Source organism: Vibrio sp. 10N.247.311.51 (genome assembly GCF_041467855.1).
GTDB lineage: Bacteria > Pseudomonadota > Gammaproteobacteria > Enterobacterales > Vibrionaceae > Vibrio > Vibrio coralliirubri.
In genome coordinates this window covers 276,634-334,304 of the sequence record NZ_JBFSVK010000002.1, presented here as the reverse complement: position 1 = coordinate 334,304, position 57,671 = coordinate 276,634, and the positions used below count along the sequence as shown (strand labels likewise).

General features: G+C 45.9%; 54 protein-coding genes (2 of these 54 only partly in view). 48 read left to right on the top strand and 6 right to left on the bottom strand.

From position 1 onward, the window contains the following. From fliH to AB6E85_RS03465, 34 genes are all read left to right on the top strand, one after another. Window positions 1–501: the 3' portion of a flagellar assembly protein FliH gene (gene fliH, locus AB6E85_RS03630; RefSeq protein ID WP_333011941.1), read on the top strand. It extends 300 nt beyond the left edge of the window; 501 of the gene's 801 nt are visible here — the last part of the coding sequence; the start codon falls outside the window, past its left edge; it ends in the stop codon at window positions 499–501. Further along, window positions 501–1,820, top strand: a complete 1,320-nt coding sequence (gene fliI / locus AB6E85_RS03625) for a flagellar protein export ATPase FliI (RefSeq protein WP_372141488.1) — start codon at window positions 501–503, stop codon at window positions 1,818–1,820. The genes fliH and fliI overlap by 1 nt, the downstream gene beginning before the upstream one ends. 19 nt (window positions 1,821–1,839) lie before the next feature. Further along, window positions 1,840–2,277, top strand: a complete 438-nt coding sequence (fliJ, locus tag AB6E85_RS03620; protein ID WP_372141486.1) for a flagellar export protein FliJ — start codon at window positions 1,840–1,842, stop codon at window positions 2,275–2,277. A 182-nt stretch (window positions 2,278–2,459) separates the two neighbouring features. After that, entirely contained in the window at window positions 2,460–4,589 is a 2,130-nt protein-coding gene (locus AB6E85_RS03615) for a flagellar hook-length control protein FliK (RefSeq protein WP_372141484.1), read from the top strand. Window positions 4,590–4,642: 53 nt separating this feature from the next. Then, complete coding sequence (gene fliL, locus AB6E85_RS03610; RefSeq protein WP_372141482.1) at window positions 4,643–5,131, top strand: flagellar basal body-associated protein FliL; 489 nt, start codon at window positions 4,643–4,645, stop codon at window positions 5,129–5,131. A gap of 7 nt (window positions 5,132–5,138) precedes the next feature. Next, window positions 5,139–6,191, top strand: coding sequence for a flagellar motor switch protein FliM (gene fliM / locus AB6E85_RS03605; protein WP_372141480.1), 1,053 nt, complete (start codon window positions 5,139–5,141; stop codon window positions 6,189–6,191). A 29-nt stretch (window positions 6,192–6,220) separates the two neighbouring features. Beyond that, window positions 6,221–6,631: a flagellar motor switch protein FliN gene (gene fliN, locus AB6E85_RS03600; protein WP_004739851.1), complete on the top strand. Its 411-nt coding sequence runs from the start codon at window positions 6,221–6,223 to the stop codon at window positions 6,629–6,631. Further along, window positions 6,631–7,071: a flagellar biosynthetic protein FliO gene (gene fliO, locus AB6E85_RS03595; RefSeq protein WP_048616097.1), complete on the top strand. Its 441-nt coding sequence runs from the start codon at window positions 6,631–6,633 to the stop codon at window positions 7,069–7,071. The genes fliN and fliO overlap by 1 nt, the downstream gene beginning before the upstream one ends. After that, entirely contained in the window at window positions 7,058–7,987 is a 930-nt protein-coding gene (fliP, locus tag AB6E85_RS03590; RefSeq protein WP_372141478.1) for a flagellar type III secretion system pore protein FliP, read from the top strand. Before fliO ends, fliP begins: the two co-directional genes overlap by 14 nt. A gap of 11 nt (window positions 7,988–7,998) precedes the next feature. After that, complete coding sequence (gene fliQ / locus AB6E85_RS03585) at window positions 7,999–8,268, top strand: flagellar biosynthesis protein FliQ (RefSeq protein WP_029235191.1); 270 nt, start codon at window positions 7,999–8,001, stop codon at window positions 8,266–8,268. A gap of 6 nt (window positions 8,269–8,274) precedes the next feature. Continuing rightward, window positions 8,275–9,057 carry a flagellar biosynthetic protein FliR gene (gene fliR, locus AB6E85_RS03580; RefSeq protein ID WP_017060672.1) on the top strand — a complete coding sequence of 261 codons (783 nt, stop codon included), beginning with the start codon at window positions 8,275–8,277 and terminating at the stop codon, window positions 9,055–9,057. 9 nt (window positions 9,058–9,066) lie between these two features. Beyond that, window positions 9,067–10,197 carry a flagellar biosynthesis protein FlhB gene (gene flhB / locus AB6E85_RS03575; protein ID WP_017064116.1) on the top strand — a complete coding sequence of 377 codons (1,131 nt, stop codon included), beginning with the start codon at window positions 9,067–9,069 and terminating at the stop codon, window positions 10,195–10,197. A 212-nt stretch (window positions 10,198–10,409) separates the two neighbouring features. Then, entirely contained in the window at window positions 10,410–12,509 is a 2,100-nt protein-coding gene (gene flhA / locus AB6E85_RS03570; RefSeq protein WP_048664306.1) for a flagellar biosynthesis protein FlhA, read from the top strand. 27 nt (window positions 12,510–12,536) lie between these two features. After that, on the top strand, window positions 12,537–14,090 hold the full coding sequence (flhF, locus tag AB6E85_RS03565) for a flagellar biosynthesis protein FlhF (RefSeq protein WP_372141476.1): 1,554 nt from the start codon (window positions 12,537–12,539) through the stop codon (window positions 14,088–14,090). A gap of 13 nt (window positions 14,091–14,103) precedes the next feature. Continuing rightward, window positions 14,104–14,991, top strand: coding sequence for a MinD/ParA family protein (locus AB6E85_RS03560; RefSeq protein ID WP_017060668.1), 888 nt, complete (start codon window positions 14,104–14,106; stop codon window positions 14,989–14,991). Then, window positions 14,984–15,718 (top strand): RNA polymerase sigma factor FliA, encoded by a 735-nt coding sequence (locus tag AB6E85_RS03555; protein ID WP_017060667.1) that lies wholly within the window; start codon window positions 14,984–14,986, stop codon window positions 15,716–15,718. Before AB6E85_RS03560 ends, AB6E85_RS03555 begins: the two co-directional genes overlap by 8 nt. Window positions 15,719–15,760: 42 nt before the next feature. Further along, window positions 15,761–16,129, top strand: a complete 369-nt coding sequence (cheY, locus tag AB6E85_RS03550; protein ID WP_016767062.1) for a chemotaxis response regulator CheY — start codon at window positions 15,761–15,763, stop codon at window positions 16,127–16,129. A gap of 105 nt (window positions 16,130–16,234) precedes the next feature. Then, window positions 16,235–16,966: a protein phosphatase CheZ gene (locus AB6E85_RS03545; RefSeq protein WP_017064113.1), complete on the top strand. Its 732-nt coding sequence runs from the start codon at window positions 16,235–16,237 to the stop codon at window positions 16,964–16,966. A 9-nt stretch (window positions 16,967–16,975) separates the two neighbouring features. Continuing rightward, the gene (locus AB6E85_RS03540; RefSeq protein WP_372141474.1) at window positions 16,976–19,177 is read left to right on the top strand and encodes a chemotaxis protein CheA; all 2,202 of its coding nucleotides are present in this window, start codon (window positions 16,976–16,978) and stop codon (window positions 19,175–19,177) included. Window positions 19,178–19,190: 13 nt separating this feature from the next. Continuing rightward, complete coding sequence (locus AB6E85_RS03535) at window positions 19,191–20,315, top strand: chemotaxis response regulator protein-glutamate methylesterase (RefSeq protein WP_050652157.1); 1,125 nt, start codon at window positions 19,191–19,193, stop codon at window positions 20,313–20,315. 10 nt (window positions 20,316–20,325) lie between these two features. Further along, complete coding sequence (locus tag AB6E85_RS03530; protein ID WP_081231283.1) at window positions 20,326–21,108, top strand: ParA family protein; 783 nt, start codon at window positions 20,326–20,328, stop codon at window positions 21,106–21,108. Continuing rightward, a complete protein-coding gene (locus AB6E85_RS03525) occupies window positions 21,095–22,192 on the top strand; it encodes a chemotaxis protein CheW (RefSeq protein WP_372141471.1) in 1,098 nt (365 codons plus the stop codon). Before AB6E85_RS03530 ends, AB6E85_RS03525 begins: the two co-directional genes overlap by 14 nt. A 53-nt stretch (window positions 22,193–22,245) precedes the next feature. Beyond that, a complete protein-coding gene (locus AB6E85_RS03520; protein ID WP_017064109.1) occupies window positions 22,246–22,740 on the top strand; it encodes a chemotaxis protein CheW in 495 nt (164 codons plus the stop codon). Further along, window positions 22,740–23,252 (top strand): DUF2802 domain-containing protein, encoded by a 513-nt coding sequence (locus AB6E85_RS03515; RefSeq protein WP_372141469.1) that lies wholly within the window; start codon window positions 22,740–22,742, stop codon window positions 23,250–23,252. The genes AB6E85_RS03520 and AB6E85_RS03515 overlap by 1 nt, the downstream gene beginning before the upstream one ends. A 278-nt stretch (window positions 23,253–23,530) precedes the next feature. Continuing rightward, window positions 23,531–24,148 (top strand): cytochrome c biogenesis heme-transporting ATPase CcmA, encoded by a 618-nt coding sequence (ccmA, locus tag AB6E85_RS03510; protein ID WP_048607846.1) that lies wholly within the window; start codon window positions 23,531–23,533, stop codon window positions 24,146–24,148. A gap of 1 nt (window position 24,149) precedes the next feature. Further along, complete coding sequence (gene ccmB / locus AB6E85_RS03505) at window positions 24,150–24,818, top strand: heme exporter protein CcmB (RefSeq protein WP_017060658.1); 669 nt, start codon at window positions 24,150–24,152, stop codon at window positions 24,816–24,818. Between the two features lie 148 nt (window positions 24,819–24,966). After that, complete coding sequence (locus AB6E85_RS03500; RefSeq protein WP_017064107.1) at window positions 24,967–25,707, top strand: heme ABC transporter permease; 741 nt, start codon at window positions 24,967–24,969, stop codon at window positions 25,705–25,707. Window positions 25,708–25,721: 14 nt separating this feature from the next. Further along, window positions 25,722–25,928 (top strand): heme exporter protein CcmD, encoded by a 207-nt coding sequence (gene ccmD, locus AB6E85_RS03495; RefSeq protein WP_009848525.1) that lies wholly within the window; start codon window positions 25,722–25,724, stop codon window positions 25,926–25,928. Continuing rightward, window positions 25,925–26,407: a cytochrome c maturation protein CcmE gene (ccmE, locus tag AB6E85_RS03490; protein WP_017064106.1), complete on the top strand. Its 483-nt coding sequence runs from the start codon at window positions 25,925–25,927 to the stop codon at window positions 26,405–26,407. Before ccmD ends, ccmE begins: the two co-directional genes overlap by 4 nt. Next, window positions 26,404–28,374 (top strand): heme lyase CcmF/NrfE family subunit, encoded by a 1,971-nt coding sequence (locus tag AB6E85_RS03485; RefSeq protein WP_048661502.1) that lies wholly within the window; start codon window positions 26,404–26,406, stop codon window positions 28,372–28,374. Before ccmE ends, AB6E85_RS03485 begins: the two co-directional genes overlap by 4 nt. A gap of 5 nt (window positions 28,375–28,379) precedes the next feature. Then, the gene (locus tag AB6E85_RS03480) at window positions 28,380–28,931 is read left to right on the top strand and encodes a DsbE family thiol:disulfide interchange protein (RefSeq protein ID WP_017060653.1); all 552 of its coding nucleotides are present in this window, start codon (window positions 28,380–28,382) and stop codon (window positions 28,929–28,931) included. Beyond that, window positions 28,928–29,419, top strand: coding sequence for a cytochrome c-type biogenesis protein (locus AB6E85_RS03475; RefSeq protein WP_372141466.1), 492 nt, complete (start codon window positions 28,928–28,930; stop codon window positions 29,417–29,419). Before AB6E85_RS03480 ends, AB6E85_RS03475 begins: the two co-directional genes overlap by 4 nt. Then, entirely contained in the window at window positions 29,419–30,639 is a 1,221-nt protein-coding gene (gene ccmI / locus AB6E85_RS03470; protein ID WP_050621064.1) for a c-type cytochrome biogenesis protein CcmI, read from the top strand. Before AB6E85_RS03475 ends, ccmI begins: the two co-directional genes overlap by 1 nt. Before the next feature lie 124 nt (window positions 30,640–30,763). Further along, window positions 30,764–31,549, top strand: coding sequence for a VacJ family lipoprotein (locus AB6E85_RS03465; protein WP_372141464.1), 786 nt, complete (start codon window positions 30,764–30,766; stop codon window positions 31,547–31,549). Window positions 31,550–31,643: 94 nt separating this feature from the next. Here the strand turns inward: AB6E85_RS03465 and AB6E85_RS03460 are convergent, their stop codons facing one another. From AB6E85_RS03460 to AB6E85_RS03445, 4 genes are all read right to left on the bottom strand, one after another. Next, the gene (locus AB6E85_RS03460; RefSeq protein WP_372141462.1) at window positions 31,644–32,906 is read right to left on the bottom strand and encodes an outer membrane protein transport protein; all 1,263 of its coding nucleotides are present in this window, start codon (window positions 32,904–32,906) and stop codon (window positions 31,644–31,646) included. 297 nt (window positions 32,907–33,203) lie between these two features. Next, a complete protein-coding gene (locus tag AB6E85_RS03455; RefSeq protein WP_372141460.1) occupies window positions 33,204–34,430 on the bottom strand; it encodes an outer membrane protein transport protein in 1,227 nt (408 codons plus the stop codon). Between the two features lie 297 nt (window positions 34,431–34,727). Next, entirely contained in the window at window positions 34,728–35,456 is a 729-nt protein-coding gene (locus tag AB6E85_RS03450) for a DUF3379 domain-containing protein (RefSeq protein WP_048616070.1), read from the bottom strand. Then, window positions 35,449–35,997, bottom strand: coding sequence for a sigma-70 family RNA polymerase sigma factor (locus tag AB6E85_RS03445; protein WP_372141547.1), 549 nt, complete (start codon window positions 35,995–35,997; stop codon window positions 35,449–35,451). Before AB6E85_RS03445 ends, AB6E85_RS03450 begins: the two co-directional genes overlap by 8 nt. Before the next feature lie 552 nt (window positions 35,998–36,549). Between AB6E85_RS03445 and fadI the strand changes: the two genes are divergently transcribed. Continuing rightward, window positions 36,550–37,857: an acetyl-CoA C-acyltransferase FadI gene (fadI, locus tag AB6E85_RS03440; RefSeq protein WP_048607862.1), complete on the top strand. Its 1,308-nt coding sequence runs from the start codon at window positions 36,550–36,552 to the stop codon at window positions 37,855–37,857. After that, complete coding sequence (fadJ, locus tag AB6E85_RS03435) at window positions 37,857–40,073, top strand: fatty acid oxidation complex subunit alpha FadJ (protein ID WP_372141458.1); 2,217 nt, start codon at window positions 37,857–37,859, stop codon at window positions 40,071–40,073. Before fadI ends, fadJ begins: the two co-directional genes overlap by 1 nt. A 468-nt stretch (window positions 40,074–40,541) precedes the next feature. On the opposite strand, the gene AB6E85_RS03430 is transcribed toward fadJ, so the two are convergent. Continuing rightward, entirely contained in the window at window positions 40,542–43,319 is a 2,778-nt protein-coding gene (locus AB6E85_RS03430) for an insulinase family protein (protein ID WP_372141456.1), read from the bottom strand. Window positions 43,320–43,624: 305 nt separating this feature from the next. On the opposite strand from AB6E85_RS03430, the gene sixA reads away from it, so the two are divergent. Continuing rightward, window positions 43,625–44,089, top strand: a complete 465-nt coding sequence (sixA, locus tag AB6E85_RS03425) for a phosphohistidine phosphatase SixA (protein ID WP_372141454.1) — start codon at window positions 43,625–43,627, stop codon at window positions 44,087–44,089. A gap of 111 nt (window positions 44,090–44,200) precedes the next feature. Here the strand turns inward: sixA and smrB are convergent, their stop codons facing one another. Then, window positions 44,201–44,731 (bottom strand): endonuclease SmrB, encoded by a 531-nt coding sequence (gene smrB / locus AB6E85_RS03420; protein ID WP_372141452.1) that lies wholly within the window; start codon window positions 44,729–44,731, stop codon window positions 44,201–44,203. Between the two features lie 62 nt (window positions 44,732–44,793). Between smrB and prmB the strand changes: the two genes are divergently transcribed. The 11 genes from prmB to hflX all read left to right on the top strand — a co-directional run. Then, window positions 44,794–45,726 carry a 50S ribosomal protein L3 N(5)-glutamine methyltransferase gene (gene prmB, locus AB6E85_RS03415; RefSeq protein ID WP_017060640.1) on the top strand — a complete coding sequence of 311 codons (933 nt, stop codon included), beginning with the start codon at window positions 44,794–44,796 and terminating at the stop codon, window positions 45,724–45,726. Window positions 45,727–45,979: 253 nt separating this feature from the next. Next, on the top strand, window positions 45,980–46,621 hold the full coding sequence (locus AB6E85_RS03410) for a LysE family translocator (RefSeq protein WP_050052731.1): 642 nt from the start codon (window positions 45,980–45,982) through the stop codon (window positions 46,619–46,621). 535 nt (window positions 46,622–47,156) lie between these two features. Further along, a complete protein-coding gene (locus tag AB6E85_RS03405; RefSeq protein WP_372141450.1) occupies window positions 47,157–48,614 on the top strand; it encodes a protein adenylyltransferase SelO in 1,458 nt (485 codons plus the stop codon). A 159-nt stretch (window positions 48,615–48,773) separates the two neighbouring features. Next, window positions 48,774–49,502 (top strand): response regulator, encoded by a 729-nt coding sequence (locus AB6E85_RS03400; protein WP_048607871.1) that lies wholly within the window; start codon window positions 48,774–48,776, stop codon window positions 49,500–49,502. 42 nt (window positions 49,503–49,544) lie between these two features. Next, entirely contained in the window at window positions 49,545–50,990 is a 1,446-nt protein-coding gene (locus AB6E85_RS03395) for an ATP-binding protein (protein ID WP_372141448.1), read from the top strand. A 111-nt stretch (window positions 50,991–51,101) separates the two neighbouring features. Next, window positions 51,102–52,349: an ABC transporter substrate-binding protein gene (locus AB6E85_RS03390; RefSeq protein ID WP_019824814.1), complete on the top strand. Its 1,248-nt coding sequence runs from the start codon at window positions 51,102–51,104 to the stop codon at window positions 52,347–52,349. Window positions 52,350–52,530: 181 nt separating this feature from the next. Then, on the top strand, window positions 52,531–53,469 hold the full coding sequence (locus AB6E85_RS03385) for a carbohydrate ABC transporter permease (RefSeq protein WP_102480879.1): 939 nt from the start codon (window positions 52,531–52,533) through the stop codon (window positions 53,467–53,469). Beyond that, window positions 53,466–54,323: a carbohydrate ABC transporter permease gene (locus AB6E85_RS03380; protein ID WP_048613124.1), complete on the top strand. Its 858-nt coding sequence runs from the start codon at window positions 53,466–53,468 to the stop codon at window positions 54,321–54,323. Before AB6E85_RS03385 ends, AB6E85_RS03380 begins: the two co-directional genes overlap by 4 nt. A gap of 6 nt (window positions 54,324–54,329) precedes the next feature. Then, window positions 54,330–55,442, top strand: coding sequence for an ABC transporter ATP-binding protein (locus AB6E85_RS03375; protein WP_017056923.1), 1,113 nt, complete (start codon window positions 54,330–54,332; stop codon window positions 55,440–55,442). Between the two features lie 140 nt (window positions 55,443–55,582). Further along, entirely contained in the window at window positions 55,583–56,728 is a 1,146-nt protein-coding gene (locus tag AB6E85_RS03370; protein ID WP_048616112.1) for a S8 family serine peptidase, read from the top strand. A gap of 225 nt (window positions 56,729–56,953) precedes the next feature. Next, window positions 56,954–57,671, top strand: the 5' portion of a protein-coding gene (gene hflX / locus AB6E85_RS03365) for a GTPase HflX (RefSeq protein ID WP_059021166.1). It continues 650 nt past the right edge of the window; only the first 718 of its 1,368 coding nucleotides appear in the window; it begins with the start codon at window positions 56,954–56,956; its stop codon lies off the right edge, out of view.

Here is a 57,671-nt window from a genome sequence, read left to right as displayed (position 1 = left end):
GCCGCGGGGCACGAAGAAGGCAACGAAGCCGGCAAGCTTGAAGGTGTAACCGCGGGTCAAGAGTACATTCAACAGCAAGTGGCCGTCTTCATGGGGCTGGCAAACCAGTTCGCTCAACCATTAGAACTAATGAACGCTCAGGTGGAGAAACAATTGGTCGACATGGTGCTTACCATGGTCAAAGAAGTGGTTCATGTTGAAGTGCAAACCAACCCACAAATCATATTAGATACCGTTAAAGAATCGGTAGAGTCGTTGCCGATTTCTGGTCACGCCATCACATTGAAGCTTAACCCAGAAGATGTGGCGATCATTCGCTCTGCGTATGGTGAAACTGAGTTGGATTGCCGTAATTGGACGCTGGTAGCAGAGCCAGCACTCAACCGTGGCGACGTGCAAATTGAAGCGGGTGAGTCGAGTGTTAACTACCGTATGGAAGATCGCGTAAAGAACGTCATTCAAAACTTCTGCGGCGCAAATCGTCACCAAGGTCATGAGTAATGCTTGAGTTAGCGAACCGTCTCAGTCAATACAAAGTCGAAGGGTTAAAATCGCGACCGATTGCTTCAGGCAAGTTAGTACGCGTTGTTGGCTTAACCCTTGAAGCGACCGGCTGTAAAGCGCCAATCGGTAGTTTGTGTTTAGTGGAAACCATGTCTGGTCAGATGGAAGCCGAAGTCGTCGGTTTCTCCGGCGATAACCTATTTCTGATGCCGAGTGAGCAAATCACCGGGATCTTACCTGGCGCTCGCGTCACGCCAATGACTACCGAAAGTGGTATCCCTGTTGGGATGGAATTGCTCGGTCGAGTGATCGACGGCGTTGGTAATCCACTCGACGGTTTAGGTCCTATCTATACCGAGCAACGCGCTTCATTTAATGCTGAACCAATCAACCCGTTAGCTCGTAAACCGATTTCTGAGCCTCTTGATGTCGGCTTGAAAGCCATTAATGGTTTGCTAACCGTGGGTAAAGGGCAACGTATCGGCCTGTTCGCAGGTTCTGGTGTCGGTAAATCCGTAACTCTGGGCATGATGACTCGAGGCACTACTGCGCAAGTGGTGGTGGTCGGTCTAATCGGTGAGCGTGGACGAGAAGTTAAAGAGTTTATTGAAGAAATTCTTGGTGAAGATGGCCGTAAGCGTTCGGTTGTTGTTGCCGCTCCTGCCGACTCATCACCATTGATGCGCTTAAAAGGCTGTCAAACCGCGTTGGCTGTCGCCGAGTATTTCCGCGACCAAGGTTTAGATGTTCTGCTACTCATGGATTCATTGACCCGCTTTGCTCAGGCTCAGCGTGAAATTGCTCTGTCTGTGGGTGAGCCGCCAGCAACCAAAGGTTATCCGCCATCAGTTTTCGCCAAGCTTCCTGCGCTGGTGGAACGAGCAGGCAACGGCAATGATGGACAAGGTTCTATCACGGCTTTCTTTACCGTGTTAACCGAAGGCGATGACTTACAAGATCCGATTGCGGATGCGTCGCGAGCGATTCTCGATGGTCACGTTGTGTTGTCGCGTGAAATGGCCGATGCCGGTCATTATCCTGCGATTGATGTTGAGAAATCCGTCAGTCGTGTTATGCCGCAAATTACCACTGAAGAACATGTCTTGATGTCGAAAGCGGTAAGGCAAGTGCTGTCTATCTGCCGTAAAAACCAAGATTTGGTGTCGATTGGTGCTTACAAGCCAGGAACCGATCCTGCAATCGATAGTGCCTTCACGTTGAAGCCAAAACTGGATGAGTACTTGCAGCAGAAGATGAAAGAGACCGTCCCATACGATATGTGCGTCAACATGTTGAAGCATGTATTGGGTGGCTAACGAGTGAATAAGATTAGTCATGGATAACGCATTAGAATTTTTGCTCGATCAAGCTAAAGATCAAGAGAACCAAGCGGTACTCGCGCTCAACAAAGCGAACTCGGAGCTGCAAGGTTACTACGAGCAGGTTACGCAGATTGAAAAGTATCGACTGGATTACTGTCAGCAGCTCGTTGACCGCGGCAAGGAAGGCTTAACGGCGAGCCAATATGGCCACTTGAACCGCTTCTTAACTCAGTTGGATGAAACATTATCCAAGCAGAGAGAAGCCGAGCACCACTTTAAAATTCAAGTCGACAACTGCCAAAACTACTGGATGGAGTTACGCAAAAAACGTAAATCCTACGAGTGGTTGATGGAGAAAAAGCAGAAAGAGAAAGCAAAGCTGCAAGATCAAAGAGAACAAAAGCAAATGGATGAGTTCTCGACTCTGTTATACAGCCGAAAGAAGATGTGATCCTAAGCCACGAATGACGTAAGCGCTGTTCTCGATATTGTGAGAACCGAACTTATAGGCATGTTTCTTGCTCCGTTTGATATAAAATTGCGCGTTATGCCCACCAAAGGCATGAAAAGCATCCGACTTTCTTTTTGTTGTCTGATTCATGGCAGCAAAGCTAGTAGATAGAGCTTGTATATATGAATGTTAGTCTTTCCTCAAATTCAGCGACCAACAAAACGTCATCGTTGTTGGACACCGGTTCTGCCTCTTCCAAGGTAGAAGAAACCGGCGACTCTAAAGGTTTCTTTGGGTCCTTTAAAGAAGCGCTTGGCTTTGAAGAAAGTGGCAGTAAAGCCGCTGCAAAAGACACAGAAAGCACCGCGAAACCTGATACTAAACAGGCATCTACCGAAGGTGAAGCGTCAGCCGGAACGAACAAAGGTGATTCCGCTGAATCAAAGGCTACTGACGAAGTGAGCGAAGCGAAAAGCAAGCAAGCAGCTTCAGAAGTAGAAGGCGAGAAAGCTGCTGATAAAACATCTGCAGAGGCTGCGTCTGGATCTGAGGCTCAGCTCAAAGCCAATTCGGGCACTGATAGCACTGTTGCAGATAAGACTGTCGCAGATAAGGCAGATGGTAAAGATGCGCAGGCTACAACTAACGAATCTAAAGAACATATTGTTCAATCCCAAACTCAGGGTTCATCAACGGTAGATGGTGCTACGCAGGCATCGAAAGCCAATGCAGCGATGAGTGAAGGCAATAAATTGCTTGGTCAATTGGATGAGGCAAACAAAACTCTCAATCAAGCGCCAAACGGCAAAGGCTTGCCTCAGCAAGGTCAGGTAGAACAAGCCCAAGGTCATATCACCGGTGCTTCTGTTACAGGAGCTTCCGTTACGGATAAGGCGACACAACAAGCTAAGGCTGAAAATCAAGAGAAGAGCCTTGAAGTCGATTCTGAAATCGCTGTACTTACCGGAGGTAAGGGTGTTTCTCAGCTGACTGATGCTGAAATTCGACAGTTGATGGATAAAGGCGTCACTCCAGAACAAATTGAAGCCAGTATGAGCCGAGAGCTGAGCCAAAAGAATGCAGCTAGTGCGGTTGCTGCCGAGCAGAGCCAAGCATTGTCAGCCGCGGATATTGAACTGGCAAAGCAAGTAGATGCCCATACCAAAGCGCTAAACCAATTGAATGGAAAAATCGAATCAGAGCAGTCTGTTGTCGATAGCTTGCATGAGAAGCAACAAAGTGGCGCTAAGTTGACGGTTGATGAGCAAGCCGCTTTGGCTAAAGCGACCTCTAACCTAGACCTGTTGAATCAACAGCTCGCAAACGTTCAACAACAAGCAACGGCTTTGCTAAGTCAAGCTCCGGCTGCGAACAGTGCGTCTGGTGAACCCACTGCTATCGATTGGGATAATACGGATTCAAGCGAAACTAAAGCCTTGGCTGCGGCAGCATCAACAGCAGCTGTAGCGACGGCGGCACAACAAGTGTCAGCGCAGGCTGCTTCTCAATCAGCAAACAATGCTCTTACGGAAAAGGCGGCAATGCTGCACGCCAATAATGCAAATGCAGCCCAACAGGCAGCTGCTCAACAAGCTAATGTGGCTTCACCTCAGCAGCAAGCAACGTTGGATCCAGCTTTAACCGCGCAAGGTATGGCGATGAATGCAACGCCAGCTGCCACAAAAGCAGGCTCGGCTGATACGCTCCTTAAAGCGGGCGCCGGTGCAGCAGCACTGTCTGGTTTGGGTAAAGCGGGTGCTAAAGAAGATTCTAAAGATTCGACCTTTGCTCAGCAGATCGCTTCTGCGGCTGGTGCACAAGGTACGGCAACGGTGGGTTCAGCACCTACGCGAGCTGAAATTCAAGCTGCTCAACAAGCGCCCTTACAGCTCACCAAAGAGCTAGCCAATGAGCAAGTGGCTGAAAAAGTACAAATGATGATGTCTAAGAACCTTAAGAACTTGGACATTCGTCTAGACCCACCAGAATTGGGCCAAATGAAAATTCGCATGACCATGAATAATGACGTGGCAAACGTGCACTTTACCGTGAGCAATCAGCAAGCGAGAGATGTGATTGAACAAACCTTACCTCGCTTGAGAGAGATGCTTGCTCAGCAAGGTCTGCAGCTTGCCGATTCGTCTGTTCAACAACAGAACTCCGGTCAGGGACAAGATAGATACAACAATGGTGAGCAACAATCCGGCGCTAACCGCACAAATGATACGCAAGGTGATGAAAACCTTGATAGTGGCAGCAATCTTGAATTGAATGTCGCATCAAAGCGTGATGGAATTAGTTATTATGCCTAATATCAGGCTAAGAACGCTTAGTTAACCGAAAGAACAGGAAGTTAGAGTAAAGTATGGCAGAAGAACAAGATGCACCTAAAGGGAAGAGCAAGCTCCTTATAATTATTATTGCCGTAGTCGTGTTACTGCTTGGTATAGGTGGTGCGCTGCTCTTTTTCTTAAGCTCTGATGATAGCGCCTCTGAATCTCCGTCTCAGCCAGTAACTGCTGTGGTCGCTGCAGAACCAGTTATGTATGTTAATATTCCTCAGCCTTTTTTGTTCAATGTGACAGGTGATAAAAAAGATCGCCTAGTTCAGATAAAAGCACAGATGATGGTTCGGGGGAGTAAGAATGAAGGCCTGGCTCGTTATCACTCTCCACTCGTGGAAAGTACGTTATTGGCGACGTTCGCTTCGGCAACGGTTGATCAATTGCGCTCACCAACTGGACGAGTTGAACTGCGTAACAAGGCAACGGAAGATATCAAAGCAAGTCTGACTCAAGCTGTTGGCCAGCCTGTGATTGAAAAAGTGCTATTCACTGATTTTGTGATTCAGTAGGTAATTTGTGACCGATTTATTAAGCCAAGACGAAATTGATGCGCTATTACATGGCGTTGATGATGTTGAAGAAGTTGAAGAAGTTGAAGATATTGTAGAAGCTGATAACGATAATGCTGTCAATTTCGACTTCTCATCTCAAGATCGAATTGTTCGTGGTCGAATGCCGACCCTTGAACTTATTAACGAGCGATTCGCTCGTCATTTGCGTATCAGCTTGTTCAATATGCTGCGTAAAACGGCTGAAGTGTCGATAAACGGCGTACAGATGATGAAATTTGGTGAATACCAAAACACACTGTATGTACCCACCAGTTTAAACATGGTTCGTTTCCGTCCATTGAAAGGTACGGCACTCATCACCATGGAAGCTCGTCTGGTTTTCATTCTCGTAGAGAACTTTTTTGGCGGTGATGGTCGTTTCCATGCCAAGATTGAAGGCCGTGAATTCACACCAACCGAAAGACGTATTATTCAGTTACTGCTGAAAATTGTCTTTGAAGATTACAAAGAAGCTTGGTCTCCAGTGATGGGGGTTGAGTTTGAATACTTGGATTCTGAAGTGAACCCAAGTATGGCGAACATTGTGAGTCCAACCGAAGTGATTGTCGTGAGTTCATTCCACATTGAAGTCGATGGTGGTGGTGGTGACTTCCATGTGGTTATGCCTTACTCGATGGTAGAGCCGATTCGCGAACTGCTTGATGCGGGTTTTCAATCAGACAAAATGGAAACCGATGTTCGTTGGAGCACCGCACTGCGTGATGAGATCATGGATGTGCCAGTCAATTTCCGTGTGAACTTGTTAGAGCAAGACATCTCCCTGCGAGATCTGATGGAGCTGCGTCCTGGTGACGTTATCCCCATGAACATGCCTGAGCACGCGACGATGTTTGTCGAAGAACTGCCAACGTATCGTGTGAAAATGGGACGTTCAGGTGAAAAACTTGCGGTACAGATTTCGGAAAAAATTCGAAGACCGAGTGTGGTCAAAACTGATCTCGCTTTTCTAGGTAAAGACTTAATGTCTGAACTCGAAAACAGCGATGATGACGAATAGAAAAATAGATAAAAGTATAGGAATTGGTAATGGAACCTAGTGAAGATCAAAAGTTAGCAGACGAATGGGCTGCAGCACTTGGTGAAGATCCTTCAGCGCCGTCAATTGATGTTGATGATGTGCTTGCGGCACCACTTGATGAGCTAACCGATTCATCATCTCCGATTTCTGAAGATGAGCGTCGTAAGCTGGATACCATTATGGATATTCCAGTGACTATTTCGATGGAAGTTGGTCGCTCTCAGATCAGTATCCGCAACTTACTCCAATTGAACCAAGGTTCGGTTGTAGAGCTTGATCGAATCGCTGGTGAGTCACTAGACGTGATGGTCAACGGAACTCTGATTGCTCACGGTGAAGTGGTTGTAGTAAACGACAAATTTGGTATTCGTTTGACTGACGTTATTAGCCAAACAGAACGAATTAAGAAGCTACGTTAATGAGCTTTTTGTCTCAAAGACTGGCGGGCTCTTCTCTCGGAATGACAGGGCTGCTACGAGGAACCTTGGGAGTAGGGCTATTAACGGTTCCTTCCATTGCCTTTGCAGCAACACCGCCTTCTCTCGATTTAGCGACCACCTTTGGGTCGCTAATTTTCGTTATAGCCTTCATTTTATTTATTGCTTGGCTACTCAAGCGAATGCAAGTGCCTGCGATGTCGAATCAACAAGGTTTGGCGATTGTTAGGCAAATCCCTGTTGGTACTAAAGAGCGTATCGCTATTGTGCAAGCGGGTGATGAACAGTTCTTGGTAGGGATTACCACACAATCGATTCAGCTGATCTCTAAGCTCGATAAACCTCTTACTCAGGAGATGCTGGAAAAAAGTACATTTTCAAGTCAGCTTTCCCAGCTAATAAAAAAAGATGCAAACAAGTAACGGACTTTTGAACTCCTCTTACTTTCACCAAGCCGGAGCTTTCCGAGCGGTGAAAGTGCTGTTGGTTCAGCTTATTCTCCTATGCTCAATCGTATTCAGTGTATCGGTATTTGCACAAGCTGAAGACGGCACCGTCATTCCTGCGAGTACCGCTGGGTCGGAATCTGTGACCATCAGCACGATGGAACAAGACCAAGCCAAATCGACAACCATGACCACGGGCAGCTTGACCGGCAATGGTGGCGGCATACCTGCCTTTACCATGACAACCAATGCCAATGGCGGTGAAGACTACTCGATTAACCTGCAAATTCTTGCGTTAATGACCATGCTTGGCTTCTTGCCGGCGATGGTGATTTTGATGACGTCGTTCACTCGTATTGTGGTTGTGATGTCTATCTTGCGTCAGGCGATGGGTCTACAACAAACACCGTCTAACCAAGTCATTATTGGTATCGCGATATTCTTGACCTTCTTCATCATGTCGCCAGTGATCAATCAAGTTAACGAACAAGCAGTTCAGCCGTATCTTAATGAACAGATATCGGCACGACAGGCATTTGATGTTGCCCAAGAACCGATTAAGTCCTTCATGCTCAAGCAGACTCGAATTAAAGATCTTGAAACCTTTGTTGAGATTTCTGGTGCGGAAGTGACTAACCCTGAAGATGTTTCGATGGCGGTTCTGATTCCAGCATTTATCACATCGGAATTAAAAACGGCTTTCCAAATCGGATTTATGCTGTTCTTGCCTTTCCTAATCATCGACTTGGTGGTGGCATCGGTATTGATGGCTATGGGTATGATGATGTTGTCACCGATGATTGTATCGCTGCCGTTTAAGTTGATGCTGTTTGTTCTTGTTGATGGCTGGAACTTGATACTCTCCACACTCGCCGGCAGTTTTGCCTTGTAGCTGGGGGAATAATGAATCCTGAAATATTCGTAGAGTTGTTCCGAGATGCCCTTTGGATGGTATTAATCATGGTTTGCGCCATCATTATTCCTAGCCTGCTGATCGGTTTGGTTGTGGCTGTTTTCCAAGCCGCGACCTCAATCAACGAACAAACACTGAGTTTCCTGCCGCGTTTGATCGTAACTTTGTTGGCGTTGATGCTATTCGCACACTGGATGACCCAGATGATGATGGAGTTCTTTTTTGAGCTCATCGAACGCTTGCCGCAAGTTCTGTATTAAACCGATATGGAATACCCAACGAGCCTTGTACTAGAGTGGTTAGCCAATTATTTTTGGCCATACACTCGCATCTCAGCGATGCTGATGGTGATGACGGTAACAGGGGCACGCTTCGTGTCGCCGCGTATTCGTCTGTATTTAGGTTTGGCGATTACTTTTGCGGTGATGCCTGCGATTCCGGCCGTTCCCAAAGAGATTGAACTTCTGTCCTTTCAAGGCTTCCTGACTGTCTTTGAACAGATCGTGATTGGCGTGGCCATGGGCTTTGTTACCCAGTTCATGATTCAAACCTTCGTCATGCTCGGCCAGATCTTGGGTATGCAATCGAGCTTGGGCTTCGCCTCAATGGTCGACCCGGCTAACGGGCAAAACACGCCGGTACTTGGTCAACTGTTCATGCTGCTTGCGACCATGTTTTTCTTGGCGACCGATGGTCACTTGAAAATGCTGCAGCTGGTGGTGTTTAGCTTTAAGACCTTGCCGATTGGCAGTGGATCGTTGACCTCTGTTGATTTTCGAGAGCTCGCGTTGTGGCTCGGTATCATGTTCAAAACGGCATTGGCGATGTCCTTGTCGGGCATTATCGCGCTGTTAACAATTAACTTGTCGTTTGGTGTAATGACGCGTGCGGCACCTCAGTTAAACATCTTTTCTTTGGGTTTTGCATTTGCGCTACTCGTGGGTCTGTTACTTTGTTGGTACATCCTTGGCGGCTTGTATAGTCACTATGAGCTATTCTGGATGCAGGGCGAGCAACAGATATGTCGTCTAATCCGGTTAGATTGCTAGGAGACTGAAATGGCAGAGTCAGACGGTCAAGAACGCACAGAAGACGCCACGCCCAAACGCTTGCAACAGGCCAAAGAGAAAGGGCAGGTTGCAAGGTCAAAAGAGCTGGCGTCAGCATCGGTATTAATTGTCGGTGCGATTGCATTAATGTGGTTTGGCGAATCGATGGCGAAGGCTTTGTTCGAGGCGATGCAACGCCTGTTCTCTTTGAGCCGTGACGAGATCTTTGACACTAACAAACTCCTAGAAATTGCCGGTGGTGCACTGGTGAACCTGCTGTTCCCGCTGTTTTTGATACTGATAACCCTGTTTGTTGCTGCCGTTATCGGCGCTGCGGGTGTCGGTGGGATTAACTTCTCAATGCAAGCGGCGATGCCAAAGGCGTCTAAGCTCAACCCACTCAGTGGCATCAAGCGTATGTTTGGCCTGCAAAGCTGGGTTGAACTGCTCAAGTCTATTCTTAAAGTAGCGCTCGTATCGGGGATGGCGATTTATCTGATTCAAGCCTCTCAGCATGATTTAATGCAGCTGAGTATGGATGTGTACCCGCAGAACATCTTTCATGCCTTGGATATCTTGCTCAATTTCATCCTGTTGATCAGCTGCTCGCTGCTGATTGTGGTGGCGATTGATATCCCGTTCCAGATCTGGCAACACGCCGATCAATTGAAGATGACCAAACAAGAAGTCAAAGACGAATTCAAAGACACTGAAGGTAAGCCGGAAGTGAAAGGCCGAATTCGTATGCTTCAAAGGGAAGCGGCTCAGCGTCGTATGATGGCAGACGTCCCTCAAGCAGATGTGATTGTGACCAACCCGGAACACTTTTCAGTGGCGCTGCGCTACAAGCAGAATCAAGACAAAGCACCAATTGTGGTTGCTAAAGGTGTCGACCACATGGCGATGAAGATCCGAGAGATTGCGCGTGAAAATGACATCTATATCGTTCCAGCGCCGCCATTAGCGAGGGCGCTTTATCATACCACTGAGCTAGAACAACAAATTCCTGACGGTCTGTTTACAGCAGTTGCACAAGTGCTTGCATATGTTTTCCAGCTTAAACAGTACCGAAAACGAGGTGGTGAGCGACCAAAACTGCAAGATTCTAATATGCCGATCCCACCTGATTTACGTCATTAGATCAATTGCTTGAGCTCTGCGTGATGAACCTTGATAATAGCGAGCTAGCTAATCTTCCTTTTATAGAGGTGATGGCGATAATTTGACGTGAGATGTTGGTACAGTGTTTGCTGTAGTAAGCCTGAACATTATAAGCCCATAGCAAAACAGCCCTGACTAAGATCTAATCCACTTCTTCAGAGAGCTACAACATAGCGAAACTGTCTAGATTTATGAAATTCTCCCTGCCTTTTGCGGACAAGCTACCTAAAATCCCTAACCGTGCCATGCCTGCGATTGGTGCGCCTGTTATGGTACTTGCCACGCTTGCTATGGTGGTGTTGCCCATTCCAGCTTTCTTGTTGGATATGTTCTTCACCTTTAATATTGCACTGTCTATGGTTGTGCTATTGGTTTCGGTTTATACCCGTAGGCCTTTAGACTTCGCTGCATTCCCGACCGTGCTGCTTATTGCGACTCTGCTTCGATTGGCCTTGAACGTTGCTTCAACACGTGTGGTATTGCTCCATGGCCATGAAGGTGGTGACGCTGCTGGTAACGTGATCGAAGCCTTCGGTAACGTGGTTATCGGTGGTAACTACGCTGTCGGTCTAGTGGTGTTCTTGATTCTGATGATCATCAACTTCATGGTTGTAACCAAAGGTGCGGGCCGTATCTCGGAAGTAAGCGCGCGTTTCACCTTGGATGCGTTACCGGGTAAACAGATGGCAATCGATGCCGACTTGAACGCAGGTTTGATCGACCAGGACCAGGCGCGTCTGCGACGTTTTGAAGTAACCAAAGAAGCCGACTTCTACGGTTCGATGGACGGTGCATCTAAGTTTGTTAAAGGCGATGCGATCGCTGGTATCTTAATCTTGTTCATCAACATCATTGGCGGTTTGAGCATTGGTATGGCTCAGTTTGACCTTGGTTTTGGTGAAGCAATCGAGATCTACACGCTACTGACTATCGGTGATGGTCTGGTTGCACAAATCCCGTCACTGCTCCTTTCTATAGCAGCTGCAATGATGGTAACGCGTCAAAATACTGATGAAGACATGGGGCAACAGCTCGTCTTCCAGATGTTCGACAATCCAAAAGCCTTGATGATCACCGCCGCTATCCTTGGCATCATGGGTATTGTTCCGGGTATGCCACATTTCTCATTCTTGAGTCTTGCTGTTATTGCGGGCGCGGGTGCGTATTACATCGATAAGAAAAACAAAAAGAAGGCGGAAGAACCTAATCTTCCGGCAACCGTTGAAGCGAATGGAGAAGTAGGCTCTCAGAAGGAGCTTTCTTGGGATGATGTTCAACCTGTCGATATTATTGGTTTAGAAGTGGGTTACCGTTTAATTCCTTTGGTTGACAGAGACCAAGGGGGCGAACTGCTTGAACGCGTTAAAGGTGTGCGTAAGAAGTTGTCTCAAGACTTTGGTTTCTTGATCCCAGCGGTACACATTCGCGATAACCTAGAGCTGACACCAAACAGCTACCGAATTACCCTGATGGGTGTCGCAGTAGGTGAAGCTGAGATCAAGCCTGACATGGAGCTCGCGATCAACCCGGGCCAAGTGTACGGTATGATCGATGGTGAGCCGACAATCGACCCTGCATTTGGATTAGAAGCGGTATGGATTCGTGAAGAGCAGCGTGAACACGCACAAGCTCTAGGTTATACCGTTGTCGATTCTTCTACAGTATTGGCGACACATCTTAGCCAACTGCTTACCAACAACGCATCACAGCTTATTGGTCACGAGGAAGTTCAGAACTTACTTGAGATGCTTAGCCGCTCAACACCTAAGCTGGTGGAAGGTTTTGTACCGGATCAATTGCAGTTGGGTGTGGTTGTGAAAGTGCTACAGAACCTATTGAATGAAGCTATTCCAATTCGTGACATTCGAACTATAGTCCAAACTTTGTCGGAGTATTCAGGTAAGAGTCAAGAACCTGACATACTTACTGCGGCGGTTCGTATCTCATTGAAACGATTAATTGTTCAAGAAATCAATGGTATAGAGCCAGAGTTGCCAGTGATAACCCTAATTCCTGAGCTGGAACAAATCTTGCATCAAACCATGCAGGCATCCGGCGGAGAATCTGCTGGTATTGAACCTGGTTTAGCCGAACGTTTACAGACCTCTCTCAGCCACGCTACGCAAGAGCAAGAGCTGAAAGGTGAACCAGCGGTACTATTGACCTCTGGCGTGTTGCGTTCGACTCTGGCTAAGTTCGTGAAGAACACGATCCCAAGCTTGCGAGTCTTGTCTTACCAAGAAATACCGGACGAAAAGCAGATACGTATAGTACAAGCTGTTGGTAATTAAGCCGCCTAATTAGAACGGACGATCGAATTGAAAATTAAACGATTTTTTGCAAAAGATATGCGAACGGCTCTGCTCCAAGTTAAAGAAGAACTTGGTTCAGAAGCGGTGATCATGTCTAACAAAAAGGTCGCAGGTGGCGTGGAAATTGTTGCCGCTATTGATGGTGAATCCAGCCCGTCGACAGCGAGTCAGAGACTAAATAAACCTCAGCAGCCTGCCCAAAGCCAATATACGCAAATGGCCGCGCCCGCAGCTCCTGCAGGGCGACGTCAACTAGACGATGATAAGGTTAGCCTACAGTCGAATGCTGAAGGTGGACGCTCAATGACCAAGCGCTTTGCGAACATGCTAAAGCAATACAGTCATGGCGTCGATGATGAGCCACAACATCGTGCTGAAAATGAAGATTCATTGTCAGCATTGCTCAATCGCCAATCAAGCACGGGTCATAAGCCTCAGAGTCAAAGCAATTTGCAGTCTCATGGCCATCAGCAATCTCACGGTAACCAACAGTCTCTCGGCAATCTTGATTCAGCATTTGCTCGTGAAACGGGTTTGTCTAAGTTGATTGCTGAAGACCGCAGAGTAGAGCGCCCGGCACCTCGCTTGGATCCTACCCGTTATGATCGTGGTCGAGAGAATACTCAATCCAAAGGTTCTGATACTGAAATGGAAACGATGCGTGAAGAGATGACCTCAATTCGTCGTCTGTTAGAGCATCAAGTTTCCGGGTTAATGTGGCAAGAAGTTGAGCGTCGTGAACCGCTCAGAGCGATGCTTATTAAGCGCCTTGAGCGTATGGGTGTATCTGCAGAGCTTGCCGATCAAATGGCTTGCTACATTCCTGAAGATACTAAACCTGCACGTGCATGGAAGGCTTTGTTAGCTCTGGTTGCTGACCAAATCTCTGTTACACAAAAAGATATTTTAAAACGCGGCGGTATTGTGGCTCTACTTGGCCCAACCGGCGTGGGTAAAACAACGACTGTTGCAAAGCTAGCTGCACGTGCTGCCATGGAATATGGCGCTGATAACGTCGCACTAGTGACAACTGATACATATCGTATAGGTGCACATGAGCAGTTATCGATCTACGGTCGAATTATGGGTTGTCCTGTAAGAGTTGCTAAAGATTCTAGCGAACTGGCCGATGTAATATATCAGTTACGTAATCGTCGCCTGATTCTGGTCGATACTGCAGGCATGGGACAACGAGATGTTCGCCTATCTGAGCAGTTAGACACATTGATGCAAGAGAGTGGTTCCGTTATCAATAGCTACCTTGTGTTGCCTGCAACCGCGCAACGCAAAGTGCTGCAAGAAACAATTGAACACTTTAGAAGAATCCCGTTGTCGGGATGCATCATGACTAAGCTGGATGAATCCCTAAGTCTAGGTGAATTCATCAGTGTCGTAATACAAAATGCATTACCAGTTGCTTACATAGCAAATGGTCAACGAGTTCCTGAAGATATCGTTATAGCTCAGCCAAAGTACATGATTGCTAAGGCCAATGAGTTATTAGAAAAATCTACAGAGAATGAACCTCATTACTGGAATAGCGATTCTGAAGGGCTCTAGGCGGCGGATAAATATGAATGAAAATATGATACATGATCAAGCTAGCGGCCTCCGTCGCTTAACCAAGCCTTCACTCACAAAAGTTATCGCTGTAACCGGTGGTAAGGGAGGCGTTGGTAAATCTAATGTGACGTTAGGTATGGCTATTTGCATGGCGCGCCAAGGCAAAAAAGTCATGGTGCTAGATGCCGATTTAGGGCTAGCGAACGTCGATATCATGCTAGGTATTCGTTCTAAACGAAACCTTGGGCATGTGTTGGCTGGCGAATGTGAACTTAAGGATGCGATTGTCGAAGGGCCGCACGGAATTAAAATTATTCCAGCGACATCGGGCACTCAAAGCATGACTGAACTTTCACACGCACAGCATGCTGGTTTGATTCGCGCATTCGGTTCGCTTGAAGACGAGATGGATATCTTGTTGGTTGATACCGCAGCCGGTATTTCGGACATGGTGATCAGCTTCTCAAGAGCGGCGCAAGACGTGGTTGTTGTGGTATGTGATGAACCTACCTCGATCACGGATGCATATGCTTTGATTAAGCTTTTAAGCAGAGAACACCAAGTTCAGCGATTCAAAGTTGTTGCAAATATGGTCAGAAGCTACCGCGAAGGCCGAGAATTATTTGCAAAGTTGACTTTGGTCACAGAGCGCTTCTTGAATGTGAGCCTCGAACTCGTAGCATGTATTCCTTTAGATGATAAAGTACGTCAATCAGTCAAGAGACAGAAAATCGTAGTCGATGCGTTTCCTCGCTCTCCAGCTGCATTGGCAATCAGCTCTTTGGCTAACAAAGCCTTGACCTGGCCAATACCAAAAACACCGAGCGGACACTTGGAGTTCTTTGTTGAAAGGCTGCTGAATCGTACTGAATTTATAGAGGAACCATTTGGTGAATAAAGCGCTTACTTACGACCAACACGCTAATCACAATAGCCAACAGGCTTTTTTTGAGAAGTACTCTGTGTTGGTTAAACGTATCGCTCATCACTTGTTGGGGCGATTACCGCCTAATGTATTGGTTGATGACTTAATTCAAGCTGGCATGATCGGCTTGATTGAAGCGCAACAAAACTATGATGGTACCAAAGGCGCAAGCTTTGAGACGTATGCTGGTATTCGAATTCGAGGGGCAATGTTGGATGACATTCGCCGTGGGGATTGGGTACCGAGATCGGTTCATAAAAACAATCGAGAAATCAGCAGTGCAATCGCGGAATTAGAGGGTATCCTCAACCGCGACCCGAGTGATGCCGAAGTGGCAAAACACATGGGGCTCAGCTTAGAGCAATATCACAGTGCTTTAACTGACATTAATTGCTCAAGACTGGTTGGAATCGAAGATTTAGGCGTCTCAGATGATGTAATATCTCCGAATGAAGACTCTCAAGATAATACGCCTTTTCAAGGGGTTGCTGATGAGTCATTCCGCCAAGCTTTGATCGATTCGATAAAACAACTTCCGGAAAGGGAAGGCCTTGTGCTTTCGCTTTATTACGACGAAGAACTCAATTTAAAAGAGATTGGGGAAGTGTTAGGTGTCAGCGAATCTCGTGTCAGCCAAATACTGAGCCAATCTATGCAGCGTTTACGCACTAAGTTAAGTGCTTGGACACAGAACGACTAACAACACTGATCCTATTCAGTGGAGGCTAATTTGAACAAAAACATGAAAATTCTCATTGTTGATGATTTTTCAACGATGCGCCGAATTGTTAAAAACCTACTTCGTGACTTAGGTTTCAACAACACTCAAGAAGCAGATGATGGCTTGACCGCGTTACCTATGCTGAAAAAAGGCGAATTTGATTTCGTGGTAACTGACTGGAACATGCCAGGCATGCAAGGGATTGACCTGCTTAAACACATTCGCGCAGACGCAGAACTTAAGCACCTTCCAGTGCTTATGATCACGGCTGAAGCGAAGCGTGAGCAGATCATCGAAGCAGCGCAAGCGGGTGTTAACGGTTACATTGTGAAGCCTTTCACTGCTGCAACGCTGAAAGAGAAACTTGATAAGATTTTTGATCGCTTATAAGCATCAATAAATTTAGGCACTTCTAGGTAAACACTGGCTGATAAGTTATCTGTTTATCTCGATAGCCTAAGCGCACAAAGTATGCGGAGTAAGGCCGAATTCAGGATGATTTCATTAGAACAAGCAAAAAAATTAGTAGAGCTGCTTGAGAACGATGAGCAGCAAAATGCTGATTCTCTTGTGAGAAGCATTTATGAAGATAACTTTAGTCTTCAAGACAATCCAATGCTTCAAGAAATAGGAAGTCTGACACGCGACCTCCACGACTCTTTGACTCAATTCAATTTCGATGAACGCATCAGCGTTATCGCAAATGACGAAATCCCTGACGCAAGGGATCGCCTTCAGTATGTCATTGATAAAACGGAAGTTGCGGCAAACAAGACGATGGACGCTGTTGATCGTTGTATGCCAATTGCAGACAACCTACACGAGTGTTTACTTCAAGTAAGGCCTCAATGGAATGAACTGATGCATGGCCGCATTGAGCTGGCACAATTTAAAGCTTTATGTCACCGCATTGATGGATTGCTTGTCCAAGTAGAAGGCGATAGTACTGAACTACGCGGACAATTGACTGAAATCTTGATGGCTCAGGATTTCCAAGATTTAACTGGGCAGATAATCAGCAAAGTTATTACCTTGGTGAATGAGGTGGAAGGACGTTTGGTCGAGATTCTCACGGTATTCGGTGCGAATCAAAAAGAGCCAACTCCAGAGTCAGAGAAGAAAGCATCGATTGCGCCTGAAGGTCCAATTATGAACCCAGAAGAGCGCGAAGACGCTGTCGCATCTCAAGATGAAGTCGACGATTTGTTATCCAGTCTTGGATTTTAAAGGTAACGTATGAGCTACGATTTAGACGAAGATATTCTTCAGGACTTTTTAGTCGAAGCAGGAGAGATCCTTGAACTCCTATCAGAACAACTGGTAGAGCTTGAGAATAACCCTGACGACAAAGACCTATTAAATGCTATTTTCCGTGGTTTCCATACAGTAAAAGGTGGTGCTGGTTTCCTAGCATTAACTGAGCTGGTGGATACTTGTCATGGTGCTGAGAATGTGTTCGACATTCTGCGAAACGGCCAACGCAGCGTAACATCAGGTTTGATGGATACCATGCTGCAGGCGCTAGATACAGTCAATGTACAGTTTCGCGCCGTGCAAGATCAGGAACCTTTAGTGCCAGCCGACCAATCTTTATTGGATGAACTTCACCGTCTCTGTAAACCAGAGTCTGCGGATGAAGTGGCACCAGTAGAAGCGCCTGCACCTATTATCCCTGAACCTGTTGTTGCAGCGCCTGAGCCTGTTATTGCTCCGGAACCTACTGCTGAAAGCTCAAACATCAATGCATCTTCAGTCGATGATATCTCTGAAGATGAGTTTGAACGCTTGCTTGATGAGCTTCACGGTAAAGGTGGTTCACCAACAGCGCCTTCTGCACCAACACCGCCGCCAGCACCCGCTGCACCCGCTGCACCCGCTGCACCTCAGTCTGTTGCTGACAGTGGTGATATTACTGATGACGAATTTGAAAAGTTATTAGATGAATTGCACGGTGCGGGTAAGAGCCCGACAGCGGCAAGTTCAACGCCTCCTCCACCGCCAGCAGCACCTGTTTCGGCGATGTCTGAAGGCGATGATCTGATGACTGACGAAGAGTTCGAGAAGTTACTTGACCAACTACATGGCTCAGGTAATGGACCTTCGATTGAAGAATTGGATGCCGCGACTAAGCCAGCAGAAGTTAAGGCAGTAGCACCTCAAGCTGCGCCTAAACCTGCTGCGCCAGTTGCCGTTAAAGCTGAGCCAAAACCGAGCGCTTCAGCAAAAGCTGAAGTTAAAGTGCCGGCTAAGAAGCAACAAGCTGAAGCGACAGTTCGTGTTGATACATCAACACTGGACACCATCATGAACATGGTGGGTGAACTGGTATTGGTGCGTAACCGACTCGTCAGCCTTGGCCTCAACAGCAACGACGAAGAAATGTCGAAAGCTGTCTCTAACTTAGATGTTGTTACTGCAGACCTTCAAGGTGCGGTAATGAAGACTCGTATGCAGCCGATCAAGAAAGTATTTGGTCGCTTCCCACGAGTTGTCCGTGACCTTGCTCGTAGCTTGAAGAAAGACATCGTTCTTGAAATGCGTGGCGAAGAAACGGACCTTGATAAAAACTTAGTAGAAGCACTTGCTGATCCCCTGATTCACTTGGTGAGAAACTCTGTCGATCATGGTATTGAAATGCCAAACGACCGTGTTGCTGCGGGTAAATCACAAACGGGTAAAGTGATTCTGTCTGCCTCTCAAGAAGGTGACCACATTGAACTGGCTATCGTTGATGACGGTGGCGGTATGGACCCTGATAAGCTTCGTGCTATCGCGGTTAAACGTGGCCTGATGGATGAAGATGCAGCGTCTCGTTTATCGAATAAAGAGTGTTTCAACCTGATTTTTGCTCCTGGCTTCTCAAGCAAAGAGCAGATCTCGGATATCTCTGGTCGTGGTGTGGGTATGGACGTTGTGAAAACAGCGATCAACACACTGAACGGCTCTATTGATATTGATTCAGAAATGGGACAGGGCACCAAGATCACCATCAAGGTTCCACTAACCCTAGCGATTCTACCAACCTTAATGGTCGGTGTTGCGGGTCACCCATTTGCGTTGCCATTGGCATCGGTTAACGAGATCTTCCACCTAGATTTAAGCCGCACAAACGTGGTTGATGGTCAGCTGACGATCATCGTTCGCGATAAGTCTATTCCGTTGTTCTACTTGCAAAACTGGCTTGCTCCTAAAGCGGGTATTGTTGAACTGCGTAAAGGACATGGCCATGTTGTTATCGTACAACTTGGTAGCCAACGTGTTGGTTTTGTTGTCGATACGCTTATCGGTCAAGAAGAAGTCGTGATCAAGCCGCTTGATAAGCTTCTGCAAGGCACGCCAGGAATGGCAGGCGCGACAATTACAAGTGACGGACACATTGCATTGATTCTAGATGTGCCGGACTTGTTGAAGCAGTACGCAGCTGCGTCAAGAATTTAATTTAAGGATAAATATGGCGATTAAAGTATTAGTCGTTGATGATTCGAGTTTTTTTCGTCGTCGCGTTAGCGAGATCATCAACTCAGAGGCTCGCCTAGAAGTCATTGATGTTGCAGTAAACGGTAAAGAAGCCGTTGAAAAAGCGAAACAGCTAAGACCTGACGTAATCACGATGGACATTGAAATGCCTGTCATGGACGGCATCACTGCCGTTCGTGAGATCATGGCTGCGTCTCCAACGCCTATTTTGATGTTCTCATCGTTAACGCATGATGGAGCGAGAGCAACGTTAGATGCGTTAGATGCAGGTGCTCTCGACTTCCTACCTAAGAAGTTTGAAGACATTGCACGTAACCGTGACGATGCAGTTGCATTGCTTCAACAACGTGTAATTCAGATTGCTGCAAAGCGTGCATTTATGCGTCGTGCTCCTATTGCGCCGAGAGCGACAGCAACGACTTCAACATCTACGCCATTGCGCCAGCCGATTTCAACAGCAGCTTCGACTTCGACAGCGAAGCCTGCGGTTGCATCAACGGCGAAATTCAGAGCGTCAGGTAAGAAGTATCAATTAACAGCCATTGGTACTTCGACTGGCGGCCCTGTTGCTCTACAGAAGATTTTGACTCGCATCCCTGCACACTACCCACATCCAATTGTGTTAGTTCAGCATATGCCAGCAACATTCACAGCGGCTTTTGCTAGTCGCTTGAACACCTTGTGTAAGATTGAAGTTCGTGAAGCGCAAGACGGTGATGTGTTAAAACCTGGAGTGGCGTATCTTGCTCCGGGTGGTAAACAGATGATGGTTGATGGCCGAGCTGGGTCTGCACGTCTAAGAATTATTGATGGCGGCGACCGCATGAACTACAAGCCTTGTGTGGATGTCACATTTGGCTCTGCAGCGAAGATCTACGGTGACAAAGTGTTGTCTATGATACTGACCGGTATGGGCGCAGATGGTCGAGAAGGTTCGCGTATGTTGAAAACCGCGGGCTCGACGATTTGGGCACAAGACGAAGATAGTTGTGTTGTATATGGTATGCCTCAAGCTGTAGCAAAAGCTGGCATTTCTACTGAAGACCTACCTCTCGACCGCATCGCGGAAAGGATTTTGGTTGAAGTTGGGTTAGCTTAGGTAAATCGAAATGATTGTTTGGAGTGTTGCAAACCAAAAAGGTGGTGTTGGTAAAACGACCACGACCGTGACTCTAGCAGGTTTACTTGCGTTGAAGGGGCACCGTGTTCTGTTGGTTGATACTGACCCACATGCATCACTGACAACCTATCTGGGTTACGACTCAGATACGGTGGAATCGAGCCTGTTTGATCTGTTCCAGTTGCGTGAGTTCACCGCGCAGACAGTAAGACCTTTGCTTTTACAAACGGAAGTCGAAGGTATCGATATTATTCCTGCTCACATGTCTTTGGCGACATTAGACCGTGTAATGGGAAATCGAAGCGGCATGGGGTTGATCTTGAAACGCGCTTTGGCCGCTTTGAAAGACGACTATGACTATGTGTTGATCGATTGCCCGCCAATTCTGGGTGTGATGATGGTCAATGCATTGGCTGCAAGCGATCGTATATTGATTCCGGTACAAACTGAGTTTTTGGCGATGAAGGGCTTAGAGCGCATGATTCGCACTTTGACCATCATGCAGAAGTCTCGCAAAACACCGTTTAAGGTGACGATTGTCCCGACGATGTACGACAAGCGAACCAAAGCCTCACTGCAAACATTAACGCAGCTCAAAGATGATTATCCAAATCAAGTTTGGACATCTGCTGTGCCGATAGATACTAAGTTTCGAGATGCGAGCCTAAAACGCTTACCAGCCTCTCATTTTGCATCGGGTAGCCGTGGTGTATTTGCTTATAAACAGCTGCTTATTTATCTCGAAAGGTTGGCGATAAATGAGCGCGAATAAAGAATCAACATTGGCGCAGCCAAGTCTATCCAGTGAACAAGCACTGGATGACTACTTTACTGCGCTGTTAGGTGATGAAAGCTTTGAATCTGACGATTTTTTTGTTGACGAGTCGAGCGACGAATCACAATCTGAAGAGCCAGAGCCAGAGCCAGAGCCAGAGCCAGAGCCAGAGCCAGAGCCAGAGCCAGAGCGCCAATTTTCGAGTCACCACTCAAGCTATGCAGAAATACGCGCGGCTGAGTTTGAGGTTCCTAACCTTGAGGATGTTCAGAAACTACTGAGTCGTTTAGAGGCGACCAATGTTGTTGATGAACTGAACCTTGATGAGTTGATGGATCAGAACACCCAGAAAATCGCCCAGCAAGCTGACATGCAAATGTTTGATGCTGCGGTTGAGTCTGTTCAAGTGTTCGAAGAGCCAGAGATTCAGGATTGGAATCTTCCAGAACCCGATTTATCAATTGTTGTAGAGCCACCTGTTGAATTGCAGCAAATTGAAGAGTTAGCGACGGAACAAGTAGAAGTTAAGGCTGTTGAGCCTGAAGTTGATGTTCCTGAGCCCGAAACAGTTATTGAACCCGAAACTCAAGCCGGAGGTGCTGACCAGTTTACCTCTTGGGAAAGTACGTTTCGCACAGAAGATTTTCAAGTACTGTATTTCGATGTGAACGGTGTGACCTTTGCGGTGCCGCTTGATGAACTCGGTGGTATCCATCGCCTAGAAGAGGTCAATCACATTATTGGTAAACCGACTTGGTATTTGGGGTTACAAACCAACCGTGATAGTCAGCTAGATGTGGTCGACACCGCAAAATGGGTGATGTCTGAGAAACTATCAGGTGACGAATACAAAGAAAACTATCAATATATAGTGATGCTTGGAGAGAGCTTGTGGGGCCTTGCGGGTACTGAGCTAAAAGGCACCGAGCTACTTAATACAGATAAAGTACGTTGGCGAGAAATGGCAGGGAAACGCCCATGGCTCGCTGGTATGGTAAAAGAAAAAATGTGTGCTTTGATTCATGTTGAAGCATTAATCGCCATGCTAAACGCAGGGCTAGATGTAAAAGCATTAAGCTAATAAACGCATCAAGTTAATAATAGTGGTCGGTAACGACGGCAAGAGGATTATCTATGTCTCATATGAGTGAAGTTGAAGTAAGAAAAGAGCAAACGAATGATGAAGTACTTCAATGGGTGACTTTCCAGCTAGAAGAAGAAACTTACGGCATCAACGTAATGCAAGTACGTGAAGTACTGCGTTACAGCGAAATTGCTCCAGTACCGGGTGCTCCAGATTACGTTCTAGGTATTATTAACCTACGTGGTAACGTTGTTACTGTTATCGACACTCGTTCTCGCTTTGGTTTGATGCAAGGTGAAATCACAGACAACACTCGTATCATCGTTATTGAATCTGAGCGTCAAGTAATTGGTATTCTAGTAGATAGCGTTGCTGAAGTGGTTTACCTACGTTCTTCTGAAATCGACACAACGCCAAGTGTTGGTACTGATGAAAGTGCTAAGTTCATCCAAGGTGTAAGTAACCGAGATGGCAAGCTGCTTATCTTAGTAGATCTAAACAAACTACTAAGCGAAGACGAATGGGATGAGATGGCTCACCTGTAATGTTTGAAGCGCTTCCTTTAAGCCCTGTTGCCCTGATATCAGGCGTTGGGGTTTTTACGTTATTCATCGTGATTTTGATTAGCAAAGTAAAACGTGCGATTCAAAAGCAGCTCGATCAGTCACGCCTGCAAGTTCGTAACATCGACAAAGAGCTTCAAAAATCGAGTAAGCAATTACTTGAGGTTCGCTCTGTTGTGGTTGGCCTTGGCCAGAAAGTGACGGAACAACAAGATCTGATCAAGCACTTGAATGAACGCATTGTTGAGTTGGAACATGCTGACACCGATGGACGCTTGTACACGCGTGCAACAAAAATGGTTCAGCTTGGTGCCGGGATAAACGAACTGATCGAAGAGTGTGAATTACCTAAAGCGGAAGCTGAGCTGATGATGTCTCTACAGAATAAGCTCGCGGGTAAGGAAAAAATCCCTTCGTTAAGAAGTAATCCTTCCTCGTACGATGATCAACCCGATGCCTCTCGCGATCGCAGAGACCCGCCTCGACGTCGTTAAATTGAGCGCTTAATTCGTATTGAGCAATTGATGTTTATTACGTATTCCTCTTAAAAGAAGCTTCGGCTTCTTTTTTTATGTCTACTCGAACTATATAGAACGATGTTTATAAGTGCTTGTATCTACGACAATATCTTGTTTGTTGATGAAAATGTGTAAATTGTGATGCGGTGGTAACAGTTTCTTACCGACTTTGTTCTATCGAAAACGCCTAGTCCTGTTTTGTCACCATGTTGGTGTGCTACTATAGCGCTCTCATTACTCGACTAAATTTACCTATGCTAGAAGTCTCAAATTTAACTGCTATTCGTGACGACAGGGTTCTGTTTGAATCGTTGTCTTTTCAATTGAAACCAGGTGAACTGGTTCAGGTTGAAGGTCGTAACGGTACTGGGAAAACGACACTCCTTAGGATTATTACTGGCTTAGGCGATCGCGATGACGGTACTATCTCCTGGGACGGTGAGTCTATTGAATCGAGTCGAGACGTGTATCATCAAAATTTACTTTTTCTTGGTCATCAAACAGGTGTAAAGCGCGAGCTTAGTGCTTATGAGAATCTGAGCTTTTATCAGTCGATTCACAGTGGCGGTACCAGCAAAGAAGAGCTTTATCACGCGCTGGCTCAAGTCGGGCTTGCGGGCAGAGAAGACGTACCTGCGGGGCAACTTTCAGCAGGCCAACAGCGCCGAGTTGCGTTGGCTCGCCTTTGGTTGAGCAAGCAAATGTTGTGGATTCTTGATGAGCCGCTGACTGCCATTGATAAGCAGGGCGTGAAAGTTCTCGAATCTCTTTTTTCTCAGCATGCAGACAACGGTGGCATTGTGTTGTTAACCACACACCAAGATATGTTTGCTGATAGCCCGAAACTAAGAAAAATAAAGTTGGGTGAGTAATATGATCTCTTCAATGACCACGATTATCCGACGCGAACTGCTTATCGCGTTTCGACGTCAAGCGGATATCTTTAACCCTTTGTGGTTCTTCATCATTGTTATAACTCTATTCCCTTTGAGCATCGGCCCCGAGCCGAACCTACTTGCGCGTATTGCTGCGGGTATAGTTTGGGTGGCCGCTTTGCTCTCTGCATTGCTCTCTTTAGAGCGTCTTTTCCGCGATGATTTTCAAGATGGCGCCCTTGAGCAGATGATGCTGATGCCCATCCCGTTGCAGTTGGTAGTATTGTCCAAGGTCATAGCACACTGGTTGTTGACCGGGTTACCATTGATTTTAATCAGCCCATTATTGGCTGTTTTGTTGTCTTTAGATTTTGATACATGGCTCTCAGTTGTGTTGACCTTGCTGGTAGGAACACCCGCATTGAGTTTTATTGGTGCGATTGGTGTTGCGTTAACCGTTGGGTTACAGAAGGGCGGAGTCCTGTTAAGCCTGTTAATCTTGCCGCTTTACATCCCCATTTTGATTTTCGCGACGTCAGCGATTGACGCTGCGGCTTTGGGCGTTGCGTACAACGGCCAATTGGCGGTGCTTGGGGCAATGTTAATGGGTGCGATGACTATGACGCCTTTTGCGATCAGTGCCGCACTGAGAGTGAGTGTGAACTGATTGGGGTTCCGTTATCGTATAGCCAATGTGAACCAAATGTGTCGATTGGACTCATAGAGTCAGTAAAACTGAAAGCAAGACAAATAAAATTATTATAATTATAGCTTTAACAGCTGTAAGCAATATGAAGTAAGAGTGAGATTACAACATGTGGAAATGGCTCCATCCCTATGCCAAAGCAGAAACCTCTTATCAGCTAGCTGGTAAACTTTTGCCATGGTTTTCGATCCTAGCGCTATTGTGTCTATCCGTCGGTACCGTGTGGGGGCTTGCATTTGCGCCTTCTGATTACCAACAAGGCGATAGCTTCCGTATCATCTACATCCATGTTCCGTCTGCAATTTGGTCGATGGGCGTATACATGTCGATGGCGATTGCTGCCTTTATCGGTTTGGTATGGCAGGTAAGGCTATCAGATATGGCCGCACTAGCGATGGCACCGATTGGTGCTGTATTTACCTTCATTGCACTGCTAACCGGTGCGGTTTGGGGCAAACCAATGTGGGGCGCTTGGTGGGTTTGGGATGCGCGTTTAACCTCAGAGCTGATTCTTCTATTCCTATACTTGGGTGTGATTGCACTACACCACGCTTTTGACGACCAAAAAACAGCAGCGAAAGCGGCAGGCATTTTGGCTATCGTTGGTGTCATCAACCTACCTATCATTCACTTTTCAGTAGAGTGGTGGAACACACTTCACCAAGGCGCGACGATCACTAAGTTCGACAAGCCTTCTATTTCAAGTGACATGTTATGGCCGCTTCTTCTTAACATCTTCGGCTTCGCCTTTTTCTTTGGTGCTGTGACTATGGTTCGTTTCCGTAACGAAATCATCAGTAAAGAAAGTCACCGTCCATGGGTTCGCAAGCTTGCGGCTGAAAAAGCGTAGTAGGGTAGGTAATTATGTATTTTGAATCTTTGAGTGATTTCTTTGCCATGGGAGGCTATGCCTCGTATGTATGGAGTGCATTTGGAATCACATTCCTCGCGATGATCATTTTACTGGTCGTAAGCGTTCGTCGTGGTAAGCAATTACTAAATGAAGTACAAGCTAAGATTGATCGTCAAGCTCGTATCGATGCAGCAAAAAATATGGAGAACACTCTATGAACCCAAGACGTAAAAAGAGGCTGGGCATTGTCTTAGCGATCTTTTTTGGTATCAGTGCGACTGTTGGATTGATGGTTTACGCACTTAACCAGAACATGGATCTGTTCTACACACCAACTGAGCTGGTCAACGGCAAAGATGGTAAGAAACCTGAAGTTGGTCAACGCCTACGTATTGGTGGCATGGTCGTAGTCGGCTCTGTAAGCCGTGACAATGAATCACTACGTGTAAGCTTTGATTTGCAAGATGTAGGCCCTAAAGTAACAATTCTATACGATGGCATCCTTCCTGATCTTTTCCGCGAAGGCCAAGGTATTGTCGCTCAGGGTGTTCTTAAAAATGCAACGACAATCGAAGCGTTTGAGGTGTTGGCGAAGCACGATGAAGAGTACATGCCTTCTGAAGTTGCGGAAGCAATGAAGAAAACCCATGAGCCTTTGCAATACACGACTGAACAAAAAGAAGGAAATGCTCAATGATAGCCGAGATCGGCCATTTTGCGATGATCCTGTCCTTGGGACTTGCATTGCTGCTGAGCGTGCTCCCATTGTATGGAGCCGCTCGAAATAACACATTACTGATGAACAGCGCACGACCGTTGTCGTGGGGTATGTTCGGATTCTTAGCGATTTCGTTCTTTATCCTGTGTTACGCGTTCTACACAAATGATTTTACGATTCAATACGTAGCAAGTAACTCGAATAGCCAACTGCCTTGGTACTACCGAATTACGGCGGTTTGGGGCGCTCACGAAGGTTCATTACTGCTTTGGGTTCTTATTCAAGCGGGTTGGACGGTTGCTGTAGCGACGTTTAGCCGTGGTATGCCTCAAGAGTCTGTGGCTCGCGTACTGGCTATCATGGGTTTGATTACGGTCGGCTTCTTGCTATTCATTATCGTAACGTCTAACCCGTTCCTACGTACATTGCCTTTCTTCCCTGTAGATGGCCGTGACTTGAACCCACTACTGCAAGACCCGGGTTTGATTATTCACCCGCCAATGCTTTACATGGGTTATGTAGGTTTCTCTGTTGCGTTCTCTTTCGCAATCGCTTCTCTAATGAGTGGTCGTCTTGATACGGCATGGGCTCGTTGGTCTCGTCCTTGGACAATCGCAGCTTGGTTATTCCTAACAGTAGGTATCGCACTAGGCTCTTGGTGGGCTTACTACGAACTTGGCTGGGGTGGCTGGTGGTTCTGGGATCCAGTAGAAAACGCTTCATTCATGCCTTGGTTGGCTGGTACTGCACTAATGCACTCACTAGCGGTAACCGAAAAGCGTGGCACATTTAAAGCTTGGACAGTATTGCTGGCTATCTCTGCATTCTCGCTAAGCTTACTAGGTACATTCTTAGTTCGTTCGGGCATCTTGGTATCGGTTCACGCATTTGCGTCAGATCCTGCTCGCGGTATGTTTATTCTAGGTTTCCTAGTGTTTGTTATCGGTGGTTCGCTGCTGTTGTTCGCTGTTAAAGGCGCATCGGTTCGTGTTCGTGGTAACTTCGATCTGGTTTCTCGTGAAAACGCACTGCTTGGCAACAACATCTTATTGATTGCAGCCCTAGTGGTTGTGTTAGTAGGTACGTTATTACCACTAGTTCACAAACAGTTAGGCTTGGGATCGGTATCTATCGGTGCTCCATTCTTTGACATGCTGTTCTTCTGGTTAATGATTCCGTTCTCGTTCTTGCTTGGTATCGGTCCTCTGATCCGCTGGAAACGTGACAACCTGTCTAAGCTTGTTAAACCAATGCTGATTTCAGGTGCATTCTCATTGGGTTTGAGTGCGCTAATGGTTGCTCTATTGGCTGACCGCTTCAGTGGTACTGCGTTTGCTGGCTGGGTAATGGCATTCTGGATCATCTTCATGCACGGCTTTGAACTGCATGAGCGTGCGACTCACCGTCATACGTTTATGAAAGGTCTAACTAAGTTGCCTCGTAGTCACTGGGCGATGGTGTGTGGTCACATAGGTTTAGCTGTGACAGTGATTGGTATCGCGATGGTGCAAAACTACAGCATCGAACGCGATGTTCGTCTGGCACCTGGTGAAAGCTACCAGCTTGAAGAATACAGCTTCTTGTTTACAGGGGTTCGTGACAAAGATGGTCCTAACTACGATGGTTACATTGCTGACTTTGAAATTACTAAAGAAGGCAAATACATCAACACGCTTCACGCTGAAAAACGTTTCTACACCACAGCTAAGTCTATGATGACAGAAGCAGCGATTGACCGTGGCGTAACACGTGACCTATACATCGCAATGGGTGAGCGTTTGGACGACAACAAGTCTTGGGCCGTACGTATCTACTACAAACCGTTTGTACGTTGGATCTGGGCTGGTTCTTTGATCATGTCGATTGGTGGTGCTATTGCAATCAGTGACCGTCGTTACCGTTTCCGTAAGCCAACCAAAAAGTCGGCTGAAGAGCAGGAGGCTTAACTAGAATGAACAAGAAGATTTTATTCATTCCATTGATTGCGTTCATGGTTCTAGCTGGAATCTTTGCAACGCAATTAATGCGCAACCAGTCGGGCGATGACCCGACCAAGCTTGAATCTGTATTGATTGGTAAGCCTGTTCCTGAGTTCGGTCTAGAAGACTTAGAACAACCAGGTAAGTTTCATGACCAAGCAATCTTTAAAGGTGAGCCATTGCTTCTTAACGTGTGGGCGACTTGGTGTCCTACTTGTTATGCAGAGCACTCTTACCTGAACAAGCTTGCGGATCAAGGCGTTAAGATCATTGGTCTTAACTACAAAGATGATCGCAACAAAGCGGTTGGTTGGTTAAAAGAGTTGGGTAACCCGTACCTAATTAGCCTGTTTGATGGTAATGGCATGCTAGGTCTTGACCTTGGCGTGTATGGCGCGCCTGAAACTTTCCTAATCGATGCTAACGGCGTAGTTCGCTACCGCCATGTTGGTGACGTGAACCCAACCAACTGGGCATCGACGCTTGAGCCGATGTATCAAGAGTTGTTGGAGGAATCGAAATGATTAGAAAGGCACTGATTACTCTATTCGCTACGTTCGCAATTTCAGCGGCGGTTTCGGCTGCACCTATCGAATTTCATGAATTTGATACCGTAGATCAAGAGCAGCAGTTCAAAGAGCTAAGCAATACACTACGTTGCCCTAAATGTCAGAACAACACGATTGGTGATTCGAACGCTGAGCTAGCGGTCGACTTACGCCAAAAAGTGTACGAGATGACAAAAGACGGCAAGTCGAAGCAAGATATCATTGATTACATGATTGCTCGCTACGGTAACTTTGTGACTTACAATCCACCACTGACACTAGCAACATCGATCCTTTGGATTGGACCGTTTGCGGTTGTTGTGTTTGGATTTGGTTTGATTATTTTACGAAGCAGAAAGTCAAAATCACAAGTAGCAGTAGAGTCAGATAAAGACTGGGATGCAGACAAAGAAGCTCGCTTAAAAGCGTTACTCGATGAAGAGAACGACGGAGATAAGAAGTAATGACTCTATTTTGGATTTCTACCATTATCCTTTCGCTAGCGGCAATTTTCTTGATTGTTCTGCCTTTTATTAACAAGAAGGCAAACAATGACGAAATGCTTCGCGACGAGTTGAACAAAGCATTCTATAAAGATCGTCTCGTAGAGTTAGAAGTAGAAGCAGAGGAAGGTCTTGTCGATAACCAACAAGAACTGATCGCTGATTTGAAACAGTCTCTGCTTGATGATGTTCCTGCACAAGAAGAGATGAAGAAGACTCAAATCTCTACGCTTGGTGTGGTTGTACCGTCGATCATTCTTGTCGTCGTTGTGACTTATGGTATGTACTTTAAGTTCGGTGCATTGGACAAAGTTCAACACTGGCAAGAAGTGAGCTCGAACCTTCCTGAATTATCTAAAAAGCTAATGTCATCGGAAGGTGGAGCACTAACGGATGATGAATTGGAAGATTTGACTCTAGCGCTTCGTACTCGTCTGCATTACCAGCCGAAAGATTCAACAGGTTGGTTGCTACTCGGTCGTATTGCACTGGCTAACCGCGACGCTGAAACAGCAAAAGATTCTATGGAACGAGCTTACAAACTTGAACCTAAGAATGAAGATGTTCAGTTAGGTTTCGCACAAGCTCTGATGCTTTCACCTGATGAAGCTGATCAAAACCAAGCTCGTTTGATTTTGAGCCGTTTGATTCAAAACGATTACGTCGACCTTCGTGTGTTCTCACTGCTAGCGTTCGACGCGTTTGAACGTCAAGACTACCCGGGTGCTGTGAAGTACTGGAGTATCATGCAGCAGATGATTGGTCCACAAGACAGTCGCTATGAAATGCTTTCGCGCAGTATTGAAAGTGCTCAGAAGAAAATGGGCGACACTATGGGTGTCGACCAAGGCAAGACTGTTGCTGTAACGCTCGATCTATCTGCTGACGTTAACGCTGACCCTAACTCAGTGTTAATTGTGTCAGTGCACAGAGCCGACGGTTCTCCAATGCCTATTGCAGCCGCTCGTTACCCACTAGGTACCTTCCCTCGTACTGTTGTGCTAGATGACGGCAACAGCATGCTGGAAGGACAAGAGCTGTCTAGCCTTGAAACTCTGATGGTTAGAGCTAGGCTTGATACTGATGGCAACGTTTCAACTCGCGAAGGTGATTGGTACGGTGAAAGTGAAGTGGTTGAATTGGGCGCTCCAGTTACCATTGATATCAATAAGCAATATTAATCATCACTTTGCATAGGTGTTAGCTATTCCGATTTGCAGATAAACGGTATAGACTTAGCCAAACAATTGAGGCCAGCGATTGCTGGCCTTTTTTATTATTTGAATTCCTTATGGAAAAGGTGATATGTCTGTCAGTGTTTTAAGACTCTCGAGTTTACTTTTTATCGCAAGCTTAACTGTTGGGTGTTCAAGTGCACCGGACGAAAGTGTTAACGATGATAACCTCGAAACCTCTGAATACGTCGAAGAGCCCCACCCGAATGATCCTTTTGAAGGCTTCAACCGAGCGATGTGGGATATCAACTACGAATATCTAGATCCTTACTTAGTTCGCCCTGTTTCCCTCGCTTATGTTGACTACACCCCTGTGCCAGTGCGTTCTGGTATCTCCAATTTTCTAGCCAACTTAGACGAACCATCAAGCATGGTGAATAACCTTATTATGGGCAATGGTGAAAAAGCACTCGACCATTTCAATCGTTTTTGGATTAACTCAACGATTGGCTTGTTAGGCTTAATCGATATTGCTAGCGAAGCTGGGATCACCAAGTACGATGATAAGTCTTTCTCTGATGCGATTGGCCATTACGGGGTAGGGAATGGTCCGTACTTCATGGTTCCGGGTTATGGTCCACTAACAACGCGTGAAGTAACTGAAACCGTTGATGGTATGTATGTGCCTCTGTCTTTCTTGAACTTCTGGGCAAGCTTAGGCAAGTGGGCATTTGAGGGTATGGAAACACGTGCTCAGTTAGTGTCGCAAGAAGCGTTGTTGGATAACTCTCCTGATCCATATGCATTAACGCGTGATGTTTACATTCAACGTCGTGATTTCAAAGCCGAGATAGAACCTGAAGAGGTCGACCTTGAAGAAGAAGACTTCATCGATGGTTATCTAGAAGATTACTAGAAACAAGATTTAAACTATCGATAAAAGAAAGGCTCGATGTTGAAAACAACATCGAGCCTTTTTAATGTTTGCTGCTTAGGTTAATTAAGACAGATTAGAAGCGGTAGTTAGCTTGTACACCAACTAGCCATATGCTGCCTGTTACTTCACCTTCGAAGCTGCCACCAAACATATCAGCGCCACCAAAGCCTGGATCAGTTTCGTGCATCTTAGCGTCTTTCGCTAGAATGTAAGTGAAACCAGCGTCTAAGGTTAGTTGCTCAGACCATTGGTAGCCAGCACCAATACTTAACCAAGTACGGTCTGTTTCTGGAATCGTCGCAGTACGGTGCTCTTCGCTTACTGCTGAAGTATCGTATGCAATACCAGAACGTAGAGCCAGTTTAGGTGTCATTTGGTAGGTAGTACCGATCGCGAAACGGTAGTTGTCTTCCCAGTTTTCCATCTTTATTGTGTCTGACTGTTCACCTGGGAAGTCTGCAACTAATTTTTCGAAGCTACTCCAGTCTGTCCAGTTGATACTAGCGTGAACGGCAACTTTGTCTGTTAGTTGATGGAAAGAAGCGATCTCGGCTGTCGCTGGCAAAGCTAGATCCATAGAACCAGGTTTGTGCGCATTTGGGTTTGCCATGTTGAAAGCAAAGCCTTTAGCATGACCTTCAAGAGTTAAGTCGATTTCAGATTTGTAGGCAAAGCCTAAACGGTTATTTTCATTGATCTGCCATGCGGTGCCAACTTGCCATCCCCACGCAGTGTCGTCACCTTCCATGTACTTCAGCGTCGTGCCTACTGGTAAAGTCCCTGTAGCTGTTGCGCCGAAGCTACCTTCAGCCATCACGTAACGAACACCACCACCAACAGAAACGTTGTCTAATACTTGGTAAGCAGCATTTAAGTTGAGTTCCATGCTGATTACACTTGCTTCATTGCCGTGGTTTGCACCAGCAAAGTCAGTACCTAGGTCGGTTTCCATGCCGTAGTTGGTGCCTGCAGCAAATCCGATTGCTAACTTTTCTGAATACTTGTGAGATACGTAAAAGTTAGGAATCACAGCACTGTGGGCGAAATCTTTGCTACTTGCTGGAGTATTTCCGCCAGAGGTCCCATCGATATCAATGTTCGGGTCAACATAGATCGCGCCAACAGAAACTTGAGTGCCCTCTAGGTAAGTCAGCATTGCGGGGTTACGCCATTGTGCGTCTGCACCGTCAGCCATTGCTGCTTCACCAGCGTATGCACGACCTAGGCCTGTTGCTGAGTATTCTGCTAGTTGAAAACCTGCCGCTTGAGTTACGGTAGAAGTCGAAAGTAGTCCAACTGCCACTGCAGCAGATAGAAGAGTCTTATTCATTTTCATTATTATGTTCGCTGAATCATAAGTATTTAGTGGCGTGATTCTACTTTTAGAGTCATTACTTTAAAAATGAAATTCGAATAAAACAGTGTTTTAGGGATTTAATGAGTAAATGTGTTTAATTATTAGAGAAATAATCTAAATGTTTCGGCTGTGTTGCGAGATTTGAGCGTACACTTGTAGTCATATATTCGCCTTGCAGGCTACAGTTGTAAGCTTAAATTGATGCGTGTCAGTGGCTTAGGCAATGAAAAAGGGTCGCGTAATGCAACCCTTTGGAGATTTATAACCTAGCTTATATTAGAAGCTACGGCTGTATTGTAGACCAAATAATACTGCATCAGCATGAGTTGTCGCTGTCAAAGGCCCTGCTGAGTTTTCTTCAACTTTTACGTCATCACCTAGCAGGTATGTGAAGCCGAAGTCAACGTTAGATGCTGTGTCAATATGGTAAGTGAAACCAGCAGAGAACCACTGTCGATCAGAATCTGGGACTGAGATAGAGGTAACATCATCTTGAGCGCTTGTGTCGTACATGTAGCCTGCACGCAATGTCCAGTCACGGTTTAGGTAGTAAGTACCACCAATTGCGTAGTGCCAACCATCTTGCCAAGCGTATTCTTTGTCATAGCTACCATTTATTCCACCTATTGGAGATGTAGCTAAATCTAAGTTTCTAAAGTCGATTTGATCGAAGTCACCCCAACCAATCCACTGTACAGAGTAGTGAACAGCAAACTTGGTGTCTTCGATTTTATGGTAGCCAGAGAACTCAATCATATCTGGTAATGGAAGAGTGATTTCCTGACCTTTGTCGTCTTCAGCTGTAAATTCTGGGCTGTATGTATATGCTAAGCCAAAGCGGTTGTTCTCATCTAGTTCGAAAACTGTTCCTAAGTTGAAGCCGACAGCCCAACCGTCTGCCTTGTCAACGTTTAACAAGTAAACTGAGCCTTGGCTACCAGGTGCCGAACGCTTCATCGTACCTTCACCGTAAATTAAGTCAAGACCAGCACCGAAGCTCCATTGTTCATTCAAACGGTAAGAGCCTGCTAAACCAAAGTTGATGCTCATTACGTCTGTTAGGCCGCCGTAAACTTCTGCGGCATAATCATCTGCAAATTCAGTTTTTGTTCCGAAGTTGGTATAAGCATTTACGCCCCAAGCAAACTTGTCATTTACTGGAACAATAAGGTGGATGTTTGGAGCAACAGATGTATCACCAACATCATCAACATCAGCGATATCACTGCCGTTATAATTAGCATCTTTGACATCAATCATTGAAGTAATTGTTTCAAAACCAAGAGATAGCTCAGTTTTGTCAAACAGTGCCATTGCCGCTGGGTTACGAGCCATTACTGACGCGTTATCTGCGATTACTGCATCACCAGCAAAAGCACGACCAAGGCCGGTTGCTGATTGTGCGTTAAGTTGGAAACCTGCTGCCATCGCTTGCGAAGACGCCAGTGTAATTGTTACTGCTAAAAGAGACTTTTTAAACAGACGCGTGTTGTTGGTAGTCATTCATTTATTCCTTTATATATCCGCCTCTACAGGGCGATTAATTTGAGCAATTGCTCAATGGTGGCTGATCCTATTCGCAAGTATACGATATACAAATCCGACCATTGGGAATTTTGAGTGGAAAATTATGGAAATGACGCCTATCTGGCACGAAAATGGTGCGAAATGCTGTTTTTTAGAGTTTTAACTCTAGAGGTATTGGTGGGGTGAATGGTTTTGCGGTTTATTTATAAATAAAGCCCAGCAATATCAGTAATATAATTGCTGGGCCTTTTGTGACGGGGCTTTAAGAGCGAATTAGCTCATTGGTTTGATCATTTTTGTCAGCTTTTCGGCGATTTTGGAAACATCCTCACCATTTTCCCCCACAAGGATTAAGCTGCTGCCATCTACGGGTGTTACCGAGCCGGACATGCCTTTTTCATCAAAGTCGATAGGTTTGTCTGTCGGAATACCGGTTAAAAACAGGGTTACTTTACCTTTTGCGCCTTGGAAGACCATATGTACTGCGTTGGATTTACCAAAGCCACAGTGGTTTAGGTAATAGACGTGGTAAGGGAAAGCATCATCAAACTGAAAAGCAAATGGGTTCATTTTTGCGTTAATCTGCTGCGATGTGACCTGTTCATCGATGGAACTAACAAAACTTTTTTCATCAACAACGTGCTTCATTGCTGTATCAACCAAACTAGCTTGAGCTGGTGAAACGAATGCGTTGCCCCAATTCACTTGGCCAACTAATAAACCAGCAACAAACGCCACCGAGGCAGCCATTGCCATTGCTCGTCTCGCAAACGTAGGCCTTACTACTTTGCTTTCTTCGCTTGAGGTCTGATTGAACAGAATACGATCAGCAAGATCATCTGGCACATCCACATTCATCGCTGAGTGGATCTGCTTATCAAGCGCTAGTACATCGTCTAAGAAATTACTATTGGCTTCGCTATTCGCGGCCGCATCAACAATATCTTGTGTACGTTGTTTAGGTTCCGACAATACACGACGACGAAATTCCAAATCATCCATTATGTTGCCCCCTCTCTGCCTCTTCTGTATCCAACAGCTCTTTCAACTGATTTCGAGCTCTGAATAAACGTGTCATCACCGTGTTTTTGTTGAGATTGAGAATATCGGCAATCTCATCACCACTAAAACCACCAATCACTTGCAAGAAGAGAGGTTCACGGTAATCAATTTCAAGTTTCATTATCTGGGCTTGCAACCACTGATGCTGATGGTGCGGGTCATCACTGACACTAGCATCGTTACCGTGATCGTCGATATCAACCAGATCAAACTGTTTGCGTTCAAAACGTCGAGCGTTCTCGCGTCTCAAGATGGTAATCAGCCAAGATTTAGCGGCTTTTTCATCTTGAAGGCTATCGAGTGACTTCCATGCACGAAGGCAAGTTTCTTGAACTAAGTCTTCGGCAATGCTTTTGTCTTTGCATAACCAATAGGCATAGCGAAAGAGGTCACGATGATAGGCACGCACGAGTGCTTCGTATTTTCTTTGTTTGTCCATATCAGAGTTGACCGGACGCTTGGCTGTTTTCTTTCCAAACATTTTTATTATTGACACACGAGCCTCCATAATTGCTCTGCGTATAGCTGTCCTCTATACGTTGTGCTTCGTTTTTATATTTTTAGAGCTAACGATCGGCAGGAAATCGTAAAATCACATTAAAATTGATCTACTTCAAAATCTAAGGCCTCGAACCCGTTATAGTACACCTTGTCGTCTAGTTAGTCATTCGTGGCTAGCATGTTGAGCAAGACGACACTTCCTTTTGAAGGCTGACTTTACTTTCTCCTAATCAGGAAACTGATTATTTCAATTGGCGCTAAGTTAATTGCTTTATATACATTCCGACCACACAGCTTTGTGTGGTTTTTTTTTGCCTCAAGAAAACCATTCTCTACATTGCGATAACAGTCTTGGCTTACAATAGTTTAGTCTCTTACGACAACCTTTCCCCCAAAAAGGTTCGCCTGAATGTGCAGTTATATTTTCAAACAGTGAGATACTCGTATCACGTTTATTTAAACGCTCGTTTGATTTAATTAACAACTTCTTTACAATGCTTCAGGTCAGACCTCTTAACTTTAAGGAGAAACCATGGGCAAACAGGAAGTCAAAACGCGTTCTGGAGAACGTGTTGCCGTTGTCGCTGGATTACGAACCCCATTTGCTCGTCAGAGCACAGAATTTAGCCAAGTGCCTGCGGTTGACCTAGGCAAAATGGTTGTGAGCGAAATGCTTGCAAGAACGGATGTCGATCCTGCGCTTATCGAACAAGTTGTGTTCGGCCAAGTCGTGCAAATGCCAGAAGCGCCGAACATTGCGCGTGAAATCGTGTTGGGCACAGGCATGGACATCAATACCGATGCCTACAGTGTGACACGAGCATGTGCGACCAGTTTCCAAGCAGCAGTCAACGTGACCGAAAGCATTATGGCGGGCACTATTGATGTCGGTATTGCGGGCGGTGCGGACTCTTCTTCTGTATTGCCTATCGGTGTATCGAAAAAGTTAGCGGCAAATCTATTAGCGCTGAGCAAAACGAAAACTATGGGTCAAAAGCTGAAGATTCTTAAAACGCTTTCCGTAAAAGATTTGATGCCAGTACCACCTGCAGTTGCTGAATACTCGACCGGTTTATCCATGGGACAAACGGCTGAGCAAATGGCTAAGACGCATGGTATTACTCGAGAAGCTCAAGATGCACTTGCTCACCGTTCTCACTCTTTGGCTTCTCAGGCATGGAAAGAAGGCAAGATTAAAGACGAAGTGATGACGGCATTCCCGGCGCCTTACAAAAAGTATCTAGCGGAAGACAACAACATTCGCCACGACTCAACGGTTGAAGGTTACGCTAAGCTGCGTCCTGCTTTTGACAGAAAGTACGGCAGTGTAACGGCAGCCAATGCTACGCCGCTTACTGATGGCGGTGCGGCAGTGATGTTGATGCGCGAAGGTAAAGCGAAAGAACTAGGCTTAGAAGTGCTTGGTTATATTCGTGGTTATGCGTTCTCAGCGATTGGCGTTGAAACGGACATGTTGATGGGCCCGACTTACGCGACCTCTCAAGTATTGAAGAACACCGGTTTAGAGTTGTCAGACTTAACACTGATCGAGATGCACGAAGCATTCGCTGCCCAAGTTTTGGCTAACGTTAAAATGTTTGCGAGCGATGAGTTTGCTCAGAAGAATCTTGGCCGCGATAAAGCGATCGGTGAGATTGATATGGAGAAATTCAACGTGCTGGGTAGCTCGATTGCTTACGGACACCCGTTTGCAGCGACTGGCGCGCGCATGATGACTCAAACATTACGTGAACTGAAACGTCGCGGTGGCGGCTTGGCACTGAACACAGCTTGTGCGGCTGGTGGTTTAGGTGCAGCAATGATCTTGGAGGTAGAATAATGTCTACGACTCTTGATGCAACAACAGAAAAAGAAACAGTCGCTCAACCAGATTCAACCTCTGCGACTGAATCAACCAAAAAGAAAGTGGCAGCATTTTCTCTTAATATCGACGAGCAAGATATTGCTTGGTTAGCGATCGATGTGCCAAACGAGAAAATGAACACGCTGCAAGCGGCTTTTGCTGAAGAAATGAAAGCCATCTTTGAGCAGCTAAAAGAAAAGCAGAGCCGAGTTAAGGGCTTAATCGTTCATTCACTAAAGCCAGATAATTTTATCGCTGGCGCTGATGTACGAATGCTTGATGCATGTAAAACGGCTGACGAAGCGCAATCTCTGGCTCGCCAAGGGCAGGAGATGTTCCAAACTCTGTCTGAACTGCCGTACCCAGTGGTCGCAGCGATTCACGGTCCATGTTTAGGTGGCGGTTTAGAGCTCGCACTGGCGTGTGATTACCGCGTATGTACCGATTCAGATAAGACTCGTCTTGGTCTGCCAGAAGTACAGTTAGGTTTGTTACCAGGCTCTGGCGGTACACAGCGTCTGCCTCGCCTTATCGGTTTGTTACCATCGCTCGACCTAATCCTTACGGGCAAGCAACTGCGCGCTAAGAAAGCGAAATCGCTTGGTGTTGTGGATGCTTGTGTGCCTGAAACTATCCTGCTTGAAGTCGCTAAGAGCTTTGTTGAAAAGAATACGGGCAGTAAAAAAGGTAAGCGTCTAGCATCGAAAAGCCAAGCGTCGACCAAAGAAAAGCTGATTTCACGTAACGGCCTTGGTCGTAAAGTGATTTTTGAACAAGCTTCTAAGAAGACTAATCAGAAAACACGCGGCAATTACCCAGCAGCGGATGCGATTCTAGATGTGATTCGTTATGGCCTTGAGAACGGCTTTGACAAAGGTCTTCAGTATGAAGCGAAGCGTTTCTCAGAACTGGTTATGACTTCAGAGTCTAAAGCCCTTCGTTCGATTTTCTTTGCAACCACGGAAATGAAAAAAGAACACGGCGCAGACGCAGAACCAAAAGCGGTTAAGCGTGTTGGTGTGCTGGGCGGTGGTCTTATGGGCGCAGGTATCAGCCATGTCAGCGTTGCTAAGGCGAAAGTGCCGGTGCGCATTAAAGACGTATCAAATGAGGGTGTACTGAACGCGCTTAACTACAACTTCAAGTTGTTCGATAAGCAGCGTAAGCGTCGCATTCTGAGCCGAGCAGACCTTGAAAGTAAGATGCTTCAGCTTTCTGGTGGTATCGACTTTACTAGCTTTAATCACACCGATGTGGTGATTGAAGCGGTATTTGAAGACCTCGACCTTAAGCAATCAATGGTTGCGGACATTGAAGCCAATGCCAAGCCTGAGACTATTTTCGCGACGAATACGTCTTCATTGCCTATCCATAAGATTGCAGAGAAGGCGCAGAGACCAGAAAACGTGGTCGGTCTTCACTACTTCAGCCCAGCAGAGAAAATGCCGCTGGTTGAGGTTATCCCCCATGAAACAACCTCTGAAGAGACGATTTCTACGGTTGTCGCATTAGCGAAGAAGCAAGGCAAAACACCGATTGTTGTCAAAGACACGGCTGGTTTTTACGTGAACCGTATTCTTGCTCCGTACATGAACGAAGCTGCGCATTTACTGCTAGCGAACGAGCCGATTGAAAAGCTCGACAGTACGTTATTGGACTTCGGTTTCCCGGTTGGCCCTATCACCTTATTAGATGAGGTGGGTGTTGATATCGGTGCGAAGATCATTCCGATTTTAGTGAATGAGCTTGGCGATCGTTTCCAAGGCCCTGATGTGTTCGACATTCTGTTGAATGACAACCGTAAAGGCCGTAAGAGTGGTAAAGGTTTCTACACTTACAAAGGCAAGAAGAAGGAAGTCGATAAGTCAGTTTACAAGCTGCTTAAGCTTCAACCAGATCCTAAGTTGAGCGATAACGATATCGCGATGCGCTGTGTGTTACCTATGCTAAACGAAGCGGTTCGTTGTTTGGATGATGGCATTATCCGCAGCCCTCGTGATGGCGATATTGGTGCGATTTTCGGTATCGGTTTCCCGCCATTCCTCGGTGGTCCGTTCCGCTACATGGATCAAATCGGCATTAAGTCACTGGTTGAGATGATGAACGATTTCGCTAAGAAATACGGTGACCGTTTTGCGCCATGTGATGGCCTACTGACACGCGCTGGTTTGGGTGAGTCTTTCTACAAGTAACTCTCTAATTCATTGATTAAGAAGCCCGTATCAAGCGATTGATGCGGGCTTTATTTTTATGGAGATATGCTAAAGGAGTGAGATTCCCGACTCAGTCGTTCCTCCTTCTCGGGAATGACGGGGAAGTGATGTGTTCTGTCTGGCCGTCTTGGCTTGGTGTGGGAGATTTCCGACTCAGTCATTCTTCCTTCTCGGGAATGACGAGGAGAGGGATGTGTTCTGTCTGGTAGCGTTGGCTTGGTGTGGGAGATTCCCGATTCGGTCGTTCTTCCTTTTCGGGAATGACGATCGAGAGATAAAAAGTACGCTATTGAATTGATAAGAAAGGTGGTCACACACATCTCAATCGAAACTACCGTCATCTCCTAAAGCGACGAAGGAGCGTAATAGGAGATCTGATTTTGTGCTTCATCCAAGAAAAAAGGTTGATGCTTTCACATCAACATTATGATTTTCATTCCAGCTTTATCAGCCAAGCTCACAGTCTTTAGGGCGTAACTGAAACTCATCAATAGAGCCAATTTCAACACCTGCTGACAGCTTATCTTCCTCATTATGAGCATTACCGTGAGCATGCATAATCAAACGATTTGCAGTACGTGGTTTTAGCTGACTGACCACAAAACGCATCATGTCAGAGCGAGTTAACCCCTTAAGGTCTTCTAATACGCGCTCTCTTTGGTTGAACTCAACATCCTTATTGCCTATCGCAACCCATAAGCGCTGAGCACGCCCTCGCAAAGTCGTATCTGGTGTCGAAATCTGATTCCATAGGCCGCGCTTACTGCTGTGCCATTGATAGTCGTTAAGCTCTAACAGCACCATGTAAAAGGCATTGAGGAACTCATCTATCGAGGCTAACAAGTCAGCAGGGGCTGCATTCGGTGATTGCACATATAACACAATTCCAGGGTGTCGGTTGAGCGGCATATTGCCAGTACCGACCATGTAACCTAGCTGCTGCTTGGTTCGTATCTCATGGAAGAAAGTGGCCGACATCAAATGGTTTGCCAATGAATACAGCGCGATATTTTTAGGTGAAATATCAGGGCATTGGTAATAAACCACAATTGCTGAATCATCTTGGTTACACACCACTTCACGTTGGAAGCTGCCGTTTTCACCGAGCATGATGAGCGGACGCAGTGATTCTTCGTAAGCCTGATCTTGAACACGCAGTGCATCTTTTAGCGTTTCAGCCATCTTGTGTGCATCGGCTTTTTTCCAGTCGCCATACACAAACATCTCAACATGAAGTTCCGCCAAGATTGCTTGAACAAAAGAGGAGAGCTCATCGACCTCTATCGTTTCCAGCGCTTCAATTAACACGGAATAGGGCGGGTTATTTGGTTGAAGTATCCCAGTCATTGCATTAAACAACTGCGAAATAGGGCGATCTTGCGACGCGTTGTTCCAGTTTCTGATCAGTTGATGCTTGATGGTTTCGAAGCGTGTTGGACTAAAGTCGCGTGCTTGGAAACGTTCAAGAATCATATTGAGCAGCTGTGGTTGCTTCTCGCTAAACCCAGACAGAGTAAGTGTTACCCCGCCCTGATGGGTGTACATGTTATAGCCCATTCCGGCGATTTCAGCCTGATACGTATCTTTTTCCAGCGAATCTAAGAACATTTCTACACACAAGCGTGTTTTAACGATATTTCTTGGGCTAGCGACTGAGTGCGGGCTATCGATTGCAACATACACCACACCTTTTGGCACTCTAAATTGATGGTCTTGCAGGTGCCATAGCTTAAAGCCGTCGAGATCTTCTAGCAGTTGTGGGAACTTAGCGTCACCTTCGAGTTCAGTCGGGTCTAGATCGTAGCAAATAAACGGGTTTTTGCTTGGGAGTTCAAACTGCCAACCGGGGTTAATGCACGTAAAGCATTGAACTTGTTCAGCACTAAAAGGTGTGACCGAGTAGGGTGTAAAGTACCACTTCGCTTCCCTGTCATACTCGAACCCCTGAGCAACAATGGTCGCTCGCATGTTGTCGACGGTTAAGTAAGGCAGCAAAGAACGCTGTAACTCGTCATCGAAATGCGACATCTTGTAATCGCCATACACCACGTCTTGCTCTTGATAGTGCTGCATGTTGATAACGAGGTGGCTGACGACATCAAGCGGTCTTGCTGGCTCTTGAAAGCGGAAAGCAGACTCAAGAACGGCGCGTTTTTCTAGGTAGCGCCACTCCTGGATGCCTTGTTGCTCGACTAACTTGATGTACTGAAATATCGCTTGGATGATGTTATCGGTTTTGGTTAAACCTTCAATGGTCAACGAGCAGCTAACCGTGAAATCACGGTAGTTGCTGCCACTCGCGCCACCACCTGCAGAGAGGGATGTTATCCAGCCTTTCTCTTTGAGTTGCATCATCAAACTGCCTTCACCTTCGTAACCTAAAAGGTGGGCAAAGAACGACAATGGCTTAACGCCGTAGTGTTCGTCCATGCTTGGCATAGGGAAGGTTAAGATAAGTTTGCGTACTTCTTTAATTGGCTCAACACGCACTTGTACGCCTGTACTCAACTCGCCAACAATCGGTACTTCAACCTTTTTGCCTTGTAGGTTGTGATTGGTGATCGAGCTAAAGCGATCCTCAACCCAGCTTTGCATCTCATCTAATGCCTGATTGCCAGAAAGCGTCAGCGTCATTAAGTCAGCAGAGTATTGTTGCTGGTGGAAAGCCAAGATCTCTTGTCGAATCGTCTCGCCATTTCTGTCGCCCAACGTATCGATATTACCGACAGAAAACTTCGAGAATGGGTGATTGTGATTCACCAGCTCTTTGGTAACTTGGTACAAGCGTCGTGAGTCGTCGTTGAGTTTCATCTTGTATTCGGAATCAACGGCTTGGCGTTCTTTGTCTAACGCTTCTTCGTTGAACAGGGGAGCGGTAAAAAATTGGCTGAAGCGATCGAGTGCGGTTTCAAAGGCATTCAATTCAACATCAAAAAAGAAGCAGGTGTGCTCTGTTCCTGTCCAAGCATTGTTGCTGCCGCCATGCTGGCTGATAAAACTTTGGAACTCTCCGACCTTTGGATACTTTTCAGTTCCTAAAAATAGCATATGCTCTAAGTAGTGAGCCAAACCCTCTCGGTCTGCAGGGTCATCAAAATGCCCCACATTGACGGCTAATGCGGCTGCTGCTTTTTGAGCATTTTGATCCTGAACTAACAGTACACGTAACCCGTTATTTAAGGTTATGTAGCGGTATTGATGTTCATCATTTGGGCTTAAGTGCACAGGAGCATCTCCAGAGAAGGTGGTTTTTAAATTATGTACCCGATGATTCGGCGTGCAAACCTTGTGATCATATTTTGGGATATGAAGTGCTTTTTGGCGATTTCTAAATCACTTTTATCGATTTTTATCAGTAATTTATTTTCTTTTAACAAGATTGTTAAGAAAGTCGAACTCTTTGGCAAGTGACTTGATATAATTATTTATATTGACTGCGGTTTCTCTGGATTGAGAGCCAAACCTAAGTAGCGTTTCGCTGATATATGGGATATATCGACTTTCGACATGTTACGAAGACAGGATTGAACATGAAAATATTCATTATGCGCCACGGTGAAGCAGAACATTTTGCGAACTCGGATGCAGAACGAGCGTTGACCAAGCGCGGGAAAATGGCTTCTCTTGCAGTGGCACAAGCTGCAAATGAGCAGGGGATTAGTCAATTCGATAAAGTGCTGGTGAGCCCATATTTAAGGGCACAAGAAACGTGGTTAGAGATCTCTCAGGCGTTTTCTGGGAAGAAAGTAGAAACCTGTGATGATATTACGCCTTATGGAATGTCCGACGATGTGTTTGATTTAACCTTAGCAATGGCTGAAGTAGAAAAACTAGAGACCATTTTATTTGTTTCTCATTTACCTCTAGTGGGCTACCTAACGGCAGAGTTTGCAACAGGCATGGCGCCGCCGATGTTTCCCACTTCGGGCTTAGCGTGTATCGACTTCAACCTTGAGGCACAAAAAGGTGAGTTGCTTTGGAACATCAATCCATAAGCTCGTTGAGCTCTGTTTGATGACAAAGTTGCAGACAATTAGAAAGGGCATCTCAATATGATTGGGATGCCCTTTGTTGTTTTTTGGTGAGAGAGAATTCGTAAACCAGAATTATTTCTCAGGAACCGAAAGCAAGACTAACAGCGCGCCATTGCCGCCAAACTCTAACGGTGCTTGGTGGAAAGCCATCACGTCTGGGTGCTGTGCTAACCACAAAGGCACCTTCTGTTTAAGGATGTGTTTACCGATACCGTGCTGAACACAGGCACACGCCACGCTCTCTTTCACGCAGTGCGCAATCATCGCGCCAAGCTCACGTTTAGCTTCTTGTTGAGTCATACCATGCATATCGAGATACACATCAGGAACGTAGACACCACGACGTAAGCGCTTGACCTCATATTTCGAGACATCATCGCGAGCATAGCGTGTCGGACCCTCTTCGCTAAGGTGCGGAATGAACTCATCCGAGAAATAAAACTCGCTATCACTGGCTTGTCTTGCCGTTCGAGTAATTTCTTTTTGCTTGGCATTTCTTTTTGGCTGCTGGACTATGGTATCCTGTTGCAACTTTTTAACGCCCTTTACTGCATCGTTGAACAGGGCGAAATCGTCATCGAAGTCGGTGTCTTTTTTGCTCATCAGGTTATGAATTCTAATTAGAAACGTAATTAGCAGTATTGTAGCGCTTTTCGGAGACAATTTTGGATAAGATTTTTGTAGAAGAAGCGGTATCAGAACTACACACGCTTCAAGATGTGATTCGTTGGACTGTTAGCCGCTTTAACGCAGCGGGCCTATTTTATGGTCACGGCACTGATAACGCGTGGGATGAGGCAGTACAACTTATCTTACCTACTCTTTATCTGCCGATTGATGTTCCTTCGCATGTGATGAACTCTCGTCTAACGAGTAGCGAGCGTCTGCGTATTGTTGAGCGCGTAATCAAGCGTATTAATGATCGTACACCAACGGCTTACCTAACCAACAAAGCTTGGTTCTGTGGCCTTGAATTCTTCGTTGATGAGCGCGTTCTTGTGCCTCGTTCTCCAATTGGTGAGCTGATCGAAGCTCAATTCCAACCTTGGTTAACTGAAGAGCCAACTCGCATCATGGATATGTGTACGGGTAGTGGTTGTATCGCTATTGCTTGTGCTCACGCATTTCCTGACGCTGAAGTAGATGCGATTGATATCTCTACAGACGCATTGCAAGTTGCAGAGCAGAACGTTCAAGATCACGGCATGGAGCAGCAAGTGTTCCCAATCCGTTCAGATCTTTTCCGTGATTTGCCAAAAGAGAAATACAACCTGATCGTATCAAACCCACCTTACGTGGACGAAGAAGATATGAACAGCCTACCAGATGAGTTTACTCACGAGCCAGAGCTTGGTCTAGCAGCGGGTACAGACGGTCTGAAATTGGTTCGTCGCATCTTAGCTAATGCACCAGACTACCTAACTGACGACGGTATTCTTATCTGTGAAGTAGGTAACTCAATGGTTCATATGATGGATCAGTACCCAGAGATTCCATTCACTTGGATTGAATTCTCTAACGGTGGTCATGGTGTATTCATGATCACTCGTGAGCAGCTTGTTGCTTGCGCTGATGAGTTCTCTATCTACAAAGACTAGGTTTCAATTATTAGGTTAGTGCCCCTATCTTAGGGCTGTAAGCTTAGAACCTGAAATCTAGTCAGACGTTCGATTTGAAACATTTTTATTTAAACGCCATGCATTGCTGCATGGCGTTTTTTATTGCCTAGATTAAAGATGTTTGTATTCATATCGAAGACGTTAAGCACAATATTTAGTTGATTAATATGAGGGCTTATTACATATTGGTGTCTAATGTTTAGTCGTTTTAGTGAGTTAAGGAGGATTCACGATGAGCTTTGATACATGGATTTATTATTTATTAGCGGTGCTGATCTTAACGGCATCACCAGGCCCAAGTTCTTTATTGTGCATGACCAAAGGTGTGCAATCTGGCTTTAAATTATCAATATTTACCGCCTTGGGCAGCTTAACTGCGATTACTGGCATTCTAACCTTATCGTTTACCGGACTAGGGGTAATTATTGCTTCGTCTGAAGTGGTATTTAATGTCATAAAATGGACTGGTGCGGCTTATCTAATCTTCCTCGGCTGGAAATCACTGCGCTCTAGCCAACAAGATTATGACAAGCTATCGAATCAACAAGGCGGTGCTCAATCTGTTAAAGAAAGCGCTGCGCAGCATTACTTAAGTGGCTTTATTGTTGGCGCGAGTAACCCTAAAGCTATCCTGTTTTTTACCGCACTTTTCCCTCAATTTATTGACCCTTCAATCGCTCTGGTTCCCCAGTTTACCGTGTTTGCTTTGACCTTCGCAGTCATGGAATTGTCTTGGTTACTGGTGTATGCCTACTTGGGCGCGAAATCGTCAAATTGGTTGTTTGCGAAAGGTCGAGCCAAGGTCTTTAATCGTGTCACTGGAGGTGTCTTTATTGGGGCTGGCGCACTGCTTTCGACGACCAGTCGAGCATAACTTTCTGTTTTATCAGAGAGGTGAATGATTACAGAATATTCTTGATGCTGTCATAAAAGGTTAATATTAATGTGCTTGCTGCTTTTGGTGAAAAGCCGATATATTGTAGTTACACCATCACGTTCTCAAGGAGAGACATATGCAGCATCAAGAAATGATTCAACACAGTAACTTTGGCGTAATCAGTCGTACTTGGATTTTCTCTACCCTTTCTCTAGTGGGTATTCTTGCTCTAATGTAGTCAGCTTCATGGCTCTATATTTTTAGTTTTTATTATGAAATCACTTGTTAAAAAGTCTTCAAAGTCAGAACTCTTTCTCTTATAAATGTGGCTTTTCTCATCAGGCTAGCCACTTAATTTTTTCTTAGTCATCTTCTTCTAGCAAGCATCCCACAGTAATTTACTCCTAGTCACCACTTTCTTCCTGTGGAATGGTTTATCACCTTACCTCTATAAACAAGCGCCATCGCACTTCTGAAGTTGTTACGAAACTGTGATAATCTTAAGTTATCTTTTATCTACAGTGTATCTCTCATGTCTGTCTGGGATTCTATTTCATTTAACAATCGATTTACTGCATTACCTCGACTGTTCTATACCCCAATTCAACCTACACCGCTCAGCAATGTCCAATGGCTCGCATGGAACCATAAGCTTGCGGATGAACTCGGTTTTCCGTCATTTGATGATGCTTCCGAGGAATTGCTTGAAACGTTATCTGGCAATGTTGAACCTGAGCAGTTTTCGCCTGTAGCAATGAAATACGCAGGCCACCAGTTTGGTTCTTATAACCCGGATTTAGGTGATGGAAGAGGGCTATTATTAGCTCAAATTGTCGCGAAAAGTGGCGAAACGTTCGATTTACACCTCAAAGGTGCAGGTGAAACGCCTTATTCTCGTATGGGTGATGGACGCGCTGTTATTCGATCAACGGTTCGTGAGTACTTATGTAGCGAAGCGATGGCAGGGCTCAATATCCCAACCACTCGCGCATTAGCCATGATGACCAGCGACACGCCAGTTTACCGTGAGAAGCAAGAGTGGGGAGCATTACTGGTGCGTGCTGCAGAATCTCACATTCGATTTGGTCACTTTGAACATCTGTTTTATACCAATCAGTTGGCAGAACATAAATTACTGGCTGATAAAGTCATCGAATGGCACTTCCCGGAATGCCTTGATCAAGAAAAACCCTACGCTGCCATGTTTAATGAGATTGTCGATCGCACTGCGGAAATGGTTGCGTTGTGGCAAGCGAATGGTTTTGCTCATGGCGTGATGAATACCGATAACATGTCGATCATCGGGCAAACTTTCGATTATGGTCCGTTCGCGTTTCTTGATGAATATGACCCAAGATTGATCTGTAATCACTCGGATTACCAAGGTCGTTATGCTTTTAACCAGCAGCCAAGAATAGGGCTTTGGAACCTGTCGGCACTGGCTCACTCACTTTCTCCGCTGGTGGATAAGGCCGACTTAGAGGCGGCTTTAGAGCAGTACGAACCGCAAATGAACGGTTACTTTAGTCAGATGATGCGTCGTAAGTTGGGGCTGTTTTCGAAACAAGAAGGTGACAGTCGTTTGTTCGAATCTATGTTCGAGCTGATGTCGCAAAACAAAGTCGACTACCCAAGATTCTTTAGAACGCTGTCGAACTTGGATACCTTGCCGCCACAGGAAGTGATTGATTTGGTTATCGACCGAGAGGCAGCAAAGCTGTGGGTAGATAACTACTTACAACGCTGTGAACTGGAAAAGAGCTCAGTGGCAGAGCGCTGCGAAAAGATGAGGCAGGCAAACCCGAAATTCATCCTCAGAAACTACCTAGCTCAACTGGCGATAGACAAAGCAGAGCGCGGTGATAGCAGCGACATTGATGCTTTGATGGTGGTACTGGCAGACCCTTACGCGGAACACCCGGATTATGAGCACCTTGCGGCTCTACCTCCTGAGTGGGGTAAAGCCATGGAGATCAGCTGCTCTTCATAACCAACCAATAGCGGATTAAGCCCTAAAGATTCAGATAGAGGTCACTAAGTTGTGATCTTTATCTGTTCGTTCTTCTAACTTTACAAACATGTCAATAATCAAACACTCGACCTGTCTATACACTATGTGAATAAGTTGTAAATTTAATAGGTTTGGGCGATGCCAACAAATACTCGAATTCTCGTGGTGGATGATGATCAAGAAATCCGCGAGCTGCTGGAGGAGTACCTCACAAAATCGGGTTTCGATGTTTCTTCTGTGGGAGATGGTGTAGAACTAGAAGCTCATCTGCAAAACCAAGGTTATCCAGATCTGATTCTGCTTGATGTGATGCTACCCGGTGACGACGGTTTTACCTTGTGTCAACGCGTCCGTAAGCAATCGAATGTGCCTATCATCATGCTGACTGCGGTATCGGATGAAACCGACCAGATTATCGGCTTAGAAATTGGTGCTGATGATTACATTGCCAAGCCGTTTAGCCCTCGTCAGTTAATGGCGCGTATCAAAGCGTTATTACGCCGCGTTCAAGTGGTGGATGACAAGCCAAGTGATGCACTGCCAAAGCAAATCATTTTTGGTGATTGGACGCTTGATACGTTAGCGCATCGAATTTCCCACAATGAACACTCGGAAGAGATGGATTTGTCGGGCAGTGATTTTTCTCTGTTGATGTTGTTCTTAACTCGCCCTAACGAAGTTCTCGACCGTGACACCATCTCTTTTGCTACCAGAGGCCGCGAAGCGTTGCCTTTTGAACGTGGCATTGATGTGCAGCTTAGTCGCCTAAGAAGCCGATTGGGCGACAGTGGTAAATATCCTCATTACATCAAAACCATGCGCGGCAATGGCTATATTCTCGCTGTGCCTGTTCAGTATGAACACTGATAATCAAGAGCTGTTAATCACCTTGCCAATAAAGTATTGCCTATGAACTGGTTGAGTCGATTAAAACCAAACTCCTTGGTCGCAAGAACCTTGCTACTGACCTTGTTAGCCGTGGTGATTGCTCAGGGTATCGCAACGTCTATTTGGTATAGCGAATCCAAACACAAAGAGTTGGAAGGGATTCGTTCTGCCTCCGAAAGCATGGCCAATATGTTTGCCTCGACGGTGACTTTCTTTCAGTCTCTACCCGTCAAATATCGTCATATCGTATTAGATCAGATCCGCAATATGGGCGGTACGCGCTTTTTCGTCTCTTTCAATAAAGAGGCGTTGATTGTCGAACCGATCCCTGATACCCGCTTAAAAACCGCTTCGATTGAAGCGATAGAAAGTGTTTTGAGTAGCAAGCTCAATAAAGTGGCGTCAGTGCGGGTTGATTTCTCTCGCCCTGAACATCTTCGTTTACTTAAAAATGACATCTACTTGAGCGATCTCCCGCGATCGTGGGCACATCATACTTTAACCTTAGAGCCTCTTAATCCGCCGATTCTGGTTGTTCAGATAGAACTAGCCAGTCACGAATGGGTGTATATCGCCGCGTTATTGCCTGCGCCATACGTAAAGCTCGATGATACGATTCTCGGTCGTGAACAGGTGATCTTCTTAGTTTCCTCGACACTCATTCTTTTGGTTTTGACTTACTTGATGATTCGTCGCCAAGTACGTCCGCTTAAGAAATTGGCAAGAGCGGCCAATGAGATGAGTATGGATATCCAGCAGCCGCCACTTAATGAAGAAGGGGCAACGGAACTGGTCACCGCGACTCGGGCCTTTAATCGAATGCAGCAACGGATTCGTCGCTATGTTGCCGACCGGGAGCACCTTTTCTCGGCAATTTCCCATGACTTAAAGACACCAATAACACGGCTTAGATTGCGTGCAGAGTTGTTGGAGAGCGAAGTAAAGAAAGACAAATTCAATAAAGATCTCGATGAGCTTGAGATGATGGTTAAAGGTGCTTTGCAAGCGGTAAGAGACACAGATCTACACGAGAATAACGCCATTATTGACCTCAACGAAATGGTACTTGCTGTGATTGAATCTCATAACCAGTACCAAACGAAGGTAGAGTTCGAGCCGGTCGTCATTGAGCCATTGGTCGCGAAACCACTGGCGATAAAGCGTGTACTGACCAACTTAATCGACAACGCGGTTAAGTATGGTTCATCAGCAGTGGTAGAAATCAGCGGTGATGAGCTTTGGGTGGTCGTGACCATTCAAGACCGTGGTAATGGCATTCCAGAAGACAAGTTAGAGTTAGTTTTTGAACCTTACTTTAGGTTAGCAACGGATGATCAAGGACACGGTCTTGGCCTCGGGATCTGCCGAAATATCCTGCATGGACACGGCGGAGATCTCATTATTCGCAACTCCTCTCAAGGTGGCTTAGAAGCCAAAGTCTATATCCCAACAGGCCTAGAAGTGTAATGTAACAATTATGTTACATAGGGCTTACCTTTTGTTTCAATCCTAAAAATCAAAATAAGTAGACTCTTTATTGAACCGGACGTCGAGTCCGCTAAAACATGGAAGATAATAATGAAAATCAATAAAACCCTACTTACTCTATCTCTTCTTGCTGCCTCAACATTTTCTCAAGCTGGTGAAGTGGAAGTGCTTCACTGGTGGACTGCTGGTGGCGAAGCGAAATCCGCAGCGGTACTGAAAGAGATGATTGAAGAACAAGGCCATACTTGGAAAGATTTCGCTGTTGCTGGTGGCGGCGGTGAAAGTGCGATGACTGTTTTGAAAACTCGAGCAGTGTCGGGCAATCCTCCATCTGCCGCGCAGATCAAAGGTCATGATATTCAAGAGTGGGGTGGTTTAGGTTTTCTAACGTCTCTCGATGCAACGGCGAAACAAGAAAAATGGGATGAGCTACTGCCAGAAGTGGTCACTAAAGTGATGAAGTGGGATGGCGAATATGTGGCGGTTCCTGTCAACGTTCACCGTGTTAACTGGCTTTGGGCGAACCCTGTTGTTTTAGAAAAATCAGGCGTGACGGTTCCAACTACGTTAGATGAGTTCTTCGTTGCTGCAGACAAGATTAAAGCGGCTGGCTTTATTCCACTGGCTCACGGTGGTCAACCTTGGCAAGACGCGACAGTCTTCGAAGCAGTGGCACTTGATGTGCTAGGCAGTGAAGACTACAACAAAGCGTTCGTTGATCTTGATATGGACGTGTTATCTGGCGACAAAATGGTGGAAGTGTTCACCAAGTTCAAAAAGATGCGTGATTACATCGACAGCAACTCTCCGGGTCGTGATTGGAACGTAGCAACTTCGATGGTTATCAATGGCGAAGCGGCAATGCAGATCATGGGTGACTGGGCGAAAGGTGAATTTACTGCGGCAGGCAAAGTGCCGGGTAAAGACTACATCTGTGCACCAGCTCCAGGTACTGATGGCCAATTCACTTTCAACATCGATAGCTTTGCGTTCTTTGAGTTAAGCGATAAAGAGAACCAAAAAGCGCAGCAAGACCTAGCGAAAACCATTCTTACCAAAGATTTCCAAGAAGTCTTCAACCTTAACAAAGGTTCTATCCCTGTTCGTCTAGATATGGACATGTCTAAATTCGACCAATGTGCGTTGGACTCAATGGCAACCTTCAAAGCGAGTGCTGAATCTGGCGATCTTGTTCCGAGTATGGCTCACGGCCTAGCGACGACAAGTTACGCGCAAGGCGCGATTTACGACGTGGTAACCAACTTCTTCAACGAAAAAGACGCCGATCCAAAACAAGCGGCAGCCAAGTTAGCGAAAGCAGTGAAAGCGGCTATCTAATCTAACTTGATAAGCGACACACAACGCACATGAGTGAAGGGTTGTGTTGCTTTATCGAACCCCCAGGGTGGGTAGGCTCGTAGGGAGCCTATCTGCTCTTCACTCCCAATTCTGATATGCGTGATGCTGATGTGGTGCCGAAAGGTAAGCCATCGGCTCGATTGTGCAACAAGGATAAGTTATGGAGCATGTTTTGACTGAGTCGACTCCAAAACCCACAAGGAGCCAGCCTGCACCGAAACCGAGTTTTGCTGACAGGTTACAACATTGGTTACCTAAAATGGTACTTGCGCCGACCGCGTTAGTGACCGTGGTGTGTATCTACGGCTACATTTTTTGGACGGCAGCGCTGTCGTTCACCAACTCTCGATTTCTGCCGAGCTTTAACTTCGTTGGTTTAACCCAATATGAAAAGCTGATGGACAACGATCGTTGGATCACCTCAATCACTAACCTCGGTGTGTTTGGCTTTCTTTTTATGGCGATTGCTATCTTGCTTGGTGTTGGTTTAGCGGTATTGCTTGACCAGAATATCCGCCAAGAAGGGGCGATTCGAACTATCTATCTCTACCCAATGGCGTTGTCATTCATCGTGACAGGTACGGCGTGGAAATGGATTCTTAATCCGGGTCTTGGCATTGAAAAGCTGATGCAAGACTGGGGATTTACCGACTTCAAATTTGATTGGCTAGTTGACTCGGAAATGTCGGTGTATACCTTGGTTATCGCGGCACTTTGGCAGTCTTCAGGCTTTGTGATGGCGATGTTCTTAGCGGGTCTTCGCGGCATCGATTCATCAATCATCAAAGCCGCTCAAATTGATGGAGCAAGCTTACCCACTATCTATCTCAAAATCATTCTGCCTTGCTTGCGCCCTGTGGTTTTCAGTGCGGTGATCATCACCTCACACATCGCGATTAAGAGCTTCGACCTTGTGACCGCAATGACAGCGGGTGGCCCGGGTTATTCATCGGATCTTCCTGCACTATTCATGTACGCACACTCTTTTACTCGTGGACAAATCGGCCTTGGTGCTGCCAGTGCTATGATGATGCTTGCCGGTATCTTAGCGATTCTCGTGCCTTATCTTTACTCTGAACTTAGGGAGAAAAAGTCATGATGAATAACATCAATTTTGCTCGAATCTTTATCTATTCAGCACTGCTTTTCTTCTGTTTAGTGTATCTAATGCCATTGTTCGTGATGGTGCTGACCTCATTCAAAACTCTGCCAGATATCAAGGCAGGTAACTTGATGAGTTTGCCAAAAGAGTGGGTGTTCGACGCTTGGTATAAAGCGTGGGACACCGCTTGTACGGGCGTGAAATGTGAAGGTATCAAAGGCTACTTCTGGAACTCGTTCCAAATGGTGATTCCTGCGGTTGCGATTTCAACATTGCTCGGTGCATTCAATGGCTATGTGGTGACGAAATGGCAATTCAGAGGTTCAAACCTGTTCTTTAGTTTGTTGTTATTTGGCTGCTTCATTCCATTCCAAGTGGTGCTACTACCAATGGCAACTATGCTCGGCAAGATGGGGCTAGCGAACACAACCATCGGCTTGGTGATTGTGCACGTTATCTACGGCATGGCGTTTACGACTCTGTTTTTCCGTAACTTCTATATCTCGATTCCTGATGAATTGATCAAGGCGGCAAAGCTCGATGGTGCTGGCTTCTTTACCATCTTCTTCAAGATCTTATTACCTATCTCAACGCCGATCATCATGGTGACGGTGATCTGGCAGTTCACCGCAATCTGGAACGATTTCTTGTTTGGGGTGGTCTATTCGGGCTCAGAAACTCAGCCAATCACAGTGGCATTAAATAACTTAGTCAACACCAGTACGGGCGTTAAAGAATACAACGTCGACATGGCTGCCGCGATCATCGCCGCACTGCCAACGTTGTTGGTGTATGTCTTCGCAGGAAAATATTTTGTTCGTGGCCTAACGGCAGGATCAGTAAAAGGATAATTACCCATGGCAACATTAGATTTAAAACAGATCCGTAAAACCTATCGCAACGCGGACAACGAAACGTTAAAGGGCATCGACATCAGTATCGATTCGGGGGAATTTTTGATACTTGTCGGCCCTTCGGGGTGTGGGAAATCGACCTTAATGAACACCATTGCTGGGCTCGAAAATATTAGCTCGGGTGAGATTGTGATTGATGGTGTAGATGTAGCGCAGGTTGAACCTAAAGACCGCGACATTGCGATGGTATTCCAATCCTACGCGCTTTACCCAAACATGACGGTACGCGGCAATATCGCTTTCGGTTTGAAGATTCGCAAGATGCCTCAGGACGAGATCGATGCTGAAGTGAATCGAGTGGCAGAAATGCTGCAAATCGAGCAATTGCTTGATCGTAAACCGTCGCAACTTTCTGGTGGTCAGCGTCAACGTGTCGCTATGGGGCGGGCTCTGGCTCGTCGCCCTAAGCTTTATCTATTTGATGAACCACTTTCTAACTTGGATGCCAAGCTACGTGTTGAGATGCGTCATCAGATAAAACGTCTGCACCAGAAGCTGAATACCACGATCGTTTATGTAACCCATGATCAGATCGAGGCAATGACACTGGCTGACCGCATCGCGGTAATGAAAGATGGTGAGCTGCAGCAGCTCGGCACACCGCAAGAGATCTACACCAAACCCAACAATATGTTTGTGGCTGGCTTTATGGGGTCACCGTCAATGAACTTCATTAAAACCATGGTGGATTTGGATGAGGAACAGAATCCGATCATTAAAGTGGTCGGTACCGCAGATCAAGAACACCACATTCGTTTGCCACAAAGTATGCGTGACCAAGATGGCAAAGAGTTGGTGATTGGGCTGCGTCCAGAACACATTACTGAACAGGAAGGTGATGATGTTTCTGCCTCGACAAAGCTGGACTTACAGCTGGAGGTATTGGAACCGACAGGGCCAGATACCATCGCAATGGTTAAAGTGAACGATCAAGAAGTCGCGTGTCGCTTGTCACCGGAGTTTGAGGTGTCGGTTGGGCAAATGGCACCGTTGCATTTTGACCTATCCAAAGCCGTGTTCTTCGATGCTCAGACGGAAGCGAGAATCGATTTCTAAGTGTTACTAGCAAGTTAGTTTCACCAAACACCTCATCGTTTGATGGGGTGTTTTTGTATCAAGACAGGTTAATTGTCACATTAATGATAAAAAACTCAGTAGAGTCTATGCTTGATGGGAGATTAATTTTTATAAAAAGGATGTCTGCAATGAGAGTCCAATTACTCGTAGGAGCAATGTCACTTGCTCTTCTTTCCTCTCCTGTATCTGCTGTTGTTAATCATGATTTGAGAGACAGTTATATTGTCGTTTTAAAACAGAGTGTATCGGAATCACGGGCGAACGATATCGCGCGCGAAGTTGCCAATGGGCGTGGTGTAGTTGGTCATCAATATAGCCATGCCTTGAAAGGGTTTTCTGTTAAGGTCCCAGAGCAAGCTCTCAAAGGTCTTAAAAATAGGTTCCCCGAGATTGATTACATTGAGCCTGATATCGTCATGCATGCTTTACCGCGAGGAGGTAAACCTAATCGAGGCGGAGGTGGAGATAGTGTTGAGCGAGCTGTTCAGCAGGTTCCTTGGGGTGTAACCAGAGTCAACGGTGGTACTGTTGATATGAGTAATTCCTCATCTGTTGCGTGGGTTATAGACTCGGGTATTGACAGTAATCACCCAGATTTAAATGTAAACAAATCTCGAGGGGCAAACTTTACTCGCGGTAAGAAAAACAATACTAGCGATGGTAATGGTCACGGCACGCATGTAGCAGGAACGATTGGTGCGTATGATGACGGTTTTGATGTCGTTGGTGTTGCTCCTGGTGTACAGGTAATTCCAGTACGGGTGTTAGATAATAGCGGCAGTGGTTCAATGTCGGGCGTGATTGCAGGAGTTGATCATGTTGCTCGTTATGGTGACTCTGGTGACTGTGCCAATATGAGTTTGGGAGGAGCTGGATATTCAGCCGCCTTGGATAGCGCGATTAAAACGGCCGCTGCTCAAGGGATATTTTTCTCAATCGCAGCGGGTAATTCAGGGCAGGATGCCAGTGGGTTTACGCCAGCGAGTACCAACGGCACGAATATATTTACTATTTCCGCATTTGGTGAATCTAACGATAATTTCGCTTACTTTTCCAATTATGGCTCTGATGTAGATTACGCTCAACCTGGAGTCGATGTGTTATCGACCAAAACGGGCGGAGGAACGGTTTCTTACAATGGTACCTCAATGGCGGCTCCTCACTTTTGTGGAGTACTGTTAGCCACCGGAGGCTCATTCTCTTTGGATGGGGATGTGAATAATGATCCCGACGGATCTCCTGACCCTATTGCAGTGAGTAATTAACTTGTTTGATAGTTTAAGTAGGTATAAAAATGCCGTTGTAGGCAATAAAAAGCGACCTGATGGGTCGTTTTTTATTGTGAATAATCATCGAGTAGACAGTTAATTATCATCAAAGCTGATATTTAGTGTGATGTGGCTATATAAAGCTGACGTAGAAACGCGTAGGATCGAGTCAACTTTAGACCAAATACTAGGTTGCACTTTGGTGCATAAACAGAAGAATACATGAAACTAACAGCAAAACCCTCAGCTAGTAACGCTTTACTTATTTCTATTACGACACCGGACTTCAAAGGTGACGAAGCAAAAGAGTCTCTTGCCGAACTTGCTCGCTTAGTAACAACCCTAGGGTTTAAAGTGGTTGGTACTCAATCGCAGCACCACAGTTCAGCTCAACGACAAAACGTGTTGGGTGCTGGTAAGCTTGCGGAAATTGCTCACCTAACCGGTTACCAAGGTTCGATTGAAGAAGCAGAAGATGAAGACTTCCTTGATGAATCAGGTCTATTTGATTCAGAAATCGACGAGCTAGATTTTGATGATCTTCCAACGGGCAATTTCCAATACGGCGCCGCTGATGTTGTGGTCTTTGACTGTGATTTAAGCCCATCTCAACTGCGCACTGTTGAGGCGAGTTTGGGTGTGGAAGTATTTGACCGTACTGGCATCATCATCGAAATCTTCAGCCGCCACGCTCGTACTCGTACTGCTCGTCTGCAAGTTGATATCGCTCGTCTAAACTACTTAGTGCCACGACTTCGTGAAACGGCTGAGGGTGATAAAGAGCGTCAAATGGGTCAGGGCGCCGGTGAAACTTCACTAGAGCTAGACCGTCGTAACGTACGTGACCAAATTGCTGCGCTTAAGCGTGAGCTAGTAAGCGTACAAGATGAAATGAAGACCCGACGCACAAGGCGCGCGGAGCTTTTCACTGTTGCTTTAG

Excerpts from the sequence above, each read along its gene's own strand:
- AB6E85_RS03545 (WP_017064113.1), top strand. The coding sequence starts at position 16,235 with ATGATTTCATTAGAACAAGCAAAAAAATTAGTAGAGCTGCTTGAGAAC.
- ccmI (WP_050621064.1), top strand. The coding sequence starts at position 29,419 with ATGACTCTATTTTGGATTTCTACCATTATCCTTTCGCTAGCGGCAATT.
- AB6E85_RS03615 (WP_372141484.1), top strand. The coding sequence starts at position 2,460 with ATGAATGTTAGTCTTTCCTCAAATTCAGCGACCAACAAAACGTCATCG.
- AB6E85_RS03385 (WP_102480879.1), top strand. The coding sequence starts at position 52,531 with ATGGAGCATGTTTTGACTGAGTCGACTCCAAAACCCACAAGGAGCCAG.
- fliQ (WP_029235191.1), top strand. The coding sequence starts at position 7,999 with ATGAATCCTGAAATATTCGTAGAGTTGTTCCGAGATGCCCTTTGGATG.
- fadI (WP_048607862.1), top strand. The coding sequence starts at position 36,550 with ATGGGCAAACAGGAAGTCAAAACGCGTTCTGGAGAACGTGTTGCCGTT.
- AB6E85_RS03460 (WP_372141462.1), bottom strand. The coding sequence starts at position 32,906 with ATGAAAATGAATAAGACTCTTCTATCTGCTGCAGTGGCAGTTGGACTA.
- AB6E85_RS03520 (WP_017064109.1), top strand. The coding sequence starts at position 22,246 with ATGTCTCATATGAGTGAAGTTGAAGTAAGAAAAGAGCAAACGAATGAT.
- AB6E85_RS03395 (WP_372141448.1), top strand. The coding sequence starts at position 49,545 with ATGAACTGGTTGAGTCGATTAAAACCAAACTCCTTGGTCGCAAGAACC.
- AB6E85_RS03465 (WP_372141464.1), top strand. The coding sequence starts at position 30,764 with ATGTCTGTCAGTGTTTTAAGACTCTCGAGTTTACTTTTTATCGCAAGC.
- AB6E85_RS03530 (WP_081231283.1), top strand. The coding sequence starts at position 20,326 with ATGATTGTTTGGAGTGTTGCAAACCAAAAAGGTGGTGTTGGTAAAACG.
- flhB (WP_017064116.1), top strand. The coding sequence starts at position 9,067 with ATGGCAGAGTCAGACGGTCAAGAACGCACAGAAGACGCCACGCCCAAA.
- flhA (WP_048664306.1), top strand. The coding sequence starts at position 10,410 with ATGAAATTCTCCCTGCCTTTTGCGGACAAGCTACCTAAAATCCCTAAC.
- fliO (WP_048616097.1), top strand. The coding sequence starts at position 6,631 with ATGAGCTTTTTGTCTCAAAGACTGGCGGGCTCTTCTCTCGGAATGACA.
- smrB (WP_372141452.1), bottom strand. The coding sequence starts at position 44,731 with ATGAGCAAAAAAGACACCGACTTCGATGACGATTTCGCCCTGTTCAAC.
- AB6E85_RS03400 (WP_048607871.1), top strand. The coding sequence starts at position 48,774 with ATGCCAACAAATACTCGAATTCTCGTGGTGGATGATGATCAAGAAATC.
- ccmE (WP_017064106.1), top strand. The coding sequence starts at position 25,925 with ATGAACCCAAGACGTAAAAAGAGGCTGGGCATTGTCTTAGCGATCTTT.
- AB6E85_RS03485 (WP_048661502.1), top strand. The coding sequence starts at position 26,404 with ATGATAGCCGAGATCGGCCATTTTGCGATGATCCTGTCCTTGGGACTT.
- AB6E85_RS03515 (WP_372141469.1), top strand. The coding sequence starts at position 22,740 with ATGTTTGAAGCGCTTCCTTTAAGCCCTGTTGCCCTGATATCAGGCGTT.
- AB6E85_RS03560 (WP_017060668.1), top strand. The coding sequence starts at position 14,104 with ATGAATGAAAATATGATACATGATCAAGCTAGCGGCCTCCGTCGCTTA.
- AB6E85_RS03455 (WP_372141460.1), bottom strand. The coding sequence starts at position 34,430 with ATGACTACCAACAACACGCGTCTGTTTAAAAAGTCTCTTTTAGCAGTA.
- AB6E85_RS03480 (WP_017060653.1), top strand. The coding sequence starts at position 28,380 with ATGAACAAGAAGATTTTATTCATTCCATTGATTGCGTTCATGGTTCTA.
- fadJ (WP_372141458.1), top strand. The coding sequence starts at position 37,857 with ATGTCTACGACTCTTGATGCAACAACAGAAAAAGAAACAGTCGCTCAA.
- fliL (WP_372141482.1), top strand. The coding sequence starts at position 4,643 with ATGGCAGAAGAACAAGATGCACCTAAAGGGAAGAGCAAGCTCCTTATA.
- fliI (WP_372141488.1), top strand. The coding sequence starts at position 501 with ATGCTTGAGTTAGCGAACCGTCTCAGTCAATACAAAGTCGAAGGGTTA.
- fliN (WP_004739851.1), top strand. The coding sequence starts at position 6,221 with ATGGAACCTAGTGAAGATCAAAAGTTAGCAGACGAATGGGCTGCAGCA.
- AB6E85_RS03375 (WP_017056923.1), top strand. The coding sequence starts at position 54,330 with ATGGCAACATTAGATTTAAAACAGATCCGTAAAACCTATCGCAACGCG.
- AB6E85_RS03540 (WP_372141474.1), top strand. The coding sequence starts at position 16,976 with ATGAGCTACGATTTAGACGAAGATATTCTTCAGGACTTTTTAGTCGAA.
- AB6E85_RS03410 (WP_050052731.1), top strand. The coding sequence starts at position 45,980 with ATGAGCTTTGATACATGGATTTATTATTTATTAGCGGTGCTGATCTTA.
- AB6E85_RS03380 (WP_048613124.1), top strand. The coding sequence starts at position 53,466 with ATGATGAATAACATCAATTTTGCTCGAATCTTTATCTATTCAGCACTG.
- AB6E85_RS03535 (WP_050652157.1), top strand. The coding sequence starts at position 19,191 with ATGGCGATTAAAGTATTAGTCGTTGATGATTCGAGTTTTTTTCGTCGT.
- AB6E85_RS03370 (WP_048616112.1), top strand. The coding sequence starts at position 55,583 with ATGTCTGCAATGAGAGTCCAATTACTCGTAGGAGCAATGTCACTTGCT.
- AB6E85_RS03450 (WP_048616070.1), bottom strand. The coding sequence starts at position 35,456 with ATGGATGATTTGGAATTTCGTCGTCGTGTATTGTCGGAACCTAAACAA.
- fliJ (WP_372141486.1), top strand. The coding sequence starts at position 1,840 with ATGGATAACGCATTAGAATTTTTGCTCGATCAAGCTAAAGATCAAGAG.
- cheY (WP_016767062.1), top strand. The coding sequence starts at position 15,761 with ATGAAAATTCTCATTGTTGATGATTTTTCAACGATGCGCCGAATTGTT.
- ccmB (WP_017060658.1), top strand. The coding sequence starts at position 24,150 with ATGATCTCTTCAATGACCACGATTATCCGACGCGAACTGCTTATCGCG.
- AB6E85_RS03500 (WP_017064107.1), top strand. The coding sequence starts at position 24,967 with ATGTGGAAATGGCTCCATCCCTATGCCAAAGCAGAAACCTCTTATCAG.
- AB6E85_RS03525 (WP_372141471.1), top strand. The coding sequence starts at position 21,095 with ATGAGCGCGAATAAAGAATCAACATTGGCGCAGCCAAGTCTATCCAGT.
- AB6E85_RS03445 (WP_372141547.1), bottom strand. The coding sequence starts at position 35,997 with ATGTTTGGAAAGAAAACAGCCAAGCGTCCGGTCAACTCTGATATGGAC.
- ccmA (WP_048607846.1), top strand. The coding sequence starts at position 23,531 with ATGCTAGAAGTCTCAAATTTAACTGCTATTCGTGACGACAGGGTTCTG.
- AB6E85_RS03475 (WP_372141466.1), top strand. The coding sequence starts at position 28,928 with ATGATTAGAAAGGCACTGATTACTCTATTCGCTACGTTCGCAATTTCA.
- ccmD (WP_009848525.1), top strand. The coding sequence starts at position 25,722 with ATGTATTTTGAATCTTTGAGTGATTTCTTTGCCATGGGAGGCTATGCC.
- AB6E85_RS03405 (WP_372141450.1), top strand. The coding sequence starts at position 47,157 with ATGTCTGTCTGGGATTCTATTTCATTTAACAATCGATTTACTGCATTA.
- sixA (WP_372141454.1), top strand. The coding sequence starts at position 43,625 with ATGAAAATATTCATTATGCGCCACGGTGAAGCAGAACATTTTGCGAAC.
- AB6E85_RS03390 (WP_019824814.1), top strand. The coding sequence starts at position 51,102 with ATGAAAATCAATAAAACCCTACTTACTCTATCTCTTCTTGCTGCCTCA.
- fliR (WP_017060672.1), top strand. The coding sequence starts at position 8,275 with ATGGAATACCCAACGAGCCTTGTACTAGAGTGGTTAGCCAATTATTTT.
- fliP (WP_372141478.1), top strand. The coding sequence starts at position 7,058 with ATGCAAACAAGTAACGGACTTTTGAACTCCTCTTACTTTCACCAAGCC.